This is a genomic window from Hydrocarboniphaga daqingensis (assembly GCF_900129825.1).
GTDB classification, from domain to species: Bacteria; Pseudomonadota; Gammaproteobacteria; order Nevskiales; family Nevskiaceae; genus Hydrocarboniphaga; species Hydrocarboniphaga daqingensis.
This window is the reverse complement of record NZ_FQWZ01000001.1, coordinates 624,959-682,629: the sequence shown is the minus strand read 5'-3', so window position 1 is coordinate 682,629 and position 57,671 is coordinate 624,959. Positions and strand designations below refer to the sequence as shown.

The following is a 57,671-nucleotide window of genomic DNA, read 5'->3' as shown; positions in this document are numbered from 1 at the left end:
ACCGGTGGTCTCTGCGGGCTCTACCAGTCGCGTGTGACCTACATGGTCCTGCCGCGCTGAGACCGGGCTGCAGCAGTGGCCGGAGCCCGGCCAAAGGTCGGTTGCACTTGCGGGCTTTGAAGATCGTTTGAGCACGCTGCTACACCGTCAATCATTACAACGGATGACGACCTCGCCCCCGCACGAGTGGCCTGTGCGGGGGCACCTTTTGCCCAAAGCAGCCCCCGGCGCCTCAAGCCGCCATGCACGCGGTCGCAGGCTGATCCCTCGAGTCGGCGCGTGCGGGTCCGGCGCGCTTTGTTTGGCTGCGATTGCTCGGCGGTGCGCATCGGGCCCGATTCCTTTGGATTTCCTCAGTTCTCGGGCGTCGCGCGTCCCTAGCATTTCGGCGTGACGTGCCATGTCGGCGCGCGAAACTCGCCTCAGGAGCTGTGAATGAGCTTTCAACGCAAGCTGTGCACGACGTCGATGCTGATCGCCGCGTGGTACGCGGCACCGGCAGCCGCCGACCTTCAGATCCATAGCGCGAGCATTGTCTCGGGCACGCTGTTCATCGACGGCACGGAGTTCACGCCGCCGTCTTCGACGATCGAACCGCTGATCCAACTCAACGGCACGACGCTGTCGGTGCTGCAGGTCAGCGACGACAACCTGCAAGCGCGGGTTCCGTCGGGCTTTCAGCTGGCGCCGGGCGTGAGCTACCAGGTGTATGTCTCGTCGCTGGGTGATCCGGAGCGCTTCGGCTCGCTGACCACCGGCGAAGACCTGGCCAAGAACTCAGCCAGCCTTGCCTTGGTGGCACCGTCGGGCGCCACGGGCGCAACGGGCGCCACCGGTGCCACCGGCGCGGCCGGTGCACGCGGCGCCACGGGCGCTACCGGGGCCACCGGTGCTGCCGGCTTGAAGGGTGCAACCGGCGCGACCGGTGCCGCCGGCCTGCGTGGCGCGACCGGTGCGACCGGGGCCGCGGGTGCCCGAGGCGGCACGGGTGCGACCGGTGCGACGGGGGCAGCCGGCGCCAAGGGTGCGACCGGGGTCACTGGCGCGACCGGTGCGGCGGGCCTGATGGGCCCGACGGGTGTCACTGGAGGTCAGGGGCCCGCTGGTCCCGTCGGCCCCATCGGCATGCAGGGCGTCCAAGGCGCGCCCGGACTCCAAGGCCCTATCGGCCCGGTCGGGCCGATCGGTGCGACCGGCGCCACCGGTGCGGCAGGCCAGGGCGTGCCGACCGGCGGCACCGCCGGGCAGGTGCTGTCCAAGGTCGACGGTACCGACTACAACACGCAATGGACCACGCCGGCTTCTGGCGGCGGTGGTGGCGGCGGAACGGTCGTGTTGCGGGCCAACAAGCTGGGCGGTAGCGGCGAGTCCTGCCCGGTTGCGGTCAGCACCAATCCGGTCACCCTCAGCTTCAACAACGTACTGACCTCGCCTGGTAACGGCAGTGCTTGGAACGGCAGCAGCTTCACCGTGGGAGAGGGGCAGGACGGCTTGTACTGGGTGCAGGTGCGCGTTCACACGCCCGATGCATCGCCGGCGACCAACACGGTGGGCGTGCAGCTGACCCTTTCGATCAACGACACCCCGTACAGCCCGTACAGCGATCTCAATATCTACGGTCCGTATCCCGCACAGAACTCGAACACGATCCCGGGCACCAAGGGCAAGGGCGAAGTCATCGGCGTGGTGCCGCTGTCGGCCGGAGACCGCATCAAAACGTATTGCATCGGTGGCAACAGCAGCACGCCACCGCAGCCGCTTGCCGCCGATGGCGGCAGCAACATCACGATCGTCAAAATGAATTGAGCGGCTTTGCGGTGCGGCCGCCATGCACGCCGCTGCAGCGTGCCGGCCGCAGTGCAATTCCTCCGAACTTCCTCCTTTCTTCCAGTCTGAGCCTCCCTAGCATCCGGCAACGAATTAACGACGGTGATCGCACCGTCATTGCCACCACTAGGGGAGTTCCGGATGAGCTTTCAACGCAAGCTGTGCACGACGTCGATGCTGGTGGCCGCGTGGTACGCGGCACCAGCAGCAGCCGACCTTCAGATCCACAGCGCCAGCATCGTGTCGAACACGCTGTTCATCGATGGCACGGAATTCACGCCGCCGTCGTCGACGATCGAGCCGCTGATCCAGCTCAACGGCACGACGCTGTCGGTATTGCAGGTCAGCGACGACAACCTGCAGGCGCGGGTTCCGTCCGGGTTTCAGCTGGTCCCCGGCGTTAGCTACCAGCTGTACGTCTCGTCGCTGGGTGATCCGGAGCGCTTCGGTCCGCTGACCACCGGCGAAGACCTGTCTAAGAACTCCGCCAGCCTGGCACTGGTCGCATCAGCCGGCGCCACGGGTGCGACCGGTGCCACCGGCGCTACGGGTGCAGCGGGTGCGCGCGGCGCGACGGGCGCCACCGGTGCAGCGGGCTTGCGCGGTGCCACCGGTGCCACCGGCGCCACGGGTGCTGCTGGCTTGAAGGGCGCCACGGGTGTAACCGGTGCGCGGGGCGGCACTGGCGCGACCGGTGTGGCCGGCGCGACGGGCGCTAAGGGTGCCACGGGTGCAACCGGGCTTGCAGGCCCGACGGGTGCAACGGGTGCACAGGGCTTGAAGGGCGCCACCGGCGCCACCGGCTTGGTCGGCCCGATGGGTCCCACCGGCGCGCAGGGGCCGTCCGGCCCGCAGGGCGTCGCGGGCACGCCCGGCGAGACGGGCCCTCAGGGCGTCGCCGGTCCTGTTGGCCCTCAGGGTCTGCAGGGTCTTCAGGGCGTGGCCGGCCCTGCCGGTCCGCAGGGTTTGCAGGGTGTCGCCGGCGCGCCGGGCGCTCCGGGTCCGCAGGGTCCCCAGGGCCCCATCGGCCCGGCGGGTTTGAAGGGCGACCCGGGCGCTGCGGGTGCCACCGGTGCCACCGGCGCCGCAGGCCAGGGCGTGCCGGTCGGCGGAACGGCCGGGCAGGTGCTGACCAAAGTTGATGGCACCGACTACAACACGGCCTGGACGGCGCCGTCCGCTGCCAGTGTCGATTACGCCTATGGTTCGGCATTCGAGAACGGCGTCATCGCGGTGGTTCTCGGCGGATCGCGAATCCCGATGACGGGAAACACCAGCAGCACGTTCAGCGTCCGCGCGGGCGGCGGCGTCTTCGCGATCTTCGAAAACGGCACGTACCTGGTCCAGTACACGGTGGATCTGGCGTCCGCCATCAATGTCGGTATGGGCGTCTACCGTAACGCCTCCCAATTGCCGCTGTTGACGATCGAGCCCGTGTCGTCGCGATCGCAGTTCAACAAGTCCGCCATTCTGGAGTTGACCGCAGGTGACTCCATCGACCTCAGGGCCTACGGCCTGCTGGGCGCGATCACCGTGTCTGAAGGCACGATGACGATTCTGAGGCTCAAGTAACGGCACCATCCCAGGTGCTCGCTGGCGTGCCGCAGGGCGCGAGGCGATGACGAACATCACCGTCATTCCTTCGAACTTCCTCCGTTCTTTTGCAGAACGGATCGCGACACTAGCGCCGCCTTCAATCCGTCCCGGGTTGAGGGCGACCTTGGGGAACGTCACACGACGGTATCCGGCGACGCAGCACGGCATGGTCACCACCATCGCCTGTTGCGCGCCGCACCCGGTGGCCTTCCCTGCCGTGTCAGACCGCCGGCCGCGCCTTGATGGGGGCGCCCCGGCGGCACTGCGAACTGCCGAGACGATAAAAATGAAATCAGTGCAGCGCTCTGTGCGTTTACAGCAGGCCTTGGCCGGCCTGCTGCTGGGAGTCGGGGTCGTACCGGCCTCGCTGGCCAGCGATCTGGGAGGGCAGCGCAGCTTCCAATTCGCCGACCCGAACCAGCGGCTGGTGCAGCTCAACACCTTGGATTTGCGCGAACGCAAACGCGGCGGCGCGTTCCAGTTCAACACCACCAACAACATCGACCGGCAGATCAACTGCAACTTCACGGTCACGGCCACCGGCAATGCGGCGTCGCCGACGCATGCCGGTGCTGGCATCGCCCCGGTGGGCATGCAGGGCTCGGGCCTCAACGCCACCACCACCGGCAACCAGGCCCAGGCTGACAACAGCGCGTCCGGCGTCAACAGCAACGTCAGCGGCAGCATCACGCCGGACCGAGCCAATGCCAGCCCGGTCAGCGTCGGCGGTGACTTGAGCGTCGGTGCCACCGGGCGGGGCGGCTTTCCGACGCTGGCCGAGCTGGCCAATGCCAGCGCCTCGGTCGGCAACCCGATCCGCCTCGACGGCAACAGCCAGCTCAACAGCGGCTCGCATGCGGCCAACGGCACCAACGTCAATCAGGTCGGCCAGAGCAATACCGGCAGCACGCTGACCTCGGGCATCAACAACAGCCCAACGACCGTGTCGCTGGGCAACATCAGCGCCGACGGCGCGCAGATTCTGAACTCGGTCGACACCAGCCAGTCGATCAACGACACCCAGGTGGCGGCCAACGTCGACGGCTCCCGCGCCTGCGACTTCGTCGAGACCCAGCCGTGACGGCGCGTTGGCTGAGCATGGCCGGCGCCGCGTTGCTGAGCGCTTGCGCCGGCGCGGGTGGCGGTGGCGGCGTGCAACGCGCGCCGGACCAAGCCCCGCAGCTGGTCGGCCCCAGCGTCACCCGCAACACCACACCGCTGGAGCCGGCGTTCCAGTGCATGGGCACGGCGCTGCGCCAGCGGCTGCCGCAGAAGCCGCGCATCGGTGTGGGCCAAGTGCGCGACTACACCGGCAAGTTTTCGGAATTGGACGGCGGCTCGGCGATCACACAGGGCGGATCGCTGATGACGATCTCGGCGCTGGGCAAGCTGCGCGGCGCCGTACGCGTGTTCGAGCGCTTCGACACCTCGGTTGGTGAATGGGAACTGGGCCTGCTCGGCAAGCGCTATCTGGGCGACGAGCAGGTGCACGCGGTCGACAACAACGGCAACGTCCAGCAAGTGCCGTGGAAGCCGTACACCGGTGGCACGGTCGTCGAGACCGACTACTTCATCGTCGGCGGCATCACCGAGCTGAACTACACCGTCACCAGCGGCGGCGTGCGCGCCGAGATCAACCAGATCGGCCCGTCGGTCCGCAGCTTCGTCGCCAACGTGGCGGTCGATCTGCGGCTGATCGACACCAAGAGCCTGGAAGTGCTGGAAACGGTGTCGCTGCAAAAGCAGGTGATCGGCCGCGAGGTCAGCCTGTCGGTGTTCGAGTTCTTCAGCGACGTGCTGGTCAACATCGAAGTCGGCGGCAAGCATCTGGAGCCGCTGCAGCTGGCGGTGCGCACGACGCTGGAACAGGCGGTGCTCGAACTGCTGGGCCCGATGGCCGGCGTCGATCCGCTGAACTGCATCGAATACCGGCCGGAGCATCTGCGGCTGCCGCAAGGCGCGTCGCTGAAGCTCGATGCCACGGCGCCAGTGGCGGCGCCGGCTGCACCGGCAACGCCGGCCGCCAAGCCGACCGTGGCGCCGGTGCCACCGCCGGCGCCAGCCGCCAGCGCGACGTCACCGGCAGCGCCAGCCGTCGCGCCTGGCACTGCATCGCCGCTGCCGCTGGCCGCACCGCTGCTGCCGCAGACCGGCCGGCCCGACTTCGAACCCGGTGCCGGTCAACTCGGGCCGCGCGGTATCGGCCCTGACGCCTCGCGCCGGCCGCGCAGCGGTGGCAGCGCGCCATGACCCGTTGCCAACCCGAACCCCGCTGCGGCCCGCGCCGCCATCCCGCCGCGCCGTCCAAGCGCGGCGAAGGAGGCGCCGTGTGAACCCCACGCCGTGCCTGCTAGCTGAACCGAATCGCATCAACGAATCGCATCAACGAATTGAATCGCCGTTACGACCTGCTGACGTCAAAGGAACTGCCGAATGAACATGAATCTCCCGTTTGCCTTGTCCGCGCTGGGCTTGATCAGCCTCGCCATCCACCAGCCCGCCGCGGCCCAGCAGTCGGGGCCGGCGCTGGCGATTGAGCTGACCCAGGTCGGCGGCACCACGACGCCGCCCGACGGTGCTTTCACCTTCGATGGCTCGCCGGTGGCAACGGCTAACAAGCAAAACTTTCTGGTGCTTCCGAAGAGCTCCGGCGGCGCGCCGTACGTCGTACAGCTGACGCTGGATGTTCTCAACAAAAATGGCGACGTAATCGGCACCATCGTCAACCCGTTCTACAACACGCCTGACCCCACGAGCCCGAGCGAATACCAGATCGCGCTGACCGACAACATCAAGCAGATCATCGGCACCACGCCGTTCGGCGGCTTGGTCGTTCGCAGTGGGCCGACTGAGGCTGGCACGACGACCGGCGGCAACGCCGGGCGCACCAGCGCCACGGCCACCGAACTCAGCAACTCGCTGATCCTGACCAGCTTCGCCGACCCGAGCCAGATCGCGTCGCAAGTGCAGAGCGCGCAGGTCGGCGCGACGGTGCAGAACGCCGCTGACGCCTCGCTGGCGACCTCGGGCAACACGGTTTCGTCCGCTGCCACGGTGATCAGCCAGCTGGCATCGCAGACGATCGCCACCGGCGAAACCAGCTTGGCCGTGGCCGCACTGGCCACCACCACCGACCAGACCACCAGCACCGCGACGATCGAGCAGTCGGTCGCCGGCGTGCAGATCACCAACGACGGCGTGCTGTCCGGCGCCAGCAGCGTGACCGTCGACAGCAACATGCTGACGTCCACCGCGCGCGCCAACGACAGCACCAGCCGTCTGACCGCCAGCGGCGCCAACTCCGGCGCGGGCGGCAACGACGCGGCCGGCGCGGCGCAGAACAACACCTACCCGGCGCCGGGCGCGCTGACGATCCTCGGCGACCTGCAGGCCACCGGCGTGCAGACGCTGGACCAGCAGTCCAACGTCAGCGCCAGCATCACCTCCTCGACGCTCGGCCTGACCGACAACGCGGGCGCCGGCACCGTCGACACGATCGCGGGCGGCGTGTCCGTCAGCGGCAACCGCGCCACGGCGATGGCCGACGGCAACCGCCTGACGCTGGAACTGACCGACAGCCTCAGCGGCAGCGACGTCGACAGCACGGCCTACGGCCTGCAAACGGTCAACGACACCAGCATCAGCGCCTCGGCCAGCGCCACGGTCGGCGTCGATGCCACCACCATCACCAGCAGCGCGCTGGTGGTCGACGGCAACCGCACCCAGGCCGCCGCCACCGGCAACCGCGCCACCGCCAGCATCGCCGCGCGCCCGGACGGCGCTGCCGATAGCCTGGTCGCCGACGTCGAGCAGTTCGTCCGCGCCGACACCCAAGCGGTCAACATCGACGCCACCGCTTCCGACAACCGCATCGGCGTCAGCGGCGTCACCACCGCCACCAGCGTCAACAGCAACGTCGCCAGCAACATCCTGACGGCGATCGCCACCGGTAACGACCAGAGCACCACGGCCGATCTCGGCGCCGGCACGCAGGCCGGTGTTGCCAGCATCGGCGGCAACCAGACGCTGGGCGTGGTCACGGCCGACCTGACGCTGAGCGCGACGATCAGCAATTCGGTGATCGGCACGAGCGCGACCACCGACACGCTGTCGCAGACCACGGTGTCGGGCAACACGGCGATCGGCCAGGTCATCGGCAACAACGCGCAGCAGGACGTGGCGGCGCTCGCCGGAACGCGTGAAGCCAGCGCCAGCCTGACCCAGGACCAGCAGGCCTCCCGTTCCGCGACGCAGTTGCTGTCGCTGACCAGCGACGTCACCAGCCTGGGCATCGGCGCCAGCGCCACCACGCTCGCCGCGCCGCAGCTGACCGTGTCCGGCAACGCGGCCGCGAGCTTGGTCAGCGCCAACCTCAGCAGCCAGAGCCTGGGCGCGCTCAGCGGCAGCAGCAACGCCGGCGGCACGCTGGCCGTTACGGCAACGCAGGCCACCGACAGCATCAGCACCACCGCCAACGTCACTGACCTGCGCTTGGGCCTGATTGATGCCGGCACCACGATCACCGCCGACCCGGCGCGTGCCGCCGCCGAGATCACCGTGTCCGGCAACACCGTCGACGCGCAGACCGAGCTGAACCGCTCGGTGCAGACGCTCGACAGCGTCAGCGGCGACACCCAGGGCACGCTGCTGCTCAGCGCCAACCAGACCGCCAACACCGCCTCGGGCGGCGTGTCGGACGTGGTCGCCAACCTGACTCGTGCCGGCGTCGGTGTGTACGGCGCCACGCAGCCGATCGACATCGTCGACGGCCGCTTCAACCTGACGGTCAGCGACAACGCCCTCGGCACGCAGGCTCAGGCCAATCAGGCTCAGGCCCAGCTCGGCCCGGTCAGCGGTGTCGTCACGCTCGCCAACGCCACCGACCGCCTCGGCGTCAGCGTCACGCAGACCGCCGACAACGTCGCGACCCGCGCCCAGAACCTCGACACTGGCCTGGGTCTGGCGGAGTCCAACACCGCAGCGCCGCTGTTTGGCAGCACCACCGACAACGTCGCGGCCAGCGTCAACGGCAACACGCTGCAAGCGCTGTCGCGGCGCAACAACGCCGGCATCGTCGTCGATGAGGTGTCGGGCCAGGTGAACCAGGGCGATATCGGCAGCACGGTCAGCCAGACCGGCGGTGCCGGTGCCTCGCTGGCGCAGAACAGCGGTGTCTACGTCGGCGTCACCGCCGCCGCAGCGGCTGCAGACCTTGGTCTGGGCAATGCCCGCGCAAGCACCAGCCTGACGGTCACCGGCAACAGCGTGCGCGCGGATGCGGCCGACAATCTGTCGACCGTCGTCGGCAGCGGCGTCAACGGCACCGTGGGCGCCAGCGCGCGCGTCGGCGCCACGGTGGCTCAGTCCAGCGCGGGCGCGACGATCGACGCCACCAACACCATCGTCAACCTCGGCGCCAACCTGCTCAACAACGGCACCGTCGGTAACGGCACCGGCAGCACCAGCATCAGCGTCGCCGACAACAGCACGGTTGCCGTCGCGGCTGCCAACAACAGCACGGCCAGCCTCGGCGGCGTATCCGGCAGCATTGCGGCGGGCGGCACGGCCGGCATCGACACCACGCAGACGCTGGACAGCCTGGTGACGGCGACCAGCGCCATCGTCAACGCGGGCATCACCGACGCCAGCATCGGCAACGTGGCCGGTGCGGGCGCCACCAGCCTGAGTGTGTCGTCCAATGCGGTGACCACCGTTGCCAGCGGCAACGACAGCCGCGTCGTCGACCTCGGCGACTCCGCCGCCACCATCGACGGCACGCTCGGCGCCGCCACCACGCAGACGCTCAACAACAACGCCTCGCTGGCGGCCAGCAATGGCGGCCTGCGCATCGGCGCCGTCGGCGCCGGCGAAGTGGGGACCGAAGGTGTCGTGTCGCTGACGGTGGACAGCAACCAGTCTGTCACGCGCGCCACCGGCAACAACAGCGAAGTCACCGGATCGGTGTCGGGCACGTTGACCGGCCAGGTTGCGCTGAGCGCCACGCAGGTCATCAACGGCTCGACCGGTGGTATCGGCGCCGTGACCGGCACGACCGACAACACGATCGGCGTGCAGGCCGCAACGCTCGGTGCCAACACCAGCGCCAGCGTCGCCGATAACGTCGTCAGCTCGGCGGTCGCGGGCAACCGCGTGCTGAACAACCTCGACGGCGCCGCGTTTTCCAGCGCCACCGGCACGATCGCGTTGTCGGCAACGCAGACGCTGACCGGCAATGCGGGTGCAGCCGATGGCGATCTGTTCTCGGCGGTGACCAACACCACGGTCGGCGTCGTCGGCGGTGACGGCAGCGCGCTGCCGGCGTTGGCGGTCAGCGGCAACCGGCTGCAGGCCAGCACCGTGGGCAACGAGTCCAGCCGCGTGCTGAACAACCTGAGCGGCAGCTTCAACGCCGCCACCGCGTCCGTCACGGCCAACGACGTGCAGACCACCGACACCGCCGTATTGGTGGCGCGCGTGGCCGATAGCAGCATCGGCAGCAGCTTGTTCTCCGACGCCGCCATCCCGACCTCCGTGTCGGTCAATGGCAACGCCGTCGTGGCGCAGGCCATCGCCAACAGCAGCAACCAGCAGGTGCGCCTGAACGGCGTCAGCACCACCGGCGGCCAGCTGACCAGCCTCAACGCCGGCCAGAGCCTGCTGAATACCTCGGTGACGGCGTCGATCACGAGCGTGACGCTGGGCTTCAACACCGCGGGCCTGACCACGCCGGGCAGCTTCACCGGCGCCGCCGTCAGCAGTGGCAACAGCCTGAGCGCCAGCGCCATCGGCAACCAGAGCAGCCTGGTCCGCAGCGGCCGCTAAAGCAGCACGATGCAGCCGACCCCGCTCCCGTCATCCGGTACCGATGGCGCGGGCGGGGTTTTTTGAGGCAACCGGAATGCCGCATGACGGCCTGGAACGGCGTCAGCGGCCACAGCCACAGCAGCCGTACCGCGGCGACGGATGAAGCGTCGTCGCATCCAGCGAGCTGGCCGTTCGAGCGAACCAGCTGACAAGCGACGGCGCGCGCCCTCCGGTGCGGCTGTTGATCATCATCCCCAAGGCGTCCATCAGCGCTGGGGTTTTTCTCTCCGTCATCCGAAAGATGGCGGGGAGCTTTTTATTGGAGCCACGGTAATGACGCCTTCGCGATATCGGCAGATGGGTTGCGCCACGACGCTGGCAACGGCGCTGTGGGCGGCGCTGGCGCAGGCGACGGCGCCCGCGACGCCGCCATCAGCGTCGGCACCGCCGCCACGCGCCAAGCTGATGATCAACGTGCGCGCGCTGCCCGATCTAGACAGCCCGATCGTGGCCGTGCTCAACCCTGGCGATGCGGTGAGCGTGGGTGCGGAGCAGGGCGAGTTCGTGCGCCTGCGCACGGCGGCCGGCACCGAGGGTTATTTGAAGCACAAGTATTTGCAGGACTATCGGCCGGCTGCGCCCGCTGCTCCGCCGTCGCCACCGGCGACCCTGCCGGTGGAGGTGTATCGATCGCCGTATCCGGCCGAGCCGCTGGTGGGGCAGCCGCCGCGTGCACCGCGGTCGGGCGCCTCGCCACCGCCGACCACGTTGCTGACCACCGGCGTCAGCTCGGGCGTGCAGGTGACGGTGGGCGTGGGCTCGGTGATCAGCCGGCAAGGCCGCGAAGACCTGCGCCGTGATCTGGCGCGGGAAGGCTATGGCGGCGAGGTGGATCGGCTCGATCGCGCGGCACCGGGTGCGTTCCTTCGTGTCGGCTACGGCTTGAGTGCGCCGTGGCAGGCCGAAGTGGCGCTGATGTATCTGGACGATCTGGATGTTCACTTGCGTTCAGCGGCGCTGACGCCGACGACACTGGCGCAGTCCGTCGCAGACCATGCACCGGCAACCGGCTTCGGCATCGCGCCGACGCTGGCCTATCGCTGGACCACAGCGGACAGCGCGCTCGTGATGCGGGCTGGCGGGCTGTTCGCGCTGGGCAACGAAACCGACGTGCGCCTCAACGGCCGTCCGTTGGCGGTCGACTACGAAACCCATAGCTGGCTCGCCGGCCTGTCGTGGGAAACCCGCTGGAGCGCTGGCATCTGGGGCGGCCTGGACCTGCAGGTCATGGATCTGAACAGCACGACCGGATTGCTGAGCTTCACGCTGCGCTGGGGCGATTGAGCGGGGTGGTGCACGCTCGGCGACGACGGCTTGTAATGGCGCCGGCCACGCCGCCGGCGCGAGGTCAGTGCCCGTCGCCTTGATCGCCATCCGTTGCATGCCACGCAAGCCCCAATCCGGCAGCGCGGCGCAGTCGGTCCCCCAGCGCCACGCCGACGCCGGTGGCCGGTGGTGGCACGGCAACCACGACGCTCAGCTTCCGATGATCGGCCGTTCGCAGTTGTGCGTAGAGCTGACGCGCCTGGCCGAGGTCGGATTCGGGCAAGCGCAGCCACACGATCGTGTCCGGCAATCCGGGTGGCGCCTGGCTGGCCAGCAGGCCGACGGTTGCGCCTTGCGCCTGCCAATGCAGGGCCGCGTTCAACGCCGCATCCGCGCTGGCGAGCACGACGCGTGCGGCCGGCGCGTAGTGTGAGGCGTCGCTGCCCGGCGCTCGGGGCGCTGGCGTCGACGGTGATGAGGGCAGCGGTTCGCCCAGCGCCGTTGCAAGCTGTTCGGCCGTGATCGCGCCCGGCCGCAGCAGACGCAGCACGCCCTGCGAAAGGTCGACGATCGTCGATTCGATACCGACCGAGCAGGGTCCGCCGTCGAGCAGGCAATCGACCGCGTCCCCCAGTTCTTCACGCACATGGGCTGCGCAGGTCGGGCTGACGCGGCCATAGCGATTGGCCGATGGCGCGGCGATGCCATCACCGAATGTCTCAAGCAGCGCCTGCGCCACCGGATGTGCCGGTACGCGCAGCGCCACCGTGTCGAGCCCGCCGGTGACGGCGTCCGGCACCATCGGCCGGCGACGCAAAATCATCGTCAACGGCCCCGGCCAGAACGCTTCGGCCAGCGTCCACGCCACTGGAGGTACGTCGGCGGCCCAGTCGCTGATCTGCGCCGCCCTGGCAAGGTGGACGATCAGCGGATGGTCGGCGGGCCGCCCCTTGGCGGCAAAGATGCGTGCCACCGCTTGCGGATCGCGGGCGCGCGCGCCCAGCCCGTAGACCGTTTCGGTCGGGAAGGCGACCAGCCCGCCGGCCTGCAAGCAGCGCACCGCTTCCGCCAGTGCCTTGTCAGATGAATCGTGCGCCGACACGGCGCCTCCTTGCGATCAGTAAACCAGTGGTTTGATGGATGGCCGCCCGGGCGTGGAACGCGTCGCCACCCTGTTGACCGGCGACGACGCTCACGGGTTGCAGCACGGGCAATGTCCGGGGTCGGCCGTTGTCTGGCCAACGCGCTCATGAACCGCGTCATGTGCGCAGGTCGGGCAACGGTAGCGGTCGGCATAGGGTTGCGATGTGGGGGTGCCGCAGTCAGAACACGGCAGGCCCGCCAGCGACTCGACGCGTCCGAATCCCGGCAGCCCGCAAGCTGGGCAGGGCATGCACAGCCGTTGCAACAGATCATCTGCGGCCCGCGCGATCATCGCCCGACGCGTTGGATTGGCGTGGGCGCGGCCATCGGTTTCGATGAACACCTGCCCGGTGTCGGACATCGCGCTCAGCGCCTGGAACTGCGCGGCAAATGCGTCCCAGGCGAGGATGTCTTTTCGGATTCGTGGATCGTCCTGATGGCCGGCTCGCATCACGATGTACTGGTCCGGAAAGCCAACCTGCTGCGCAAACTCGCAGGCGCTGTCCCAGGACGACGTCAGACGATGTGCAAAGCAGGCTGGCCCCTGGGCACGGCCGATCACTTCAAGGCCGCGCTCGTCGTCGATCCACAGCAGATGCTCGACATTCCACGGCAGCATGCCGGAGATCGGATCAGGGCCGAAGGCGCCTTCGCTGGCCAGCCCCAGCCGCAGGCCGGACCGGTCCATGCCGATGCGCGCTTTGCGCCGTGCGGCCTCGATTTGGGTTCCGTGCCGCGGTATTTCGCGAGTGAAGGTTCCCAGCTGATCCGTATCGAAGCCGGTCACATGCTCAATGCGACATCCCAGGCCCGGCTCCAGCACCGGTGCCAAGACTTTTTCCTTGCCATGCTGGGTCAGCAGCGCGACTTTGCATGCTGCATACACGGTCGTGTCAGTCATCAGAGCGGCACTCGGACCGGTGGCGTCGACGACGTCAGGGAAAAGCCCATTGCGGGGGATGGGTCGAGAACAAGGCGGGCGAAGGATGCGAGGGCGCCCTTGTTCTGTAAATCACATTGAACAGAACGATATCCGTTGAATTAGCGAACGATCAGCGTCGATCCGACCCGCCGGGTGCCGCAGCTGCCCGCGGGTGGCGGCTAATCAGCAGCCGAGCGGCGTCGCCGCGGCTCCATCTCCGTATCCGGTCGTCCGCTGCCGATCGGCCTTAGCCTGCCAACAAGCGCTCGACCGCTTTCAGGCTGCCCTGCTCATTGGCGAGCTCTTTCACGGCGAAAGCCTCGATGGCCTTTTCATGCGCATAGACGTAGGAAAAGAATTCCAGGTCCGGCTTGTTGCTGTTGTTCTTCAATCGCAGGAATGTCTGCTGGAACGGCCGTGTCCCATCGCGGACCAGGCGCATCGCCAGCTCCCAGGGCATGAGTCCGAGCGCCAGGCCCTCGGCGTACCCCTTCAGTGCCCAGGCCCTCGGTTCCACCACCTGCTGACCGGACCGATTCATGTACGCCAGGTAGCGCGCCAGGGTCTCGTCCTCCAGCGCCTTGAGCATCCGCCATTTCGCTTTGCGCTCGGTGTTGCGGGTCAGTCGCGCGGCCGTGGCAAACACCGCCTGCCCGTAAACCTCGGACTCGTGAATGCGCTGCAGGTCTTGCTGGTATTTGGCGTAGTTCATTTCGACTTCCTAATCGGTGATTGGGGCACGGTGCTCGCGATGGCGGCGGGATATATCGGCCAGCGCAGCCTCCAGTGCCTGTGCGCAGGCGTCCGCGTTTTCAATGAACGGCATGTGCCCGACGTCATCAAAGACGACGAGCGTGGCCCCGGACACGGCGGTGGCAATGCGCTGCGACTGGCTTGCGGGCACCACCGGGTCGCAGCGGCCGGTAACGACATGGCAGGGGACGGCGATCCGGCCCAGTTCGCGCTCGATGTCGAGGCGCGAAATGCCGTTGAACAACTCGAACAATGCGGCGGAATCATGTCCGCGAGTGTTCGCTGCGATGTTGTCCAGCAGGCGATGGCTCAACGGATGGGCGCGATACGCTTTGCGGTCATGCGCCAGGAAACTCGCAAACTGGCGCTGCACGAACCGGCTGTGGCGAGCGAGCAGGATGTTGGCTGCGAACGGACCTTTGGCCCAACGGCCGAGCCCGGCCAGCGACAGCAGCAGGCCTTCGACGCCGCCCCAGGTCCCGGTGTGGAATCCGGCCACGCTGACAATGCCGATCACGTTCGGCGCGCGGTGGATGGCCAGATTCAGTGCGCAGAACCCGCCGGTGGAATGACCCACGACGATCGCTTTCCGGTCCGCGAGCAGGGCCTGCAACGCGCCGCTCATCACGCGGAAGAACCACGGTGCATCAACCTGCGCGGCGTTGAAAGTCGCCGGCACTGTGGATGGATGATGCGCGGGCAAACTCAGCGCATACCAGGCCCTGCTTTCCTTGAGGTTTGGAGGAACACCATCGCGCCAGAAGTTCACGGAGGCCAGCACCCCGTGAATGAACACCACGGCGGGCTCATCGGCACGGCACAGGTGTTCGTTCACCGCCAGATAGGCCAGACGATGGCCCTCCACCTCAACAAAGCCTTCTCTGATCTGCATCGGCTGCGGTCAGTCGATCGGATTCGCGGCTGCAGCGGGCAGGGGAGACGCTGACCGTTTACGGCGCATTGCAGCTTCCAGTGCTCAGCGTGATCACTGCCGCATCTCGGGTCCCGAGGCTGCCGGTGTCCACGGTCGCCGTCCGGCTGCTGCCATCGTAGGACCAGCCCGTCAGCGTTCTGCCATCGAGCTTCACTTCTCGCGGCTCGCTGATGCCAACAAAGCGCAGTTGCCAGCGGCGCGAGGCCAATGCGCCGGGGAAGTTGGGCCCCTGCGCAGCGTCGATCTTCAGCGTGTGACAAGCCCCGTTGGCCGTGCTGCTCGTGGATATCGGCGTCCAGCGATAGGCACCGTCCTTGTAGCCAAAGCCCCGCCCTTCGTCTTCGTAGAGGCGGAAGCTGCCATCCGCACCCGGCCACACATTGACGATGAGGGCGTCCTGAGGGCCGTAGGCGCTGGTGAGGCGATGCGGCTGCATCGGCAGAATCGCACCCTGGCGCATGAACACCGCGTAGCGCTCCAGCGGCACGCTGCGGGTGATTTCCATTGGCCCGCTGAAAACCTCACCGGTGAAGAAATCGACCCATTTTCCAGGCGGAATCCACAGATTGATGACGGCCGGGTCGCCCGGTGCTGCGACCGTCGCGACCAGCATGTCATTGCCCAGCGTGAAGTGGCTGCGATGGCGGTAAGCCTCCTCCCGATCCGGCCACTGAAGGTAGAGCGGGCGTGCCATTGGCAAGCCGGTGTCGTGCGCGACGCGGCTGAGCGTGTAGAGCGTCGGCACCAGCTGGCCGCGCAGCCGAAGGAACTCGGCCGCGACGGTCTCGGCCTTGCCGGAATACTCCCAGGGAAGGCGGTCGCCATGGTGCGAGTGCAGCCGCAGGATCGGCTGGAACGTTCCGAACTGGACCCAGCGCACATACATGTCATCCGGCAGATGCTGCCCGGTGTTGACCATGTTGTTGCATTCGGCCCCCGGCAGCGGTTTGCCCAAGAAGCTGCCGATGTCATGCGACACATACGGCAGGCCGATGTTGCCCTCGGCCGCCGTCATTTCGGCCTGGAACGCCATCAGCGGCCATGTCGAGCAGGTGTCACCGGTGAAATGGAGGCTGTATCGATGTTCCGCGAAAGCGCCGAGGCCGTTGTTGTCCCGGCCTGCCTTGCCATTCTGGAACGAGCTGCCGATACGCGAGAACGCCGGCCAGCGCGATCCCATCTTCTCGTGCTGCTTGGCGTAGGCGGCATTGATCCAGGTGTCGGCCGACAGCCCCGGTGCTTGGGCACGCGAGCCTTCGCAGCACCAGTCCAGCCACCAGAAATCGATGCCTGTGGCCTCGATCGGCTTGTGCAGGTCGAAATACCCTTCGAGCTGCTCGGCCTGGGTCCAGTCAAAGACGTAACACGGGGTGGACGGGTCGGCCTGCAACACCGTGCAGGGCAGCGGTGCGTCGTCGTTCATCAGGGGGCCGGTCTTGGCCACCGTCGCCGGGTACGCCGGGTCTGATCCGGCGATCGAGGGATGCACGTTCAGACCCACATCGATTCCCTGCTGATGAACCCAGCGGACGAAGTCATCCGGGTCGGGAAAGATGTCGCGGTTCCAGTCCCAGCCGTTCCACGAACAGGCGTCATCAATGGGCGCTCGGATGACGAGGTTCAGCACGGTACACCCGATCTGGTTGTGAACCCGTTTCCAATCGGTGTCGAGTGAAACGGTGTCGAGCGGAACGTCGTGGGTCTGGAACGCCTGGATCTGGGCACGCCATTCGGCATCGGTGTAGCTCCACCACCGGGAGAACCAGACACCAAAGGCCTTCTTGGGCAGCAGCGGGGCCGCGCCGGTGAGCCTGCGCAGATCGCTCAGGCCCTGCACGTAATCGAGCCCGTAACCGAACAGGTAGCCGTCCTGGTAGCGGCCGCCATGATCGGGGCGTGCTGCAAAACCCGGCGGCGTATTCGTCAGCAGGACCGTGTTGCTGTCATTGAGCAGGTACCAGCCGGCGCGGCTCAGCACGCCTTCATACAGCGGCTGCGGGTCTTTCTCGTTATCCAGGCCCCGGCGCCAGCCGCCGAGGTTGCCGGCTTGCGGCGCGAACGACCAATCGGGGCGCGCTTCAACCCGCGAGTTGCCGCTTCTTACATCGACCCAGAGGTTGTCGGGAGCAAAGGCACCGGATCCGATCCGATAGTGAAGCGTCAATGCGGCGGTCCTGACGACGCGCACGCCGTTTTCGACGCGGGTTTCATAGTTCGTATCGGGCTTGGGGCGCTCGGCGACGGTCTGTGTCGGACCGTCTTCGAACCTGGCGTCCGCCGCATATTCCATGCGGATGAGCGTCGGGCTGATCACCGTAAAGCGTGCATTGCCCTCGCGGATGCTGCGGTCAGCCGCCGTTTCGGCGGCCGGGTCCGAGTCGGAGCAGGCACTGATCAGGAGCAACGAGATCAACAGTGCGAATTTGAACGTCGGCTTCAACATGGGATGACTCGCTATAGGGCTCATGGCCTGCTGTCCGAGGCGCGGAACAGGTCCAGGTCGACGCACGCTGCCATCGCGGCATAGCCCGCAGGACTGGGATGGAGGTTGTCGCCGCTGTTGTACTCGGCGGCGAGATAACCGGGATCGTTGGGGTCTTCGAGACAGGCATCGAAATCCACGACGCCATCGCTGAGCGTTTGGCTGCGAATCCAGGCATTGACCGCGTCGCGTGACGTCCGCGCTGCCGGGGTGCCGTGCATGACATCAAGGTTGATCGGTAGATCGCCGATCAACGGCAGGCCGTCGGTCACCGCGCCTTCCGCTGGCGGAATCGTGCCCAGGATGACCTTCATGCCGGCGGCTCGGGCGCGATCGATCAGCTGGGTGTAGCCGGCGATCATGTCCGAGGTGCTCGGAGCCCGCGCTGCGGTCGAGTTGCCGAAGTCATTGGTCCCGATCATGACCAGCACGTAGCGGGCCGCCGCCACAGTCAATACATCGTGGTCGAATCGTTCCAGCAGGCTGGGACCGAACTGAGGCAGCACGCCGTCACCGAGCAGTTCATTGCCGCCGATGCCGGCATTGGCCACAGTCAGCGGCAGGCCGGCTTGATCGATGCGCCGCTGCAGGTGATTCGGGTAACGCTGGTCGGTCGACGTCATCGGAGAAGCCGACCGCTGCAGCAGCTGGGTCGTGGAGCCGGAACCATCGGTGATCGAGTCACCCACGGTCACCACGGTCGTCACGTCACGGGGCGCGGCCACCTCCAGCGCTTCGATCGCCAGGAAATTGCTGGCGTAGCCGTCGGGCACCGGCTGGAAGCGAGCGCCGCTGGGATCAGCGGCGTAATCCCCGGGCACGCTCAGGAACAGGATCTCGTTGGCATTCAGATGCCGTGTGATCTGCGGGGTCAGCTCGGGCGCAAAAAAGCTGATACCGATGCGTTCGAAAGCGCGAACCGGGTAGGCGATGCGGTCGCTGACGGCGGTTTCTCCGGGCGGAATCGTGATGCGCGAGCGGCCGGCAAAGGTCAGCAGGCACGCGCTATCCGGCACCAGGTTCGCATCGCCGGGTGTGAGCTCTCGTGCGATATGAACCTGATCCAGCGTGACCGGGAGGCTCGAGTAGCGATTCGACAAGCTCAGTCGCACCGTCTCGCCACTCCGGTGGGGTGCCAAAAACTGGCGCACCGTCAGTCGGGAGATCGGGTGGGTGATGAGCGCGTCGGTCGGCGCTGTTCTCCAGCTGGTCACCATGTGTTGGTCCGCCGGCAGCCGGTTCACCAACGAGCAGCGGGGCTGCGACGATGGTGCGCTGCCGGCTCCATCCGCGCCATCGCCCTCGGCACAGCCCGTCAGCGCAACGCTGGTGCACAAGACCCACAGCCAGCGGAGTCGTGCACGCGGTCGGCGTGCTGCAGCGTGCCGGCAATGGGCTGCCATGAAGATGACTCCTCCGTAATCGGGGTGAGGCGGCCTCAACAAGGGGTGTCGTCAGCGGCCCACCGCCGGCCGGTCTGCAACTGACACGGCACCGTTCCAGATCCTAAAAGTGATACTGTTCAGTGTCAAACATCGAAGGAATTGGCGGTCTCCGTGAAGTCTGCGCAATCAGCTGACGAGACAGCGCGGCCGCCGGGCGGCCGCTACGCCGGGAAAGCGGCCAGCACCCGGCAGGAGGAGCGCCGGAAAAAGCTGCTCGCCGCCGGCATCCGGCTGATGGGTCGACAGGGCTATGCCGCGACCAGTATCGATGCCGTGTGCAGCGAAGCCGGGCTGACCAAGCGCTATTTCTACGAGTCGTTCGCCAGCAGCGAGGCCTTGCTGGTGGAATCGTTTCGGGTCGTGACGCGCGAGTTCCTGACATCAATCATGCACGCCACGGCGCCTCATCTCGGCAACTCGCGCACCTTGGTTCGCGCGGGCCTAGAGCAGACCTTCGGCTACGTCCGACAGCATCCCGACGAGGCTCGCCTGATCATGATCGAGGCGACGTCGGTGCGCAGCCAACTCGGCACGTTGTACGGCAGCAGTTACGATGAATTCGTCAAGCTGCTCGTGGGATTCACCAAGCCTTTTTTGCCCGGCAAAGGCCCCGGCGATGCGATTCTCGCCGTCATGGCTCGCGGAGCGGTTGGCGCGTTGATCCATCTGTGCCAAGGATGGATTGCGACCGGATTCACCCAGCCGATCGACGAACTGGTAACCGGAACGGAACGCATCTTCGGTGGTATCGGACGCGAGCTTGGAATCACTGCGTGGGCAGAGTCGCCCGCTGGAGACCAAACGCGCTAGTACGAGCGGGGCGCGAGGGCGGCAGAAACGGAAGATTTTGCAGCGTCACCGAATGGTGGCCGAGGACGGAATCGAACCGCCGACACGGGGATTTTCAATCCCCTGCTCTACCAACTGAGCTACTCGGCCAACTGGGGTACTGGAGTGTCGCGAGGCTTTGGGGGCGCCGCGAGGTCGCGTATTAGAGCCGCGCGGCGGGGCTCCGTCAACCCTTTGTTGCAAGGGCTGGCGGGGGCGCTCAGGCCGGGGGTGGCACGTACGAGGTTTGAGCCAGTTCGCCGCCGCCGAAGAAGTACTTTTCCATCTCTTTGGCCAGAAAGCGGCGCGCTTCGGCGTCCGACAGAACGAGACGGTATTCGTTGATCAAGCGCGTCTGGTGTTGCAGCCACTCGGCCCAGGCGGCCTTGGATACGTTGTCGAACAGCCGTTGGCCGAGCGGGCCGGGGTAGGGCGCGCGGTCAAGGCCTTCGGCATCGGTGCCGAGCTTTACGCAGTGGACGGTTCTGGCCATAAGGTCTGCTGAGTCTCTTTCGGGGCGAAGTACGCCGCGTCGATGATCTTGCGCACCGGCGCCGGCAAGCCGGGCAGGGCGTTGGGGTCGTGCATTGTAGTCCACGCGGTCTCGGCTGCTGCCGCCACGCCTTGACACTCGACGCGGATGCGCAGCGGCTGCAGGCTCAGGTCGTAATGCGTAAAGCCGTGTTCAACCACCGGCAGCGCTTGCGGCTCGCCGACAACGTCGAGCGCGTAGCGAGCTTGCAGTGCGTCGCGCCAGTCCTGATCGGATGGAATCACCGGCGCGCACCACAGGCCGCCCCAAATGCCACTGGGCGGCCGCCGTTCGAGCAGCACGGCGCCGTCGGCGTTCTCGACCAGTAGCAGCCAGGCGCTGCGCTGCGGCCGCTCGCGGCGCGGCTTCGGCGACGGCAGCTCGGCGACGCGGTCCTGCAGCCGGGCGCTGCAGTCGGCAGCGACCGGGCATGCGGCGCACAGCGGCTTGCGCGCGGTGCAGATCTGGTTGCCCAGGTCCATGCAGGCTTGCGTGTAGTCGGCCAGCCGCGTGTCGGGCAGCCGCCGCTCGGCGTAGTTCCACAGCTTTTGCTGCACGGCCGGTAGGCCCGGCCAGCCGCTGACGGCCGCGTGGCGCGCCATGACGCGTTTGACGTTGCCATCGAGGATCGCGTGACGGTCGCCGAAGGCCTGCGCCAGGATCGCGGCGGCCGTGGACCGGCCGATGCCCGGTAGTGCGACGACCTGATCGATGTCGCGCGGCCACTGTCCTTGGTGACGCTCGACGATCGCTTGCGCGCAGTGATGCAGATTGCGCGCTCGCGCGTAATAGCCGAGTCCCGCCCATCGCTGCAGCACGTCGTCGATCGGCGCGGCGGCCAGTGTTTGAACGTCGGGAAAGCGCTGTAGAAACCGCTCGAAATACGGGATCACCGTCGTCACTTGCGTTTGCTGCAGCATCACCTCGGACAGCCAGACGCGGTAGGGCTCGCGCGGATGCTGCCAGGGCAGGTCGCGACGGCCGTGCAGGTCGAACCAGGCCAGCAGGCGTGCGGCAAAATCAGGCTCGGTCATTCGGCTGGCTTATGGCGTGACGGTCGCGGCGGTGCGCGGCAATTGAGCGAGGCGTTCAATGCCTTGCGAGGTTTGTATCGCTTCCTGGCGCAGCTTGCGTTCGATGACCCAGGGTCCGATCAAAGGCGGCACCCAGAATCGCGGTTCCAGCTCGGCGTCGAAACGCAGGCAGCTGTGGCGCTGCGGGTCGTCACCGCAGGCGTATAGCTGCCAGTCCGCGCGACCAAAACGCAGATCGCTGCGATCGGCCAGCACCTCGGCGCCGACGCGGCCGCCGGGCGGAAGTCCCTGATAGCGCATGTCCTGCACCTGGTTTAGCGTGCGGCAGAAGAACGAAACACACAGCCGCACTTGCGTCTGCACGCGCCTCACCTCGGGCAGCGTACTTTCTGGCAGCGCACGCGCCATCGTCACCGCCGGGTTGATCCGCGGCAGGTTGGCCAGGTCAGCAAACACCGCATAGGCCGCGTCGGCGTCCACGTCGAGCTGCACCTGCATCGTCACGCGGTAGCGTGCGCCCTGCTGCGACACCTGCAGGTCATCGACGATCACCGCGTGTGCCGGCGTGCCCGACAAGGCCAGCAGCCCCATCGCCAGCGCTGCTGCACCGCGACCCCGCTTCAGACTACGGCGTGGTGGGCGCACTCTCGTCCTTCGGCGTCTCGGCGGGCGCTGCGGGCGCTGCGGGCGCAGCCGGCGTCTCGGTGGCCGGCGCTGCGGGCGTCGGTGCCGGTTGCGGCTTCTTGCGAATACCGAACAGCGCGTCCAGGCCTGGCCCGAGGCGCTCGTTGATCCGCTCGCGGATTTCGTCGCGACGCAATTCCAGCTGCTCTTTGACTTGAGCCTTGGCACGCGCGCGCACTGCGTCGGCGATCTCGATCTTGTACTTGGGCGCGGCGAACGTACCGGTCAGATGCACCGGCACCGTGATGCCGCCCAAGTCTTCAAGGCCGCGCCCGCCTTGGCCCTTGCTGCTTTCGACGATCGTCGGCTTGGCGACGTAGTCGAAGGTTTCGTTGACCAAATCGATTTGCCCGGCGCCAGCGACGCGCAGCAGCGGGTTGCGCGCGTCAAGCGAATCCGATCGCAGCACACCGTTGACGATCTGGCCGGCAAAGTCGATCGAAGCGAAGTCGGTCTGCGCGGGTTCGCTGCTCGGCGTGTACGCGGTGCCGCGCAGCAGCGCTTGGCCGCGCCGCAGCATCTCGCCGAGGTTGAAGCCTTTGACGGCGCCGTTCTTGAAGTTCAGCGACACGCTGCCGTTGAGCGCGCGGCGCGCATCACCGACCGTCTTGCCGCTCGATGTCAGGTCCAGTGCGATCGTGCCGATGCCGTCGAGTTTCTGATGGTTGGCCAAGTCTTTCAGGAACGGCCCCAACGCCAAGTTCTGCAGCTCGGTCTTGAACGTGTAGCCGGGCCGTGCGCCGGGCGTGATCCGCGTGGTGCTGCTGAGCTGGCCGCCGTACAAGCGGCTGTTCAGTACCAGCGTTTTGGTCGCGCCTTTGGGGCCCGCCAGCGCGATGTGCACGTCACTCAGCTTCAGGTTTTTCAGCGTCAGCCGCGCCACGTCGAGTTTGCCGTCGACGTTTAGCGCCGTTAGCGCATCCACCGGAATCGGCGTTGCGTTGAGCGCGGCGCTGTCGCGGCTGCCCGGCTTGGCTTTCGGCTCGGTGACCGGCGGCGGCAGGTAGCGATCGGCGTCGAGGGTGTCGGCCTTCAGTGCAAAGCCCAGCGCCAACGTCGCGATGTCGCGCACGTCGATCGTGCCGGTCATCGTGGTCTGGTCGAGCTTGAGCAGCACCTCGTCGAGCTTGATGCGCTTGGCGCTGCCGTCGAGCTTCGTCTGCAGGCTGACAGCTGTCAGCGCCTTATCGTCTGCGGTTTGCAGCGGCGTCGATGAAAAGCGCGCGAGTAACTCGCGCGCGTTGAAGCTGGCGATGCTCAGTGGCCCGCTAAACGTCGGCGTGCCGCCGCTGGCCAAGCCGCGCAGCGCCAGCGTCGTCCGCGCTTCCAGGCCGCTGGCTTTGATCACCAGGTCACGCAATTCACCACTGCCGCTGGTTTGGTCGATGCTGACGTCGCCGCTCAACGACAAGCTCTGCTTGCCGCCCGGCAGCGATGAGCCGCTGGCACTGCCGTCGAGTGTCAGTCCGGCGATCTCGAAGCGCTTGGCTTTCAGGTCGGCCTTGAGCTTGCCGCCGACGTCGGCGTCGGCGCTCAGTTGCGCGTGCTTGCGCTGAAGCTTGATCGACAGATCGTCGCTGCCGAACTGCTGCGTGGCGACGTTGCCGGCCACCGCGCCAACCATCGTGATGCTGATCTGCTGCTGCGGGTCGCTGGCGTCGAGTTGCAGCTTCAGATCACTGAGCTTGATGTCTTGCGTGTCGAGATCGGGATCGACATGGGCGGACAGCTGCAGTTGCGTGTCGAGCTTTTGGGCGTCGAGCGTGGCCGCCACGGCTGCTTCGATATCGAACGGCTTGCCCGGCTTCAATGCCCCGGTCTTTAGATCGAAGTCGCGGATCTGGTAACGCTGTCCTGACACGGCATCGGCGTAGGTCACCGCCGCATCACGAATCTCAATGCCGCCGATGTCGATGTCATCGAGCTTGAAGTTGGATGGTGCGTCCGGCGTGTTCGGTTCGGCTGCAGGCTCGTCGTTGGCCAGCGCCGCCAGATCGTCCCAATTGGTCTTGCCGTCGGCGGCCTTGGCCAGGTTCAGCACCAAGCCGTCGAGTTGCAGGCCGTCGACGACCAGCTTGCGCTCGCGCAGCAACGGCAGCAGTTCCACCCCGACGCTGGCCTGCGCGATCTGGGCAAATGGCGCGTCGCCAAAGCCCGCCGCATTGCTGAGGCGTACCTGCTTCAGGTCGAGCTTCAACCAAGGAAACACACTCAGGCCGATGTCGCCGATGGCCAGGTCGCGACCGGTTTTCTGGTGAACACTGTCGGCGATCTGCGCGCGGTAGTCGTTCGGATCGAAGGTCATCACCGCAGCGGTGAGCGCGCCGACGACCAGCACGATCAACAGCGTGACGGCGATCAGGAAGTATTTCAGCGGACGTGCCATGAGAACGCAGGCCGGTGGTGCAGGGGAGGCCGGCAGTGTAACCAAGCCGCTGCGGCGCGGGCGCCGGGGTTCAGATGGGGTTCAGCCCGGCGGCCACAGTCGCGCCGCGCCGCGCACGCCGCTGGAATCGCCATGCTGGGCCGGTAGCAGCCGCGTGGTGACCTCGTCGCTGAAGATCGCGCGGCCCCACAGTGCCGGCACGCTGCGATACAGCCGGTCGAGCTTCGACAGGCCGCCGCCGAGCACGATGACGTCGGGGTCGACGATGTTGATGACGCCGGCCAGCGCTCGTGCCAGGCGGTCTTCGTAGCGCTGCAGCGTCGCCTCGGCTGCCGCATCGCCATGCGCGGCATCGTTGACGATCTGCTCCGGGCTGCGGCTCTGCCCGGTGACACGCCGATGGTCGGCCGCGAGTGCCGGCCCGGACAGCCAAGCTTCGATGCAGCCTTCGCGCCCGCACCAGCAGGCCGGGCCCGGTGATTCGTTCCAGTCCGCGCGCGGCCGCGGCAGGCCGTTGTGGCCCCATTCACCGCCGATGCCGTTGGCGCCGCCAAGCAGCTTGCCGTCGACGACCAGTCCGCCGCCGACCCCGGTGCCGAGAATCACGGCAAACACGGTGCCGGCTTGTGCGGCCGCGCCGTCGACGGACTCCGACAGCGCCAGGCAGTTGGCGTCGTTGGCCAGCCGCAGGGCGCGTTGCAGCGCGTGCTCGAGGTCGTGCTGCAACGGCCGGTCATTCAAGCAAACCGAATTCGAGTTCTTGAGCCGCCCGGTCGCCGGCGTCAGCGCGCCGGGATGTCCGATGCCGACCGGCAACGCTGCACGGCCGACATCGCGCTCCAGATCGGCGACTAGGCCTGCGATGCAGGCCAGCGTCGCGGCATAGTCGCCTTGCGGCGTGGCGATGCGCCGCCGCGCCAGCACCGCCGAATCGTCTGCCATGACGATGCCTTCGATCTTGGTACCGCCGAGGTCGATGCCGATTCTCATCGTGTCTATGGTGGAAGGAGAGGAGCGCGACCGGTAACGGCCTGCGCTTGGCTAGCGTCGCTTGAGCCGGTACCCAACGCCCGGCTCGGTCAGCAAGTAACGGGGTGATGCCGCGTCATCGCCAAGTTTCTGTCGAAGCTGGCCGATGTAGACGCGCAGATACTGGGTGTCGTCGTCATGACCGCGACCCCAGACGGCGCGCAGGATCTGGGGCTGCGTCAGCACTTGTCCGTTGTGGCGAGCCAGCAGCTCGAGGATCGCGTATTCCTTGCGCGACAGCTTGATCTCGGCATCGCCGACCCAGACTTGTCGCAAGTTCAGATCGATCCGAAGATCACCGACTTCGACCACCGGCCGGCTCCCTGCTGCGAGTATCCGGTGGCGCAGCGCAGCCCGGATTCTGGCCAGCAATTCACCCACGCCGAACGGCTTGCAAAGATAGTCGTTGGCGCCGGCGTCGAGCGCTGACACCTTCACTGCTTCGTCGTCGCGTACCGACAACACGATGATCGGCAGGTCGCTGCCGTCGCGCCGTACCTCGTTGATCAGCGTCAGACCATCGCCGTCGGGAAGGCCGAGATCGAGGATCAGCAGGTCTTGAGGTTGCCGATCCAGCACGAGGCGCGCTTGTGCAAGGCTGCCGGCTTCGCTCATCTGCATACCTTCGGCGCTGAGGCTGACGCGCAGGAAACGACGAATTTGGGGTTCGTCGTCAACGACCAGCACGCTGACCCCTTCAGTCACGCGGGTCACAGATCGTGGGTGCGGCGCGGTGAGCCTTGGGCAGCGACATCAGAAAGACGCTGCCGGATCCTTGCAACGGCGCCTGTGCTTCGATGTCGCCTCCGTGGGCGCGCAGGATGCCACGGCAGATCGCAAGGCCAAGCCCCGTACCGGGTGCTGCATGATCCTGTGAGCGTACCCGGAAAAACATATCGAAAATCCGTTCGCGGTCTGTGGCCGGTATGCCGGACCCGCGATCCCTGATCTGTAGTTGCAGTACATCGTCGTGTACTGCGAGCGCGATGTCGACCGCGGAGCCCGACGGCGAATACTTGCAGGCGTTGTCCAGCAAATTGACGAGCACCTGTTCGATCAGCATCGGGTCGACGAAGGCCATCGGCATGTCGGCCGAGACGTCGATGCTGACGGTTCGGCCTAGCAGTGATCGCTGCAGACGACGCTGCGCGCGCCCCAGCAGCTCGCGAAGGTCGCACCAATGGCGACGCAACTCGAGCCGACCGTGTCCAAGCCGGGTCATATCGAGCAGGTTCTGCACGAAGCGGTTCAAGCGCTCGGCTTCTTCGACAATCATGTCGACCAGTTCGGCCCGGCCATCGTCCGACAGGCGATCGTGCTGGGTCTGCAGACTGGTGGCGGCGCCCAGGATCGACGACAGCGGCGTGCGAAGGTCATGCGATACCGATGACAGCAGGGCCGAGCGCAGCGCATCGCTCTGGTGCTCGACGCGCTGATCTTCGATCCTGGCGCTGAGCACGACACGCTCGAGCGCAACCGCGGCTTGATCGGATACGGCGTCGAGCAATCGACGTTGCCCGGCCGACAGCGGGCGACCGCGCTCGCGCAGGTGCAGGCCGAGCAGGCCGACGACACGCTGCGTCGTGACCATCGGGACGAACAGCCATTCCGATGTCGGCAGTGTCTGCGTTGAGTAGCCGGCGGGCTGCCGGTGTTGCCAGCTCCAGGCCGCTGCAGCGCGATCGGATTCCCGAAACTGGTAGTCCGGTCCTATGGCACAACGGTGAACCGGCGAGAGTTGCTCATTTGGCTCGCTCAGCACCGCCACGCAGGGTGCTTCCAGCGTCACGCGCACATGCTGGACCGTTGCCGTCGCGACCTCGTCGCGTGACAACGCTCCGGCGACGCGACGCGCAAACTCATTGAGGTTGGCATTGCGTCGAGCGGTTTTGCGTAGCGCATTCATCTGGCTGCGCAGTTGGCCGCCCAGCCGCCCCATCACGATGGCGACGACCAGAAACACCAGCAAGGTGATCAAATCCTGGTGCCGGGTGACGCTCAGTGAGTAGCGGGGGTCGGTAAAGAAAAAGTTGAAGCAGCCGGCGGCGATGAAACTGGCAGCGATCGCTGGACGCGGTCCTGCCCGTACTGCGCAGATCAGCACCGCCAGCAGATACAGAACAGCGAAATGGTCGAGGCGGAGCAGCGCGTCAAACACGGCACCGATGGCCGTTGCCGCCAACGGCAAACCGATCGCCAGCGCGTAATCTCGCCTCGTTCCCATCGACCAGCCGGACCACGGTCGGACGGGCTGCGGGGCAGGCTCGCCGACCGCATCAGGAATCACCGTGACTTCGAACTGATGCGATTCTCGCAGCAGGCGGGTCAACAGCCGCGGTCGCCACGGGTAGCGCCTGGCACGCTGCTGACCCACGACGATCTGGGTGACGTTACGTGTGCGCGCATAAGCCAGCACCTCGCGCGCAATGTCCTGACCGGGGATCGTCACCGCGTCGCCGCCCAGCGACTCGGCCAAGCGCAGCGTGTCGGAGATGCGGTCCTTGTCGGTATCGGATAAGGCATGGGCTTGAGCATCGATGACGTGAACGGCGATCCATTCAACGCCGCGCGTATCGGCGAGCCTCGCCGTCGCCCGTATCAAGCTGCGTCCGTTACCCCGGCTGCCAACGCAGACCAACAGCCGGTCGCGGGTCGGCCAGGGGCCGGCAACGCGGTGACGACGCATGTGTTCCAGCATCTGCTGATCAACGCGGTCGGCCGCGGCGCGCATCGCCAACTCGCGCAGCGCCGTCAGATTGCCGGGCTGAAAGTAGCGCTCGCGAGCGCGGCGCGCCTGTTCGTCACGGTAGATCTTGCCTGCATCCAGGCGCTGTATCAGTTCGTCCGGCGGTAGGTCGATCAGTTCGATCTCGTCAGCACGCTCCAGCACGGTATCGGGTAGCGTTTCGCGAACCCGTACGCCGGTGATCCGCTCGATCACATCGTTGAGGCTTTCCAGGTGCTGTACGTTGAGGGTCGTCAGCACATCGATGCCGGCCGCCAGTACGTCCTCGACATCCTGCCAGCGCTTGATGTGGCGACTGCCGGGGACATTGGTGTGCGCCAGCTCGTCGATCAATGCCAGCGCGGGCCGCCGTGCGATCAGCGCGTCCAGATCGAGCTCTGCAAACGTCTGCCCGCGATACTTCATCTCGCGGCTGGGCAGCTTCTCCAGGCCTTCGAGCTGCGCTTCCGTCTCGGCACGGCCATGGGTCTCCACCCATGCCACCACGACGTCGACGCCGCGCATCTTCGCGGCCCGTGCCGCTCGCAGCATGTCGTAAGTCTTGCCAACACCGGGCGAGGCGCCGAGGAACACTTTGAGGCGGCCGCGCGCTGCGCGTTGCGCATCCTGCAGCAGCGCCTCCGGACTCGGGCGATCGTTGATGGCGTTCATCGAGTGTCGATCATACGCCGCGTCGCTCGCCGCTCTCAGTCTGCGGTTTGGGCATCGAGCGCCAGGTTGAGCCTCAGTACGTTGACTCGTGGCGCTCCTAGCAGGCCCGCGGTCGGGCCTTCGACGTGATCGCGAACGAGTTGCTCCACGCGTTCACGTCGAAGCTGCCGAGCCGCCGCGACCCGGCCCGCCTGGTACAAGGCCGCCTCAGGCGAAAGGTGAGGGTCCAGACCGCTGCCGGATGCCGTGACCAAGTCAATCGGCACCCGCGTGCTCGGTATACGGACCGCCTGCAGCCGGGTTGTGATCGTCTGATTCGCGCTCTGGCTCGTCACGCCCAAGTTAGAGCCGCCCGATGCCATCGCGTCGTAGCCGTCGGCTCCCGCAGCAGAGGGACGCGGATGAAAGTAGCCTGGGCCGGTGAACGATTGCCCGATCAGTTCGGAGCCGATGACCGCGCCATCAAGCACAACGGGACTTCCGTTGGCTTGGCGCGGGAATGCCGACTGTGCAACGGCGGTGACTGCGAGCGGATAGACCAGCCCAGTCAGCACCGTCATCAGTCCCAGGTAGCAAGTCGTCGATCGAATCAGGCCTGGCATCGTCATAAACAGCTCCTGTTGACCCGTTGTGGTCAGATCAAGCCGAGTGCGTTGATCGTCAGATCAATCAGCTTGATGCCGATGAATGGGGCGATGAGACCCCCGAGACCGTAGATCGAAAGATTGCGGGCGAGCAGCTGCGAAGCCCCGGCCGGCGTGTAGGCGACACCTCGCAGTGCCAGCGGAATCAAGGCCACGATGATCAATGCATTGAAGATCACCGCTGACAGGATCGCGCTGCCAGGCGATTCCAGCTGCATGATGTTCAATGCCTGCAGCGCCGGGTAGGTGCCGACGAACAGCGCCGGGACGATCGCGAAGTACTTGGCGACATCGTTGGCGATCGAGAACGTGGTCAGCGCACCCCGCGAGATCAGCATCTGCTTGCCGACCATCACGATGTCGATCAGTTTGGTTGGATCGCTATCCAGATCGACCAAGTTCGCTGCTTCTCGAGCGGCGGGCGTTCCCGAGTTCATCGCAACCCCGACATCGGCTTGCGCCAGAGCGGGTGCATCGTTACTGCCGTCGCCACACATCGCCACCAGATGACCTTCGGCTTGAGCCTTGCGGATCAGCTCCAGCTTGTTCTCCGGCGAAGCTTCGGCGAGATAGTCATCAACGCCGGCTTCTGCGGCGATGGCGGCGGCCGTCAGCGGGTTGTCGCCGGTGATCATCACGGTTCGGATGCCCATGCGCCGCAGCTCATCGAACCTCGCTTTGATGTTGGGCTTGACCACGTCGGTCAATGCGACGATGCCGAGTATCCGGTGGTTCAGCGCTACGGCCAGCGGTGTCCCGCCAGCACGAGAAACTTTTTCGGTGAGACGCGTCAGCTCTTCGGACGCGGTCTGGTCACAGTCGTGCAGCACCGCACTGACCGCTCCTTTGCGGATCCGGCGTCCGTCATGCAGATCGACTCCACTGATTCGAGTGGAGGCGGAAAAGTCGATGGACTGCGCTACCGGCTCGCGACCCTGTTCAAGGCTCGACGATGATGTTTTGCGCTGGGTGGTCAGTTCGACGATGGACTTGCCTTCGGGCGTCGGATCGGTCAACGACGCCAGCCGCGCTGCATCGGCAAGCTGTTGTTGCGAGACACCCGACAGAGGCAACAACTCGGTAGCGCGTCGGTTGCCGAAGGTGATCGTGCCGGTCTTGTCGATCAACAGCATGTCGACGTCGCCGGCGGCCTCGACCGCGCGACCGGATCGCGCGATGACGTTGTGCGCCACCAAACGGTCCATGCCGGCGATGCCGATGGCCGATAGCAGCCCGCCGATGGTGGTGGGAATCAAGGTCACCAGCAGCGCCGCCAGCAGCGGTACCGATAGCCGGATATCGGCATATGCCGCCCAGGCCGGCAGCGTGGCAACGACGAGCAGGAAGATCAGCGACAGGCCGATCAGCAGTACCGTCAGCGCGATCTCGTTGGGCGTCTTCTGACGCTGCGCGCCTTCGACCAATGCGATCATCCGGTCGACGAAGCTGTCGCCGGGGTCTGCAGTGATCCGTACGATGATCGAATCCGATACGACGCGTGTTCCGCCCGTCACCGCAGAACGATCCGATCCGCTCTCGCGGATCACCGGCGCCGATTCTCCGGTGATCGCGGATTCGTCGACCGATGCGATGCCCTGAACGACTTCGCCGTCGCCAGGGATCAGTTCGCCGCGGTCAACCCGCACCAGATCGCCGCACCTCAGGCCGCGGCTGGGGACGTCGTGGCTCGTCGGGTCGTCGAGCGATGCCAGGCGGTGTGCACGGGTTTCGCCTTGGACAGCCCTTAATGCGTCGGCCCTTGCTCTGCCGCGGCCTTCCGCAATCGCTTCGGCGAAGTTGGCAAACAGCACGGTGATCCACAGCCACAATGCGATCTGCAGATTCAGCCCGATGGCGCCGGCGTCGGTGGTCACGCCAGTGATGGTCGACACGGCCGCGATCACGGCGGTGGTGAACATGACCGGATTACGCGCCAGTTGGCGTGGGTCGAGTTTGACAAGGCTGTCGGCCAAGGCCGAGCGGACCATCGAGGCGGTCGATGATGGGGCGGATTCCTGCGGTCGGCTCATGATCAGGGCTCACTTGCTCGTTGTTGACTAGAACTGCCGGCCGGCCGTCGCGGATAGCTGCTCGGCGACCGGGCCGAGTGCCAGCACCGGGAAGTAGGTCAGCGCACCGACGATCAGAATCACGCCGATCAACAGCGCGACGAACAGACCTCGATCGGTCGGGAACGTACCCGCCGATACCGGCAGCCTCTTCTTGTTTGCCAAGCTGCCGGCAATCGCCAGCACGGCGGCGATCGGGAGGTAGCGTCCGATGGTGATGGCGATCGTCAGCAGCACGTTGTGGAACGGTGTGTTCGCGCTCAGGCCAGCGAACGCTGATCCGTTGTTGCCGGTCGCCGATGTATAGGCGTACAGCAGCTCCGACAAACCATGCGGGCCTGGATTGAGGATGCCGACCCGTCCTGCTTCAAAGGCGATGGCAGTGGCGCCGACGATCAGCGTTCCTAGCGGCATGGGTAGCAGCGCTGCGAACACGACCAGCTTGATCTCGCGAGCTTCGATCTTCTTCCCCAGGTATTCCGGCGTGCGGCCAACCATCAGACCGGCGATGAAAACGGTCAGCACGGCGAATATCAGCATGACGTACAAGCCTGACCCAACGCCGCCGAAGATCACTTCTCCCAACTGGATCATCACCATCGGCACCAAACCGCCCAATGCCGTGAAGCTGTCGTGCATCGCATTGACGGCGCCGCAACTGGCGGCCGTCGTGATGACCGCAAACAGTGACGACCCACTGATGCCGAAGCGGACTTCCTTTCCTTCCATGTTGCCGCCGGCGGGATCAGCGCCCGCGGCGATCAAGAACGGATTGCCTTGCTGTTCCGCCCATGTGCAGATCGCCACTCCCAGCAGCAGCGGAATCAACATGGCGACGAACAGCGCTCGTGCCTGTCGAGGCTGGTCGAGCATGCGGCCGAACATCATCACCAGCGCGCCGGGCAGCAGCAGGATCGACAACATCTCGATCATGTTGCTCAGTGGCGTCGGATTCTCGTACGGGTGCGCCGAGTTGGCATTGAAGTAGCCGCCGCCATTGGTGCCGATCATCTTGATCGCTTCTTGGGATGCGATGGCACCCAGCGGTATCGTCTGTTGCGATCCTTCCAGCGTGGTCGCCACGATCCGGGCATCGAAGGTCTGCGGCACGCCCTGCCACACCAGCAGCAGAGCGGTGAAGCAGCTGATCGGTAACAGCACCCAGATGACCGAGCGTGTCATATCGACCCAGTAGTTGCCGATCCGGTCGGTATTGACGCGAGTGAAACCGCGGATCATCGCGAGCAGTACGGCGATACCGGTGGCCGGCGACAGGAAGTTTTGCAGCGTCAGCCCCAGCATCTGGCACAGAGCGGATACCGAGCTCTCGCCGGCATAAGACTGCCAGTTGGTGTTGGTGACAAAGCTCACCGCGGTGTTCAAGGCGAGGTGCCAGGACATGCCCGGTGTGTTGGCCGGGTTCAGAGGCAGCCATCCCTGCAGCATCAGCATTGACATCAGCAACAGCACGCCACCGACGTTGAGTGTCAGCAGCGACTGCAGATATTCCGACCAATGCTGCTCCCGCTGCTCGTCGATGCCGCAGCAGCGGTAGAGCCATCGCTCGAGTCGGGGTGTGGGTCCGGCCTTCGGATCGAGAACTCGAGACAGATAAATGCCGAGCAGCGGACACAGCAGCATCAGTCCCGCTACGTAGACACACAGTTGCGTCAGATCGGGTCGCATGGCCTAGAAGCGCTCCGCTCGGACCAATGCGTAGAGCAGATACGCCATCAGCAGCAGCGCGATGAGGCTTCCCAGCAGGTAGTCGAGGCTCATGGGGCCTGTCCGTCATTGGCAGGCCGGTAGTATCAAGAGTCGCCGCGTAAAGGCTCTATTGCGACGGGAGCAGCGCCGCGTAAGGGATGCGTAAAGATCGACTGATCGATCAGCGTGTCGTCGTCGCTGCGGCTGCATCGATGATCGCCAAGCGTCGTTGCGACAGCTCCGATTTCAATGCTGCAGATCCCAGCGACCGGCTGAGGTCGAGTGTCTTTTGCGCTTGTTCGATCAACTGCAAGGCGACGGTATGCGCGCCGGCGACACTGGCGTGCTCGGCAAGATCGAGTTGCGCACGCGCCAGTACCGGCTTGGCCGCCTGTCGACTGGCGATGGCCACCACGTCGCGAAGATCATCAATCGCAGCTTGAGCATCGGCGCCGTGCCGCAATTGAAACTCGGCTCGCTGTACGCGCGCTTCCAGCGCCGATTCGGCCTCGGGATGGCCGAGCGCCGCGAATGCGGCCACGGCCTCGTCGTAGGCTTGTTCCGCAGCCTGTAAACGGCCGAGACGTTCGAGCGCCACGCCGTGGCTCAGTGCGAAGTCGCCATCGGTCAGCGGTAGCGGTGGCTGCCCCAGCACGTGCGTATTGCGCAGCGTGACCAGTATGGCTTCGGCACCCGCTGCATCGCCTTGCGCCAGCATCAGCCGCGCGCGGGTCAGGCGCAGCATTTCGGGGCGCGCGTCGGGTCGGCGCTGCTTGAGTACGCGCAGTCGCTGACTGGCCTGATCGATCAGTTGCAGCGCTGCGGCAATATCGCCGCGTGCGGCTCGGGTATTGGCACGGATCAGCACGGCGTCGATGTAGTAAGGCGATTCGCCGCCATCGATTGCGCGCAGCACGGCTTCGGCTTCGGTTGCGCTGGCCTCGGCAGCGTCGGCGTCGCCGCTTCGATATTCGACGACGGCACGTTGTTGCAGCGATACGCCGATCATTACGTCGTTGCGCATTTCGCCCGAGTCCCCGCCGAAGCTCTGGCCGGGTCGCTGGCGCTCTTGTGCGATGTTGTCGCTGTGACAGCGACGCGCTTCATCGAGCTGGTCCGTAGTCGCCAGTGCAACGCACAGGTTGAAGCGATTCCAGCGCGCGATCACGGTGGGTGTTTCGATCTTGCGATCCAGTTCGGTGGCCCGGGTGAAGGCATCCAAGCTGCGGTCGGCGCGGCCGATCGGTGGCAGTGCGTCGCGCCCCGATACACGCAGCCACTGCGATTCCAGAGCGCTGCCGCGAGCGCCCATCTGGTCGATCAGCTCGGCGGCACGTTTCAACGGTGTCGCCGTGTCGTAACTGCCGCCGTGTTCGAATTCGCGGTAGACCAGCCGCATTCTGGCCAGGTCGATCAGTGCGCGGACGTGTTCGGCGCTGGTCGCGCCGTAGATTTGTTCGTTGAGCCGTACCATCCGTTCGAGCAAGGCCATCGCTTTAGCGTATTCGGCCCAGCTGTAGTGCAGCAGGTAGCCGCGGTCGACGATGTCGAGCAGCACTTTGGGCTGGTCGGCGAACTCCGCGTCGGCGCGGGTCAACATCAGCTCGGCGATTTCTCTCGCGGTCAGCGAGCCGGGCGCGCGGTCGCCCAGCGTGGCGACGTTATTCGAGTCCAGGATATCCGTCAGGAACTTGCTGGTCGCCGCCGCTTGGCGCGCCTGCTCGTCGGCGCGTTTCGCGGCGTATCGCGCTTGCGTGGCAAACCACAGGCTCGCACCCAAGCCCAAGGTCAGGACGATGGTCAGCGCGGTCAGCCATTTGCGGCGTAGCTGCCAGCGCCGCTCGGCTTCGCGACGCTGCTGTTCCCGCTGGGTCTGCTGCTGTTGTTCGGCACGCTGGCGGCGCCGGGCGTCCAGCGTCCGCAGTCGCCGCGCCAGGTCGGCGGCACTGCTCAGCCGGTTTTCGGTGCGCAGCGCCGCACTGGCGGCGATATCGTCGGCCAGCACCGGGTCGGTGATCTCCAGTTCCCAGCCGGGCGCCAGCGGGCGCTGAAAATCACTAACCTGCAACTGGTAGATGATCACGCCAAGTGCGTAGATGTCCGACTGGACGGTCGGCTGCTGCCCCGCGAGCAATTCAGGCGCCAGATAAAGTGGCGTGCCGCTGTTGCTGTTATCGGCCACGGTCTGGGTAAATCCGAGCCGCGTGATATTCAGCTGGCGGGCAGCATCGGCTTCGATAATCCGGCCGCTGCCGAAATCGCCCAATTTGATTTGCAGCCGTGCCGGGTCCCGATTATCGACCAGGATATTCGCCGGCTTCAGATCTTTATGTAATACGCCGGCCAAGTGCGCGGCGGCCAGCGTATCGGCGATCTGGATCGCCAGATCGATTTTGATCGCTGGGTCGATCAATTCAAGGCCGCCCATGGAGCGTGACCAGTCCAGCAGCGACCCGCCGGCGACGTGATCGGCTTCGATGAAGAATGGCAGCTGTTCCAGGTTCCAATCGAGAATCTGGATCAGGCCGGGGTGGTCGCCGTGAACATGGGTCATGACGCGATACAGCGTGATCTCGCGCTTGAGCCCGCCCAGGCCATCGGCATCGACGGCGAACTTGAACACACGCTCGTCGCCGGTCTTTTGATGCCGTGCGAGCCAGGCTTCGCCGAAGCCGCCATGCCCCAGTGGACGGACCAGCTGCCAATGCGGACGCAGCGGCGGTGAGTAACCGGGCGCCAGCGTCGGAGTTGCCGGCGCCTCGTCGATCAGTGTCTCGACGGTGACCGCCGCGTCGAGCCGGTAGCCAAGCCCGTGGACCGTTTTGATCATGCCGGGCCCCTGGGTGCCGAGCGCTTGGCGCAACACGGCCATCGTCTTGGTCAGCACCGAGTCGCTGAGCACACGGCCCGGCCAGACCTCGGCCTGCAGTTCGTCCTTGGTCAGTACCTCGGCGGGATGACGCAGCAAGAACAGCAGCAAGCTCAGGGGCTTGGGTTCAATCTCGACCGGCGTGCCGTCAACGGTCAAGGTCAGGCTCAGCGCATCGAGGACGCAGTTGCCGAAGCGCCAGCGAGCGATGCGTGCGGGGTCGGGCGGGGCGGCGGTTGCCATGGAATGCATCGGTGACGCCGGAGGTCCGTTCCTGCGCGTCTCCTCGAGGTATCGATGCCGTGCCGTTCCTACGCAGGCCACTCGTTGCGCCGTAGGAAAAAGGTAGTGATTCGGTAAAGACCCCGCGGCGCACGTGATCTTAGTCTGCGTGCATGACAGCGACAACGGACCCCAACGTGGTCAGCAGCAAGCGACAGCGGCCGCCGCGCCTGCCATGGACGTCGGTCCGACGGCACCAGCAAGACGCCGCCGGCGACGGCGCCCTGGCTGAGATCCGGTATCTGGCACGGATTCGCGACTCTGGCCGATATCGCGGGCCGATGCCCGACCCGCTGGAGGCGGCCTATCAGCGCGAACAGGCGCGGCTGTACCGGCGCCCCCGCATCCTGCTGTTTTCGCTGCTGGCACTGTTTTTTGGTGGCGCTCCGTATTACGGACACTCGATATTTTTTGACGCCACCCACGATGTCACGGCATTTGAATGGCCGCTGGTGATATCGGGATTAATGTTGGCGGCGGTCGCGATGATGATTTACGTCAACCCTGATTGCCGGTTGTCACGCTGGTTGCAAACGACGGCGTCCGTGGCCCTTTGCATCGGCATCGAAGTGTTGGTTTATCTTGGCGACCGCGGTGCGATCCTGTATTCGCCCGGCGTGGCATCGACGATATTCGGGTCGATCATTATCTTCACCGGCTTTTTCAACCGATGGATTATGGTCAGTTGCTTGATCTGGTTCGGCACGTGTGCCGCCATCACGCTGACCTTGGACTCGAGCCCGTTGATCGGTTTGCGGCTGTTCGGCGTCGGCTTGTCGGCCACGACTTATTTGCTGGCCGCGTTCATGGTGGACCGCAACGCACGCGTCGCCTGGGTCAACCGACGACATGCGCAGCTGACCTCGACGGTCGACCCGCTGACCGGGCTGGGGACGCGCGCCGAGTTCAACCAGCGCTACCAAAAGCAGTTCCAGCAGGCATTGCGTGACGACAAGCCGGTCGGCGTCATGTTGCTGGACCTGGACTTCTTCAAGCGGATCAACGACCGCTATGGTCATCTGGCCGGCGACCGCGTACTGGAGGCAGTGGGTCGGCTGATCGTCGACCGCTTCGCGCGGCGGCCGGGCGATCTGCGGATCCGCTACGGCGGCGAGGAGATACTGCTGCTGTGGTACGACGCCAGCGCTGATGCGGTCAACGAAGAAGCGCTGCGCTTGCTCGATGAAATCCGGCAACTGCGCGTGCTGCTGGAGATCAATAGCGAACCTCTGCAAGTGACCGCGAGTGCAGGGCTGATTTGCGGCAAAGCCGGTGCGATGGCCGACTCGACCGCTGTACTGCATCGTGCCGACGAGTTGTTGTACGAAGCCAAGCGGCGAGGCCGCGATCAGCTGGTCGCCGAGCATCGCGCCTGAAGTCGGTTTTGGATTTCAGCTGTTGGTGATCTCGGTTTGGCGCTCGCTCAGATAGCCGTACTTTTTCAGCAGCGTGCGCAGTACGTTGCGCGAAATACCGAGGACGGCGGCAGCGCGCACCTGGTTGTAGCCGCTGTATCGAAACGCCTCGTCGACGATCTGATGTTCGAGCGTGTTGTACAGATCGGGTGTGTTCAACGACAGCAGCTCCTGAACCGCACTGCTGATCCGCTCACGCGGAGGTGCCGCCGTCGCCGTGGCGCTGCCGTTGGATGGGTGACTGATGCTGTTGAGCTTCAGATGCTCGGGACGTACTTCGAGATCGCTGCAGACCAGCAATGCGAAGTGGATGACGTTTTCGAGCTCTCGTATGTTGCCAGGCCAAGCGTAGGCTTCGAGCGCCGTGATTGCCGCTGCACTGAAGCTGGGTCGAGTTGTATTGAGCTTCTGTGCATAGACGCCCAGAAAGTGTTGCGCTAGCGGCATGATGTCGCTGATCCGCTCACGCAGCGGTGGCACGCGTAACTGCGCGATGTTCAATCGATAGAACAGATCGAGCCGGAAGCGTTGCGCCGCGACGGCATCGTTGAGGTCGACATTGGTGGCAGCCACCAGCCGTATATCGATCGGTATCGCGCGACGCGAGCCGAGTCGGGTCACTTCGCATTCCTGCAACACTCGCAGCAGCTTGACCTGCAGCGACAGCGGCAGATCGCCGATCTCATCCAGAAACAAGGTGCCGCCGTTGGCTGCTTCGAACCAGCCTTCGCGACGCGTATTCGCGCCGGTGTATGCGCCCTGTTCGTGGCCAAACAATTCACTGTCGGCGAGTTGCTCGCTGATTGCACCGCAGTTGACGGCGACAAATGGGCCGCGGCGCCGGCTGAGGTGGTGAATGTGACGAGCGATCAGCTCTTTCCCGGTTCCGGTTTCGCCAATGATCAGCACGGGTGCTTCGCTTGGCGAGACTTGTTCCAGATAATGCAGCAGTTGCTGAGACAAAGGGTCGGCAAACACCAGCGCCTTGGCTCGTATCGTCGTCGGCTCCGCGCTGGCGCCACGCAACTCGAGTATCCGACTATCGGCGGCGCCCAAGTGTTGTCCTGCTCGGTCCATCAGTCCCATCCTTCATCCCCAGTCGAGCGCGTGCGTCCCGCCTTTGCGCCGCGCCACTGTAGTGGCCGGTAATGAGGGCGACCAATAGCTATCGCTACTATGTTTATTAGGGCGATCTGGCAGTCGCCGTGGTGCGGTCCTTGCAGTCGACTCGGATTCGTCCGACACGATCCCAACGCAATGCCGATAGTCGAACTGCTGGAGCGAGTAGCGCGGGATGCAGCATCAGGTCGTCGTATCGTGCGCGTGGCCGCGTTGGTGGTGAGTCTGTTGCCGATCAATACCGCTCGCGCCGATGCCGCAACGCTGGAGCCGATGCTGGAGGCGGCTGGCTGCATCGGCTGCCATCGGATCGAATCACGCTTGGTTGGCCCTGCGATGCAGGACGTCGCCGCGCGGTATCGCAACGAGGTGCAAGCCGATATCGCCGCTGCACTATTTGAAAAGATCCGCAACGGCGGCGAAGGCAACTGGGGCGACATGCCGATGCCGGCGAAGTCGGATGACAACTTACCGGACGACGAACTTCGCGCCTTGATCGCCGAGATTCTGCGCTTGCGCTGAATCACCGGCCTGTGGTGTAGCCAACACGCCGGGCCCATCACTGTTGCGAAGGCAGCAGTGCAGGCTGCCTTCGCAACGACGATGCTGCTACGCGAACACGTCCTTGACGATCTCGCCGTAGACCACGGTGGGCCGCTCCGAACGTCCGTTGTACAGATACGTGGTCTTCAAGTGGTTCAAGCCCATCGCATGCAGCACCGTTGCCTGGAAGTCGTAGGTGCTAACCGCCTTGCCGACGGTCTTCAGGCCGATGGCATCGGTCTGGCCCATCGAGAAGCCGCCTTTGACGCCGGCACCGGCGAGCCACTGCGTATAGCCCCAGGGATTGTGGTCGCGGCCGGTGCCCGATTGGCCGTAGGACGTGCGGCCGAACTCCGAGGCCCACACCAGCAGCGTCGAGTCGAGCAGGCCGCGTTGCTTCAAGTCCTTTAGCAAGGCGGCGACTGGCTTATCGACCATCTTGGCTTGCGCCGCGTGATTGCCTTCGAGGTCGGAATGCGCGTCCCAGTCGTTGTACTTGCCGGCCTTGCCGGAGACGACCTGCACGAAACGTACACCGTTCTCTACCAAGCGCCGCGCCCGCAGCAGGTTAGTGCCGTAGTCGTTGGTTTCCTCCGTGCCGATGCCGTAGGCGTTACGGGTGGCTTCGGACTCCTTGCTGACATCGACGACGTCGGGAACCGTGGTTTGCATGCGGTATGCAAGCTCGTAGGCTTCCAGCCGCGCCTTGAGTTCCGAGTCGTTCTGATAGCGATTGGCATGGCGCTGATTCACCTGCCGCAGAAAGTCTAGGGAATCGCGCTGCTGGCTCGATGACAAAAGATCCGGCCGATCGAGATACAGGATCGGCGTATCGCCGAGCTGGATCGGAACGCCCTGGTAGACCGCTGGCAGGAAGCCGGCCGAATAGTTGACCGAGCCGCCCGCCAGGCCGCGACCGCCGTTGGACAGCACGATGTAAGGCGGCAGGTTCGGATTGGCCGAGCCGAGCGCATAGGTGATCCACGCACCCAGCGTCGGACGTCCCGGAACCGCGCCGCTGGAGTTCAGCAGCATCGTTGAGATGTCGTGCGTGGCGCCGATGGTTTCCATGTTGTGGATGAACGCCAGCTCGTCGACTTGCTGGGCAAGGTTGGGCAGTAGGTCGGATAGGTACTTGCCGCTCTGGCCGTACTGTTTCCAGGTGCGGTTGGACGCCATCAGCTTGCCTGCGCCGCCCTGGGTATTGACCTGCACGCCCTCCAAAAACGACGGCGGCACGTCCTGATTGTTGAGCTTGATCAGGTCCGGCTTGTAGTCGAAAAGATCCTGGGCTGCCGGCGCACCGTTCATATGCAGCCAGATCACCGATTTGGCTTTGCCCGGGTAGTGCGTCGGCTTGGGATCAAGAAAGCCGCCGCCGACCGCTTCGCCGGCCTGCGCAAGCATCGGGGCAAACACGCCGCCGACGCCGAGCATGCCGCCGACGGTGTAGGCCGCGCCCTTGCCGGCAGCGGTGATGAAGTCACGACGCGATATCTTGTGGTGAGTCATGTTTGAGTCCTGGGTACGAACGACGTCGTCTTAGAAGCGGTAGATGAATTCATTGCTGTTGGCCAGCGCATGCGCCAAATCGACGAACGCTGCCAGGCGTGTCGGGCTGACCTGCGGTGCTTCCTTCAAGCCCACCGGGATGGCGACCGCGAACTTGCCGCCTTCGTTGGTGATCTGCTGGGCAATGATCTGCTCGTGGTGCGAGAGGAACTGCTTGGCCAGCGCGCGTTCTTGCGCATCCGGCGCTCGCGAATACAGCACGCGGTACAGACGCGTCAGCGCTGCGTCCTCATTCGATGCACTGTCGCGATAGACGCGACCGGCCAGCGTCTTGGACCATTCGAACACTTCTTCGTTGTTGAACAGCGTCAGTGACTGCTGCGGCGTGGTGGTGACTTCGCGACGGCTATGCGCGGCTTGCGGCGAGGCGCCGTTGAAGGTTTCCATCATCGGGTAGGGCAGGCTGCGCCGCACGTACATGTAGATGCTGCGCGAATAGCGGTCTTCGGCCTTGTCGGTCTGCGGCCAGAAGTCCGGCACGTTGCGCGCCGACGCCTCATAGATCACTTTCGGCAAGCGCGGAAACGCGCCCGGACCGCCGTCCTTCGGCGTCAGCAAGCCAGCTGCCGCCAGCAGCGAGTCGCGAACCTGCTCGGCATCGAGCCGCTTGCGCGGGAACTGCGCGAGCAGCTTGTTGTACGGGTCGGCTGCGGCCACGTCCTGACGCTCGGCCGATGACTGGCGATATACGCTCGACAGCAGAATCTCGCGCGTGATCGCCTTGGTGCTCCAGCCGCTGTCGACGAAGCGCTTGGCCAGATAGTCGAGCAGTTCGGGATGCGTCGGCTTTTGTCCGGCGCGACCGAAGTCGCTGACCGTCGACACGATGCCGTTCTCAAAGTAATGCGCCCACAGCCGGTTGACGAACACGCGCGGCACGACGGCGTTGTCGGCCGACGCCAGCCAGTTGGCCAGCGCACTACGACGGCCCGACGAATGATCTGTCGGCGTGATCGCGGGCTGCGTCTTACCCGGCGTGAATAGTGCCGGGAACGCAGGCTGCACTTCGTCGACGGGGCGGTGATGGTCGCCGCCGGCATAGATGAACTGCGACGCGGCGTCGGTGCCGTTTTCAAACACGGCGCTGACGATGGTGGCGCCCTGCGGCGGCAGCTTGTCGCGCTGCTTGCGGAACTCCGCGTATAGCTTGCCGAAGGCTTCCTTGCGTGCCTTGATATCGGCCAGCTTGGCCTTGTCGAAGTTGGGCTCGGCGGCCGCCACTTCCAGACGGTTGTTGAAATACCCGTTGGCCGCGGCAAAGAAGCTGACGTCGAAACCGTAGTTCGGGTTGTTGCGGGTTACGTACTGGTCGAAGCGATAGTTCAACCAGCGGTCCAGCGATTTCCACTCGCTGCGCGGCTTCTTCAGCGACACGCGGCCGTCTTCGTAGAAGCGCTCATGCCCGTAGTTGACGATCTCATCGCGATAAGGCTCGACGAATGCGCTCAGGCGGCTGCGGATGTCGACAGTGGCAGCTTCCCAAGCGGCGTAGTCGGCTTCGAACTTGCGCTCGCGTTCGCCCTTGTCGATCACCGGCAGGTTGTCGCTTGGCAGCGTGTTGGCGAAGAATGCCTGCAGCTGGAAGTATTCCTTCTGCGACACCTTGTCGAACTTGTGATCGTGGCAGCGCGCGCACTCGATCGGATGGCCGAGGATTGCCGTCCCGACGGTGTCGGTCATGTCGGTGATCGCGTTGTAGCGCTTTTCGAGCAGGTCGCGGTGGTCCGGTGCATCGGGATAGCCACGCAGGAAGCCGGTGGCAATCAGGGCCTCCTGCTTGCCCGGCCACAGTTCGTCGCCGGCGATCTGCTCGCGGATGAACTGATCGTAGGGCTTGTCGTCATTGAACGACTTGATCACGTAGTCGCGGTAACGCCACATGCCGGGGCGCGACTCGTCGTCCTGAAAGCCCTGTGTATCGGCATAGCGAGCCAGATCGAGCCAGCGGCGTCCGATACGTTCGCCGTACTGCGGTGATGCCAGCAACTTGTCGACGACTTTTTCATAGGCTTGCGGCGAGGTGTCGTTGACGAAGGCGGCCACATCCTCGGGCGTCGGAATCACGCCGGTCACGTCCAGGTAGACACGGCGGATCAGCGTGGCGCGGTCGGCATCGGCCGACGGCTTCAAGCCCTTTTTGTCGAGCTTGGCCAGCACCAGCTTGTCGACCGGCGTCCGCGCCCACTTGGCCTGCTTGAGTGTGGCCGGCAACGCGGGTGCTTCGAGCGGACGGTAGGCCCAGTTCGACGGCAGCTTGGCGGTCGGCTTGTCATCGGCGGGCTTTTGAAACACGCCATGCGGGATCGGTGTCGTCGGCTTGGCTGCGACGGCGGCGCCGGCCGCCGCTTTCATGTCGTCGGCGGCGGCAACGGCCGTTGCCAGACCAAGACTGCTTGCAAGGCCTAGGGCCGTGACGAAGCGGGTGCGGCGGGTCATCGAATCTCTCCTGAAACCGTCATGTCGGGTGCGAGCCCACACCGTGCGCGAGCAAGCGGCGTACCACGGGGCGGTGCTCGGATGAAGGGTGTAAGTAGCTGTTAAGGCGAATAAAAATGCCGCCAGTTACAGCGCGAGTGAGCCGCACTGCTGGCAGGCCAGCAGTGCGGTGGTGGAATCGGCACAGGCGTGTTGCTTCCACCACAGCGCTGCTGGCGGCTGTGCTTACAAGCGGCTGGAGAAGGTCAGGCCGAACTGGCGCGGGAAGCCGGGGGCGAAAGCGTTCCAAGTCCGGTTGCGCACGGTGTCGTCGTCAAACACGTTCTTGACGAAGAACGACACTTCGGCGCGCCCCGCCGAGTCGCCGAAGGTCAGCGACGCATCGGTCAGCGTCTGTGCCGGGATCACGCCGAACGATGACAGCGCGTTGTCCGAGTTGAACTTGGTCGAGTAGCTGGTCGTCACGGAACTGCGCAGCTGCTTTTCGTTGGCCAGCGGCAGTGTGTGGGTCAGGCCGATATTGCCGCTCCACTTTGAGACGCCGGGCAGCGTGTCGCCCGATGCATCGCGGAACGGCCCTTCGTTGGCTCGCTCGACCGGGTTGGCAATCGTCGGGAAGCTCTTGTAGTAAGCGTCGTTGTACGCCGCCGCATAGCGGATCTCCAGATTGCGAAAGCCGGTGTAGACGCCGTCGATCTCGACACCCTGTGCACGCACCTTGGGTACGTTGCCGGCTGCCGACACATAGGTGAGCTGGCCGTTGGCTTCGGTGGCCAGCTCGTCGACGAGCAACACGTTCTGCTGATAGTCCTTGATATCGTTCAAGTACACCGCGACGTTGAACAGCAAGTCACCGCCGAGCAGCGTCGATTTGCTGCCGATTTCGTATGCGCGGTTCTTCTCTGGACGAATCTCGTAGGACGTCGGAACGCCGGTGGTCGACAGCACGCCGGGCAGACCGGACTTCTCGCCGTACGACAACGACAGATAAGCGTTGACGTTCTCGGTGATCTGGTAACGCGGAACGACGTTATAGGTGTAGATGTCGCCTTTGTACGCGTCTGCAGTGAATGGCCCGAAGTTGGCGCCGATACGACCGTTGCGGATCGTCTTGGCATCGGCCACTTGGCGCTTCTGTGCGGCGCTGAGCTCGGCATAGCTATTCAGGCCGAAGTAGCGCTGCGCAACTTGATTGGCGATCGCCAGTTGGGCCTCGCTGTTGGTCACCGCCAGTTCGCCTTGAGCGTTGTTACCAAAGCCGCCGAGGCTGACCGGGTTGAGCAACGTACCGAAGCCCTGCTCCTTGATAAAGGCGCTGGCCGTCAATTCACGCTTCTCCTGTCCGGCGCGAATGCCGGTGTTGATCGTCAGCGGCTCGGTGATGTGCCAGTCCGCGTTGGCGTAGAGCGCCGTCGAGGTGTTGTCGGAGCGTGTCGGCGCTTTACGCCACAAGTCGGCCAGCGAATCGTTCAGCAGCGCGCGTCCGGACACTCCGTTGGGGCCGGTGGTATCGAGCCGACCGTACTGTGCGTTGGTGGCAAACCAGGCGCCGCCATCGGTGCCGAAGATCGAATTGCCGGCTGAATCGCTGATGGCCTCCTGGAAGAACAGGCCGGTCTGGTAGTCGACTACGCCGTCGATCTGCGACACCAGCCGCAGTTCCTGACCGTATTGCTTGTAGTACTTGTTCTGCCCAGCAGCGGTCTGCACGTCGAATACCGTGCCTTCGTCGTCGCGGAACGCGTTGAAGTAGTAGTCGCGCGCATGGCTGATCGCGCTGACCTGGTAGCGATCGGCCAGCAGCCAGTTGAACTCAAGGTTGGCACCGTTGCTGCCGGTCACCACGCCCTGCTGCGTATCGCTGGCAATGAATTCCTGGCTGAAGTAGTCGCCGACGACCGTATAGTCGGTGTTGCGCGTGAACCAAGGCCGCGACAGGCGCTGCTCGGTGGTTAGATTGGTATTGGGGCTACCGTCGGCGAACGTGGCTGGCGTCTGCGAGAAGAAGAAATTGGTCGAACCGATGTTGACGTTCTCGCTGTTGCGAGGATTGATGTCGAGGCTGAGCCTTGAGTTGAACGTCGAACTGGGCTGTAGCAGCAACTGGATTCGGCCCGAAACGCGGTCCGAGCTGATGTAGCGGTTGTCCGGGTTGTAGCTGTTCAGAATCCAGCCGCCGCCCTTGTCGACGTTCAGCGTCGTCCGGTACGCCAACAGCTGGTCCACCAAGGCGCCGGTGCTGATGCCGGTGGCTTTGATGCTGCCGTTGCCGCGCGCCCAGTCCTGGCCTTCGTACTTGCTGATGCCGACGATCACCTCGTTGCCCGGCGTGAACGAAGGACGCTTGTAGTTGACGCGGATCGCGCCGATCGACGAATTGCGCCCGAAGCTGGTGCCTTGCGGGCCGCGCGCTACTTCGACCGTGTCGACGTCGACGAAGTTGAAGTACGCCATCTGGTTGAACGCGTAGGCGATGCCGTCTACGTACAAGCCGACGCTGGGATCGCCGTTGTCGACGTTGGCGATCTTGCCTAGGCCACGGATCGAATAGTTGCTGGTCGAGCTGTTGCCGTAGTTCCACTTGACGTTGCCCAAGCGACGCGTGATCGCTTCCAGCGTGACGGCGTCTTCGCGGCGCAGGTCGTCGCCGGTCACCAGCGAAATCGACTGCGGCACATCGATCACCTTCTGCAGCGACTTCTTGGCGGTGACGATCACGTTTTCGATGTCGCCCGGCTTGGCGGGCGGCTCGTCGCGTTCCGGCTCGACTGACGCCGTGCTCTGGATCGATTCAGTAGCAGCAGTGTCAGCAGTCGCGTCGGTCGTCGACGGCGCATCGCTCGTGCTGCTGCCGGCGGCTTGGCGCAACTGCTCGATCTGCTGACGCAGGCGTTCGTTTTCGCGCTGCAGGGTCTCGATGCTGACCTCATCAGCGGACCATGCCGTTGCGCTGCTGCCGACTGCGAGCCCGCCGAGCATCGCAACGATGCCGGACTGAATCAGCTTTTTGTTGATGTGCAGCGGCAGTCGGTCGCTGTCGATGCCGGCGTGCTTGCCCGGCTTGTTGCTGGAACGCTGAACCACGGTTGAACCCCCCCCCACGTATGGCTTGGACGGCCGTGGAGGCAACCGGCATGCCACGAGCGGCGCTTTCGCTGTGCGTAATGGCCTGCGCCAACAGCGTGGAAAACATCATGTAAACATGGGGTTGCAGATGTGACAAACGCTTAGAAGTCGATCGCTGCAGCTTATGCCGTTCACTGCGGTGAATGGCTGCTGGCAATGCAGCAGTCGACATCTCCGCGATGCCCCGAACGCAGCATAAAAAATTAAAGCGCCAAGGCTGTTGGTGGTCGTCGATGCCAAAAAAATAGGCCCCGTAGAACGGGGCCCGTCACACTCAGTGATGTACCGCTGTCGCGCCGTGTCGACGCTGCGTTACGGCGCTGATCGCAACAGTGCCTCAACGATCTGCAAAGCCCGACTCACGTGTTCGGCAGGTGAAACACCGCTGATTGTCTCGATGATTCGTCCATCTCGTCCGACGACGAACGTCGTACGTTCGACGCGCGCGTGATCGATACGCTGGCCTCGCGTGTCGGTTTTGCCCGGCGGGTTGTCGCTGACCTGCAAGCCGAAGCGGCGCGCGATCGTGCCGTCGAGGTCGGAGGCGACGCGGACTTTGCCGGCGCAGTACTGCGGATCAGCCGAAAACGCGTTGAGTCGATCGATGCTGTCAAGCGAAACGCCAACCACGCTGGCACCGGCGGCAGCGAAGCGCTCGCTGTTCTCTGAGAAAAGATGCGCTTGCAGATTGCAGCCGCCAGTGAACGCCGATGGATAGAAGTAGACGACGACCGGGCCTGTGGACAGCGCTTGCGTCAGTGAATAGTCGGCGGCAATGCCATTGAGCGAGGCGGGTGCCGAGAATGCGGGTGCGCTCTTGCCGGCCGACAGCGGCGCTGCAGTTGCGGTAAAGCTGCCGGCAGCCAGCATCATTGTCGCCAGCCCGTACTTGATTATCGACATTACGCTTCAGCTCTTTTTGTACAGCTTGTGGCAGGCCTTGCAGTTGCGCGAAAACTCCGACTGCTTGAGGTTGGCGGTTTCAAAATCGCCGGCGCCGATGTGCTCGTGGATCTGCACCAGTAGTGCGCGCGCATCCTGCGTGATCTTCACTGCGTCGTCGGCTCCGCCTTTGGCGCTGTAGTGCGTCTCAACTTGTGCCAGCAGCGCGTCGAGATCCGCCAGGTTGCCGTCGGCCGATGCCGCATCTTCCAGCGACAGGTTCGACACCAGTTCCTTGGACGTATCGTCGACGGTCTGCATTAGATCCATGTCGAACTCGCTTTCGGCCCATGACGCGGTAGCAAAGGCGAGCAGCGCCGCGAACGACCACGGCGCGTATCGCCGAGTGCGACGTCGAATTGCGTTGTTAGACATTGTTGTCAGCATGCATCTGCGAGGGTCGGGATTCAGTCTTTGGCCTTGTATTCGTCGTGGCAGGCTTTGCAGGTTTGGTTGAGCTTGCCGAACTGCGCCTTGACGCTGGCCTGATCGCCGCTTGCGGCAATGCGCGCCAACTCCGTGGCCTCCTGGCTGAAGTTGGCGGCCAGCGTGCCAACTTTGCTGTCGGCGGCGAACAGTTCGGCCTTGGCCGCAGTGTCGTGCCAGCCCTTGCCGGTTTCGGTGCCGGGCGCGAACAGCGCACCGATGCCGCTGTTGGCGATCGCGGCCGTGCTGTTGGCGGCCTTGACCACGTCTTCGCGGTTGAAGGTCGTGCCTTCGACGTTGGCCTTGATTCGCTGGCCGTTCCACGCCAGCACTTGGAATACCGACTGGCGCCACTTGATCAACTGTTCCGGCTTGGGTCCGGACTGTGCCAACGCGGCGGTCGATGCGGTTAGTACGACAAGGCTGGCGATGGCGAGAGTGCGTTTCATGGGTGTCCTGCTGAAGTTGAACAACGAGGGGTTGGTGAACAGTGTCGGCCGCCGTGATCGTGTCGCGCGGTCATCACCACGCCGGTTTTGGTGTGGTGGATTCGATCATCGGTGCGCTCGCCGGCGCTGGGTTGAGCAGTCCGCCGCTGGCAATCCAGGTGATGACAACGGCAGCAAGCAGCGACAGCAGCAGCGCGGCGACGTAGCGAGGTGTCGTCAGCGGTTGGGGCAGCGCTGCGCTGCGCTCGGGGTCGAGCCGCTTGCGTCCGGTCAGCATCGGTGTGATCAGATCGTCGCGCTTGACTCGCAGGTAATAGACGATGGCCACGACATGTAGCGCCGTCAGTACGGCGAGCAGGTAGAACAGCCGGCCGTGCCAGAGGCGCAGCGCGTCGGACGTGTTCTTGTCGACCAGCACCGACAGCGGTGCGTCGAAGCTGATGTCGTCGTTGGTGTACAAGCCGGTCAGCAACTGCGCAATCACGGCCAGCATCAGGACGACGACTGCGATGCCGCCAATCGGCGAATGACCGACGCCGCGCCACTGGCCCCGCCAGTGCGCTCGGATCGCTGCTGGGCCTCGCAGGAACTGCGCAAAGCGCGCCGTTGCGCTCCCGACGATGCCCCAGGCGAGGCGAAAGCCGATCAGCGCGACGACCAGTAAGCCGCTGCGCAAATGCCAGTCGATCCAGGCGCCGCCGACTTCGCCGCTGACGAACGAGGCCAGCAGCGCAACGACCAGCAGCCAGTGGAACAGCCGGGTGGGCAGATCCCAGATGCGCTGGGAAGCAGGCGTCGCGGACATCGGGCTGCTTACTTGGCGCGACCGCGATAGCCGCTGGTCAGTGTCGCGATGCGGTAAACCGCGCCGCGACCGACGACGTACAACGTCTTTTTGTCGTTGCCGGCAAACGCGAGGTTCTGCGGCTTCTTCGGCAAGCGGATGACGCCCAGTGCCTGCGCTTGCGCGCTGAACACTTCGACGCCAGCGTTGGTGGCGACGTAGATGCGGCCATCGGCGTCCACGGCCAGGCCGTCGGCACCGCTGCTCCACGTGCCCTTTTCATCCTGGCTCCAGCCTTCCAGGCGCACGAAGTTGCGCCGACGACTCACGCTGCCGTCGGCGGCCACGTCGAATGCGATCAGGCTGTCGCCGAGCGTGTTGGCCACGTACAACGTCTTTTCGTCGGGACTCAGCTGCACGCCATTGGGCCGCTCGATGTCGTCGGCAAGCCGCTGCAGGCGGCCGTCGGACGTCACGTAATAGACCGCCGGCTTGGCCGGCTTGAGCGTCGACACCGGTGGCGGCGAGTTGGCGTTGGCGCCGGAGTCGGTGAAGTACACGCCGCCGCGTTGGTCGAGCACCAGATCGTTCGGTCGTCCGAACAGCGCGCCTTGAAAGTCGGCGGCCAGCGTCCGCGCCCTGCTTGCGGGCTCGATGATGCCGACGCGCGGATTGGCGGTCTGCACGGCGAACAGATCACCGTTGGCTGCCAGTGCCAGCGCGTTGGCGCCGTTGGTTTGTTCGGAATGGACGGTGACCGTGCCTGCGGCGTCAATTTTGATGATGCGTCCCGCTTGGTTCTCGGTGAATAGCAAGGCGCCGTCGCCGAACGCCAGCGGCCCTTCGGTGCCCTTGAAGCCGTCCTTGATCAAATCGATCGGCGTACCGGCCGCGACGACGCCGGCGATCGCGGTCGGCTGGCGCAACTCGTCCGCCTGGGCGTAGGGCAGACCGGCAGCGGCCAGCAGCAACAGCAAAGACGCCCGGCCGGCGTAGCGGGGCAGGGCAGGGACAGCAGACGACCGCATGCGAAAATCTCCGGATCAGACAGCAGTCCTTTGCCCCGGAGCAGCGTTTGTGCCAGTACGGCGGAATGCGAGTAAAGTACTGAGTTAAAGAAGAAAATCACTCTGGATATAGCACTTTCGGCAGGGGTGGCTGCTGAATTGCTGTTGGCTGGCCAGCAGCGCGCAGGCCCGTATGTTGGTGACCCAGCAGCGGCTCGCTACAGCTCGGTCCGCAGATCCCACAGTTCGGGGAACAGCACGGTGTCGACGGCGCGTTTCAGATAGCCGACGCCGGCGGTGCCGCCGGTGCCGCGTTTGAAACCGATGATCCGCTTGACGGTGGTCATGTGCCGGAAGCGCCATTGCTGGAAGCCGTCGTCAACGTCGACCAGCTTTTCGGCCAGCGCGTACAGATCCCAGTAGGCATCGGGGTCACGATAGACGCGCAGCCAGGCGGCGCGAACCGAATCGTTGCTGGCGTGTGCCTGGCAGAAGTCTCTTTGCAGCAGCGCGGCGTCGATCGCCAAGCCGCGACGCGCCAGCAAGGCAATCGCCTCGTCGTACAGGCTTGGTGTCCGCAACGCGGCGTCCAACAGCGCGCTGATCGCCGCGTCGTGGCGATGTGGTTCGATCATCGCCGCTTGCTTGTTGCCGAGCAGGAACTCGATCCGCCGGTTTTGCCAGGACTGGAAACCTGATGACTGCCCGAGCGCGCCGCGAAATGCGTTGTACTCGGCCGGCGTCATCGTCGACAGCACGTCCCAGCTCTGGATCATCTGCGCCTGGATACGGCCCACGCGCGCCAGGTTCTTCAGTGCCTGCGGCAGCCGATCGTCGCGCAGGGCCGCGATCGCCAGGTCCAGCTCGTGCAAGGCCAGCTTCATCCACAGCTCGGTGGACTGGTGGATGACGATGAACAGCAACTCGTCGTCGGTATCGCTGAGCGGCCGCTGCGCCGACAGCAACGTCGGCAGCTGCAGGTAGTCGCCGTAGCTCATCCGCGCCGCGAAGTCGGTATGGGCGCCCTCGTCAGGCTCCCCGGATTCGATTCGATTCATCGTGGCACCTCGTGCATCGGCCGGCGGGCCTACAGTGTGCCGCACGGCGGGCTCGCGATCCGGCGCCGTGCCCAGCAAAAAGCCCCTGGCTGCGACTGGCAGGCGGAACGCCGTGCCGGTCGCAGCCAGGGGCCTCGAGCGTATTGCCGCTGCCGCTTAGTAGTTGAACTGCAGCTGCACGCGCAGCAGGTTGCCGCTCTGGTTGCGGTACGGCGCACTGCCGACGTTGGTGCGGTCCATGTACGAGTAGGCCGTCGTGACTTCGATCTCGGGAACGATCTGCCATTCAAGACCCGCTTCGACTTCGTCGACCTGCAGGCGCGGAGCGTTGGTGTCGAACTTGGACCCGCCGTCGAACGTCTGGTACTTCACAAACGGAACGAAGTCGCCGTGGCTGCTCTGGATGCGATACATCGCCTGCAGATAGCCGCCCTTCAGCGACTGGGACGTGACGGTCTGCAGGGCGGTGTCGAGCTGCGGGCCACTGCCGACGGTCCACTCGCCCTGCAGGCCGAACGGCTGCGGGTAGTAGATGAAGTGTGCCGAAACGCGCTGGTCCAGCGGCCCGCGCTGGCGACCGGCCAGCGTCGGCGTGAACGTGTTGCCGTTGATCGTCGCCGAGCCCGTGGCCGAGCGGAAAAAGCCGGTATAGGCGTCGACGCCGACTTCGAAGTACTGGCCCGACTCGAACTTGAACGGGTAACTCACGTGGGCGACGGTGTGCAGGCTGTCGTTGGCTTCGAGCCGGTTGGCGCCCTGGCCGTTGTAGGCACCAAAGCCGATCACGCCGTAGTCGCCGGAGCCCTTCAGGCCGCTACGCACCAGATCACGGAAGCGGCCGGCGATTTCCTTGGGTTCCCAATAGAAGATCACCGCCAGGTCGCGTTCGTCACGGACAGCCGAGTTCAGTGCATCGGCGCGATCCAGCGTCAAACGGTTTTGGCTCGACTGCAGGTTTTCCCAGCCGTACGGAATCTTCGACTGACCGGCGCGGATGCGGTACTCGTGGTCCTTGTCGAAAAACAGGTCGGCGTAGACGTCGCGCAGCTGCGCGAAGTTACCGGTGCTGGAGCCCGCCGGCGTGCTGGCGAAGTCGGGCTGGATATAGATCGACAAATGCTCGCTGACATCGCCGCTGAGGATCACGCGCGCCCGGCGGATGCCCAAGCTCTGGTTTTCGCCGATGAAGCGGTCACCGGGGGAGCGCAATTCCTGCGCGTCGCCGCCGAGTTCCTGATTGAACCGGATCTGGGTGTAGCCGCGCAGCGCCAGCTTGTCGAACCACTTTTTTTCAGCCGGGGTCGCCGGCTTGGCGGCGACCGGCACCGATGCCGCCGCGGGCGCGCTCGGCGCGGCGCTGGTTGCGGCTTTGTCGTCCTGCGGAACGAAGGTCCCGAGCTTCACACGGCCAGGGCCGGGCTGCGAGTACAACTGCTGGGTCTGGCTGTCGACATACAGATCGATCGACGCGGCGCTGGCGGTAGCCGACGCCAGCAGGGCAAATGCCGCGGCGGCAAAAGGGGTCTTGGTCATGAGGACACGGGCGGGATCGCGAGGGAGCCGCACGGTAACGCTGTCATGTGACAGCAAAATGACAATCAGATTTAAGCTAGATGACAAAAACCGCGTTTTGTCATCCCTCTGTCACTGAAGTGACTTGTGACAGGCTGCAATTGGCGCCTTGCGCAGGACCCGAGGCCCGCCCGGATAATGTGGTCCCATTGCCGATGCCTGAACCGATGACCTCGCCTGCCCCGATCGTGACCGCTGTGGCGGCTTTGCCCGATGGCGCGCTTTCGGCGCTGTTGGCGCCTCATGGCCTGGAGTTGCGCTACGTTCCGGACGGTCAGCCGATCCCCGGCAGCTACTGGGGCGAGTCCGAGGCGGGCTTGATCGGCAACGTCCTCTTCGTTCGATCCGATACGCCCGTCCACTCCGCGCTGCACGAGGCCTGCCACTGGCTGTGCATGGACGCCGACCGACGTGCCGTGCTCCATACCGATGCCGGCGGGGACGATACGGAAGAGGCAGCGGCCTGCTATTTGCAAGTGATACTGACGTCACACTTGGCTGGCTACGATCGATCCCGATTGTTCGCCGATATGGATGCCTGGGGCTATCACTTCAGGCTCGGCAGCACACGGGCTTGGTTCGAAGGCGACAGCGACGATGCCCATGACTGGCTTCAACGGCATCGTGCTCACTTATTGCCGCAGCAAAGTTCATAAACAGGCGATAGCATGCACGCCCTTTGAACGGCAGCCCGTAGCGCGTGTGACGCTTCCCGACGGCTGACGCGGAGTAATTCTTTTGGTTTCGATGGCTCGTTGGCCGCTGCGGCGGCTTTCTGTGGTGCTTCTTTTGTTGTCGTCCAGCTTGATGTTGAGCGCATGCGGGGGGGCCACCGACGGCTCGTCGGCGGCGGGTGGCGGGGCGCCAGTCACCGATTCGCCAGACCCGGCGACACCGCCTCAACCAGCCCCCGAGCCCGAACCCGAACCACAGCCCGAGCCCGAGCCACAGCCTGAAGCCGAGCCACCGGCTGAAGCCGAGCCGGACGCAGACGAGTCAGGCACGGCAGGGTCGGGCAAGTCGGCCATGCCACCGGCGCAGCCGCGATCCGGCCCTGGCGGTCGCGACTATCTGTACAGCACCGTCACGGTTCAGAGCTTTGGTACCGGACCCACCGCGTACACGCTGGTGATGCCGGTCGGTGCCGCACAGCGGCGCCTGCCAGTGGTGTACTTCCTGCACGGCTACGGCACGCTGGAGGCCACACCTTATATTTCGTGGCTGGAGCACTTGGCCCGAAAGGGCACGATCGTGATCTACCCGGCGTATCAGGTGCTGGCCACCACGCGGGTGCGCGAGTACACCCCCAATGCCGTCCAGGCGATCCGGGACGCATTGGTGCAGCTGGAGTCGGGTGGCGGCGCTCGCCCGGATGTCCGTCGCGTCGCCGCCATCGGGCATTCGCTCGGCGGCGCCGTCGCGGCCAACCTTGCGGCCATTGCCGGCTCCAGTGGCATCCCGGTGCCCAAGGCGCTGATGACGATCAACCCGAGCAACCAGTCGTCCAACGGCCTGGTCGTGATGCCGATGGAAGATCTGTCGCAGGTGCCGGCCGGCACGCTGCAGCAGTCGCTCTACAGTGACGCCGACTCGCGCGTCAGCAATGCGTTGGCACGCCGCATTTTCGTCGAGACGACCAGCATCCCGCTGGCCGACAAGGACTACATCATCATCAACAGCGATCGCCACGGCAGCACTGCTCTGAACGCGGATCACTTCGCGGCACTGGCCGGTCGCGCCAGTCGATGGTCGCTGTTTGAGCCCGATGCGCTGGATTTCTACGGCTACTGGCGATTGGCCGACGCTCTTTTGGCATCGGCATTCACCAACACGATGCGCGATATCGCCCTAGGCGGCGGCTCGCTGGCGCAGCGCGATATGGGCATCTGGAGCGACGGCACTCCGGTCCGACGGCTGACGGTGACCGATTTGCCGTACTGATCAGGGGATCGAAGGAGCGTGTGGGGGCTCGTTGCGGCATCACGAAAAAGGGCGCCCGATCAGGGCGCCCTTTTGTTTGTCCGAGCCTTACTTCTGCTTGGCCTGGTTGGCAACGGCTTCGGCAGCGCGCTTGGCGGCTTCCGGATCGCCGAGGTAGCGGTGGCTGACGGCCTTGAGCTGGTCGTCGAGTTCGAACATCAACGGGATCGCGGTCGGGATGTTGATCTCGAGGATTTCCTTTTCGCCGACGCCGGTCAGGTACTTGTACAACGCGCGCAGCGAGTTGCCGTGCGCCGTGACCAGTACCGTCTTGCCGGCCTTCAGATCCGGAGCGATCGCGTCGTGCCAGAACGGCAGCACGCGGTCCAGCGTCGTCGCCAGCGATTCGGTCGCCGGCAGCGCGTTGACGTCATACGCGGCGTAGCGCGGGTCATGCTTCGGGTGCCCCGGATCGGCGGCATCCATCGGCGGAGGCGGCACGTCGTAGCTGCGGCGCCAGATCTTGACCTGCTCTTCGCCGTGCTTGGCCGTGGTTTCGGCCTTGTCCAGGCCTTGCAAGGCGCCGTAGTGGCGCTCGTTCAGGCGCCAGCTCTTGATCACCGGAATCCACAGCTGGTCGAGGGCTTCGAGCACCACGTTCTGCGTGCGGATCGCCCGCTTCAGCACCGAGGTGTAGGCCACGTCGAACGCCAGGCCTTCGGTCTTCAACAGCTGGCCGGCGGCCACGGCTTCGAGGCGACCGGCTTCGGTGATGTCGACATCGACCCAGCCGGTAAAGCGGTTTTCAAGGTTCCACTGGCTTTGGCCGTGGCGCAGCAGCACGAGTTTGCGGGTGCTCATCTAGGTGATTTCCTTTCGGTCCTTTTGGTCTTGCAGATGCCGGTTCTTCAGCCGCACGTAGTGCGCGGTCGAGTAGGTGAAGTTGGCGCGTTCGTCGTCGGTCAACTCGCGGATCGCCACAGCGGGCGAGCCGCGGTACAGCCAGCCGCTGCGCAGGTGCTTGCCCGGCGATACCAGGCTGCCGGCCGCGACGATCACGTCGTCGTCGATCCGGGCTTTGTCCAGCACGATCGCGCCCATGCCGATCAGCACGCGGTCGCCGATCGTGCAGGCATGCAGGATCGCGCCGTGGCCGATCGTCACGTCGGCGCCGACCGTCAGTGCCACGCCGCCCGGCGTGTACGGACCATCGTGCGTCACATGCAGCACCGCGTTGTCCTGCACGTTGCTGCGAGCGCCGATGGCGATCGCGTTGACGTCGCCGCGCAGCGCGGCAAACGGCCAGATCGACACGTCATCGGCAAGCGTCACCGCACCGGCGACCAGCGCCAGCTCGTCAACGAAGACGTCGCGGCCCAGGGTCGGCGCCGTGCCTTGAAAGCGGCGGATCATCAGGGCGGTAGCGGCGTGGTCGTGATGCCGGGCTGGTTCAGCCGGTTCACGTAGTTGACCTCGGACCACTTGCCGAGAAAGTCGCTGATATGGCTCAGCACGTCGGTCTGGTTGCGGCGCACCGGTCCGATCGAGGCGATCAGCCGCGCATGCGGCATTTTCGGATAGATGATGGTTTCGACCGGGCCACCGGCGCGGCCGACGCTCGCGGCGAGGCTGCGCGTGTTGCGTACTTCGACGATCTCGTCGTCCTCGCCGTGCATCAGCAGCAGCGGTGGATTGCGGCCGTCGGTAAAGACGATCGGCTGCGACTGCTCGTACTGGTCGGCTGGCCCGAACATGTCGCGCAGCGATGGGTCCAGCAGCGGCAGGAAGTCGTAGGGCCCGGCCAGTCCGATCATGCCGCGCAGCCAGGTGCGCGAGCCGCCGACCGCCTGCAGGTACTTTTCGTTCAGCGCCAGCATGGCCGCGATATGCGCGCCGGACGAATGGCCCATCACGAAAATCTTCTTCGGGTCACAGCCGTAGTCGTCGATGTGCTCGCGCGTCCATTTGATTAGGCGCGCGCCATCCTCGACGAAGGCCGGGAAGCGCACCATCGGGTACTTGCGCACGTCGGCAATTACGCTGCAATAGCCGATGCTGGCCAGTGCGCCACCGACGAACGTGTACTCGTCCTTGCTGCCGGTGGTCCAGCGACCGCCGTAGAAGAACACGACCACCGGGCGCTTGGCCGCGCTCTCGGTCGGCGTGTAGACATCCAGCTTCAGGTTGTTGCGGCCGTCATACGGCAGGTTCTGGGTGCGCTGAAAGTCCCGGTCGGACGTCAGGCTGTTCATCATTTGCTGACTTGAGCAGGCGCTGAGCGCGCCGGCGACGGCAAGGCAGGCCAGCAGCGGCCAGCGGAGTAGGGCGTAGGCTCGTGTCATCGGCTTTGGGTATCGCGGGCTTGGGCGCGGGGGCGCGCTCCGTCGGTCGCAATGTTAATGCATGCGCTGCCGTCAACGCCGAGAACCGGACTTGTCTCGTGGCGGCGTCGCCCCCATGACCTCTCCGGACGCGGCGCGATGCCGGGCTGCTAGTCTGTCAGCGGGCTCGTCCCGTCCCGTCTTTGTCTGCTCTGCCGGAAAATCCAACGCATATGACCGCCGATGCTGCCGTTGCCAACCCGCTGCTGAATTCCCGCCCGCTGAACC

The 57,671-nt window shown here is 65.1% G+C and carries 44 protein-coding genes, 1 tRNA gene and 1 pseudogene (2 of these 46 running past the window's edge); 13 read left to right on the top strand and 33 right to left on the bottom strand.

All coding sequences use genetic code 11. The features are described from left to right. The 7 genes and pseudogenes from BUB09_RS17560 to BUB09_RS03010 all read left to right on the top strand — a co-directional run. A pseudogene (locus BUB09_RS17560) lies at positions 1 to 60 on the top strand (hypothetical protein) (its annotated part extends 1,399 nt beyond the left edge of the window); the annotation flags it as partial. 375 nt (positions 61 to 435) lie between these two features. Beyond that, on the top strand, positions 436 to 1,806 hold the full coding sequence (locus tag BUB09_RS17555) for a collagen-like protein (protein WP_072893891.1): 1,371 nt from the start codon (positions 436 to 438) through the stop codon (positions 1,804 to 1,806). Between the two features lie 162 nt (positions 1,807 to 1,968). Next, positions 1,969 to 3,399, top strand: a complete 1,431-nt coding sequence (locus BUB09_RS17550; protein WP_072893888.1) for a BclA C-terminal domain-containing protein — start codon at positions 1,969 to 1,971, stop codon at positions 3,397 to 3,399. Positions 3,400 to 3,709: 310 nt separating this feature from the next. After that, the gene (locus BUB09_RS03025; RefSeq protein WP_072893885.1) at positions 3,710 to 4,504 is read left to right on the top strand and encodes a hypothetical protein; all 795 of its coding nucleotides are present in this window, start codon (positions 3,710 to 3,712) and stop codon (positions 4,502 to 4,504) included. Further along, entirely contained in the window at positions 4,501 to 5,673 is a 1,173-nt protein-coding gene (locus BUB09_RS03020) for a CsgG/HfaB family protein (protein WP_072893882.1), read from the top strand. The genes BUB09_RS03025 and BUB09_RS03020 overlap by 4 nt, the downstream gene beginning before the upstream one ends. Positions 5,674 to 5,856: 183 nt before the next feature. After that, complete coding sequence (locus BUB09_RS03015; protein ID WP_072893880.1) at positions 5,857 to 10,245, top strand: beta strand repeat-containing protein; 4,389 nt, start codon at positions 5,857 to 5,859, stop codon at positions 10,243 to 10,245. Between the two features lie 315 nt (positions 10,246 to 10,560). Further along, positions 10,561 to 11,571, top strand: a complete 1,011-nt coding sequence (locus tag BUB09_RS03010; protein WP_139250079.1) for an SH3 domain-containing protein — start codon at positions 10,561 to 10,563, stop codon at positions 11,569 to 11,571. Positions 11,572 to 11,635: 64 nt separating this feature from the next. On the opposite strand, the gene BUB09_RS03005 is transcribed toward BUB09_RS03010, so the two are convergent. The 6 genes from BUB09_RS03005 to BUB09_RS02980 form a co-directional block, all read right to left on the bottom strand. Beyond that, the gene (locus BUB09_RS03005; RefSeq protein WP_072893874.1) at positions 11,636 to 12,655 is read right to left on the bottom strand and encodes an L-threonylcarbamoyladenylate synthase; all 1,020 of its coding nucleotides are present in this window, start codon (positions 12,653 to 12,655) and stop codon (positions 11,636 to 11,638) included. Between the two features lie 90 nt (positions 12,656 to 12,745). Next, a complete protein-coding gene (locus tag BUB09_RS03000) occupies positions 12,746 to 13,597 on the bottom strand; it encodes a DUF6671 family protein (RefSeq protein ID WP_072893871.1) in 852 nt (283 codons plus the stop codon). A 268-nt stretch (positions 13,598 to 13,865) separates the two neighbouring features. Then, complete coding sequence (locus BUB09_RS02995; protein ID WP_072893851.1) at positions 13,866 to 14,330, bottom strand: hypothetical protein; 465 nt, start codon at positions 14,328 to 14,330, stop codon at positions 13,866 to 13,868. A 9-nt stretch (positions 14,331 to 14,339) separates the two neighbouring features. Then, positions 14,340 to 15,263 carry an alpha/beta fold hydrolase gene (locus BUB09_RS02990; RefSeq protein WP_072893848.1) on the bottom strand — a complete coding sequence of 308 codons (924 nt, stop codon included), beginning with the start codon at positions 15,261 to 15,263 and terminating at the stop codon, positions 14,340 to 14,342. Positions 15,264 to 15,321: 58 nt separating this feature from the next. Beyond that, positions 15,322 to 17,748, bottom strand: coding sequence for a glycoside hydrolase family 31 protein (locus BUB09_RS02985; protein ID WP_072893846.1), 2,427 nt, complete (start codon positions 17,746 to 17,748; stop codon positions 15,322 to 15,324). A 20-nt stretch (positions 17,749 to 17,768) separates the two neighbouring features. Then, on the bottom strand, positions 17,769 to 18,899 hold the full coding sequence (locus tag BUB09_RS02980) for a GDSL-type esterase/lipase family protein (protein WP_217650212.1): 1,131 nt from the start codon (positions 18,897 to 18,899) through the stop codon (positions 17,769 to 17,771). A 444-nt stretch (positions 18,900 to 19,343) separates the two neighbouring features. On the opposite strand from BUB09_RS02980, the gene BUB09_RS02975 reads away from it, so the two are divergent. Beyond that, on the top strand, positions 19,344 to 20,042 hold the full coding sequence (locus BUB09_RS02975) for a TetR/AcrR family transcriptional regulator (protein WP_072893843.1): 699 nt from the start codon (positions 19,344 to 19,346) through the stop codon (positions 20,040 to 20,042). 53 nt (positions 20,043 to 20,095) lie between these two features. Here the strand turns inward: BUB09_RS02975 and BUB09_RS02970 are convergent. From BUB09_RS02970 to BUB09_RS02910, 13 genes are all read right to left on the bottom strand, one after another. Next, positions 20,096 to 20,171 (bottom strand) — tRNA-Phe (locus BUB09_RS02970). 109 nt (positions 20,172 to 20,280) lie between these two features. Further along, positions 20,281 to 20,553: an oxidative damage protection protein gene (locus BUB09_RS02965; protein ID WP_072893841.1), complete on the bottom strand. Its 273-nt coding sequence runs from the start codon at positions 20,551 to 20,553 to the stop codon at positions 20,281 to 20,283. Beyond that, positions 20,529 to 21,626, bottom strand: coding sequence for an A/G-specific adenine glycosylase (gene mutY / locus BUB09_RS02960; RefSeq protein ID WP_072893838.1), 1,098 nt, complete (start codon positions 21,624 to 21,626; stop codon positions 20,529 to 20,531). The genes BUB09_RS02965 and mutY overlap by 25 nt, the downstream gene beginning before the upstream one ends. A 9-nt stretch (positions 21,627 to 21,635) precedes the next feature. Beyond that, the gene (locus BUB09_RS02955; RefSeq protein ID WP_139250077.1) at positions 21,636 to 22,271 is read right to left on the bottom strand and encodes an SRPBCC family protein; all 636 of its coding nucleotides are present in this window, start codon (positions 22,269 to 22,271) and stop codon (positions 21,636 to 21,638) included. Then, the gene (locus BUB09_RS02950) at positions 22,252 to 24,696 is read right to left on the bottom strand and encodes an AsmA family protein (RefSeq protein ID WP_072893832.1); all 2,445 of its coding nucleotides are present in this window, start codon (positions 24,694 to 24,696) and stop codon (positions 22,252 to 22,254) included. The genes BUB09_RS02955 and BUB09_RS02950 overlap by 20 nt, the downstream gene beginning before the upstream one ends. Before the next feature lie 81 nt (positions 24,697 to 24,777). Continuing rightward, on the bottom strand, positions 24,778 to 25,686 hold the full coding sequence (locus BUB09_RS02945) for an ROK family protein (protein ID WP_072893830.1): 909 nt from the start codon (positions 25,684 to 25,686) through the stop codon (positions 24,778 to 24,780). A gap of 51 nt (positions 25,687 to 25,737) precedes the next feature. Beyond that, positions 25,738 to 26,430 carry a response regulator gene (locus BUB09_RS02940; RefSeq protein WP_072894089.1) on the bottom strand — a complete coding sequence of 231 codons (693 nt, stop codon included), beginning with the start codon at positions 26,428 to 26,430 and terminating at the stop codon, positions 25,738 to 25,740. Then, entirely contained in the window at positions 26,423 to 29,122 is a 2,700-nt protein-coding gene (locus BUB09_RS02935; protein WP_072893827.1) for a DUF4118 domain-containing protein, read from the bottom strand. The genes BUB09_RS02940 and BUB09_RS02935 overlap by 8 nt, the downstream gene beginning before the upstream one ends. Before the next feature lie 35 nt (positions 29,123 to 29,157). After that, the gene (gene kdpC / locus BUB09_RS02930) at positions 29,158 to 29,724 is read right to left on the bottom strand and encodes a potassium-transporting ATPase subunit KdpC (RefSeq protein ID WP_072894088.1); all 567 of its coding nucleotides are present in this window, start codon (positions 29,722 to 29,724) and stop codon (positions 29,158 to 29,160) included. A 32-nt stretch (positions 29,725 to 29,756) separates the two neighbouring features. Continuing rightward, a complete protein-coding gene (kdpB, locus tag BUB09_RS02925) occupies positions 29,757 to 31,796 on the bottom strand; it encodes a potassium-transporting ATPase subunit KdpB (protein ID WP_072893824.1) in 2,040 nt (679 codons plus the stop codon). A 27-nt stretch (positions 31,797 to 31,823) separates the two neighbouring features. Continuing rightward, positions 31,824 to 33,521 carry a potassium-transporting ATPase subunit KdpA gene (gene kdpA / locus BUB09_RS02920; RefSeq protein WP_072893821.1) on the bottom strand — a complete coding sequence of 566 codons (1,698 nt, stop codon included), beginning with the start codon at positions 33,519 to 33,521 and terminating at the stop codon, positions 31,824 to 31,826. Positions 33,522 to 33,524: 3 nt separating this feature from the next. After that, positions 33,525 to 33,614, bottom strand: coding sequence for a K(+)-transporting ATPase subunit F (gene kdpF / locus BUB09_RS02915; protein WP_072893817.1), 90 nt, complete (start codon positions 33,612 to 33,614; stop codon positions 33,525 to 33,527). Between the two features lie 109 nt (positions 33,615 to 33,723). After that, positions 33,724 to 36,654 (bottom strand): protein kinase domain-containing protein, encoded by a 2,931-nt coding sequence (locus BUB09_RS02910; RefSeq protein WP_072893813.1) that lies wholly within the window; start codon positions 36,652 to 36,654, stop codon positions 33,724 to 33,726. Positions 36,655 to 36,974: 320 nt separating this feature from the next. Here BUB09_RS02910 and BUB09_RS02905 point away from each other — a divergent pair, with 320 nt between their 5' ends. Then, complete coding sequence (locus BUB09_RS02905; RefSeq protein WP_175550089.1) at positions 36,975 to 38,069, top strand: GGDEF domain-containing protein; 1,095 nt, start codon at positions 36,975 to 36,977, stop codon at positions 38,067 to 38,069. A 15-nt stretch (positions 38,070 to 38,084) separates the two neighbouring features. On the opposite strand, the gene BUB09_RS02900 is transcribed toward BUB09_RS02905, so the two are convergent. Next, a complete protein-coding gene (locus tag BUB09_RS02900) occupies positions 38,085 to 39,185 on the bottom strand; it encodes a sigma-54 interaction domain-containing protein (RefSeq protein ID WP_072894086.1) in 1,101 nt (366 codons plus the stop codon). Positions 39,186 to 39,365: 180 nt separating this feature from the next. On the opposite strand from BUB09_RS02900, the gene BUB09_RS02895 reads away from it, so the two are divergent. Further along, positions 39,366 to 39,749, top strand: coding sequence for a c-type cytochrome (locus BUB09_RS02895; RefSeq protein ID WP_139250076.1), 384 nt, complete (start codon positions 39,366 to 39,368; stop codon positions 39,747 to 39,749). A gap of 87 nt (positions 39,750 to 39,836) precedes the next feature. On the opposite strand, the gene BUB09_RS02890 is transcribed toward BUB09_RS02895, so the two are convergent. The 10 genes from BUB09_RS02890 to BUB09_RS02845 all read right to left on the bottom strand — a co-directional run bounded on the left by BUB09_RS02890 (position 39,837) and on the right by BUB09_RS02845 (position 53,103). Then, positions 39,837 to 41,282, bottom strand: a complete 1,446-nt coding sequence (locus BUB09_RS02890) for a DUF1501 domain-containing protein (protein WP_084083109.1) — start codon at positions 41,280 to 41,282, stop codon at positions 39,837 to 39,839. Between the two features lie 30 nt (positions 41,283 to 41,312). After that, on the bottom strand, positions 41,313 to 43,778 hold the full coding sequence (locus BUB09_RS02885) for a DUF1549 and DUF1553 domain-containing protein (RefSeq protein WP_072893807.1): 2,466 nt from the start codon (positions 43,776 to 43,778) through the stop codon (positions 41,313 to 41,315). Positions 43,779 to 44,003: 225 nt separating this feature from the next. After that, on the bottom strand, positions 44,004 to 46,862 hold the full coding sequence (locus tag BUB09_RS02880) for a TonB-dependent receptor (RefSeq protein WP_072893804.1): 2,859 nt from the start codon (positions 46,860 to 46,862) through the stop codon (positions 44,004 to 44,006). 354 nt (positions 46,863 to 47,216) lie between these two features. Then, a complete protein-coding gene (locus BUB09_RS02875; RefSeq protein WP_175550088.1) occupies positions 47,217 to 47,807 on the bottom strand; it encodes a peroxiredoxin in 591 nt (196 codons plus the stop codon). Positions 47,808 to 47,813: 6 nt separating this feature from the next. Beyond that, a complete protein-coding gene (locus BUB09_RS02870; protein ID WP_139250075.1) occupies positions 47,814 to 48,116 on the bottom strand; it encodes a hypothetical protein in 303 nt (100 codons plus the stop codon). Positions 48,117 to 48,253: 137 nt separating this feature from the next. Continuing rightward, positions 48,254 to 48,721 carry a c-type cytochrome gene (locus BUB09_RS02865; protein WP_072893800.1) on the bottom strand — a complete coding sequence of 156 codons (468 nt, stop codon included), beginning with the start codon at positions 48,719 to 48,721 and terminating at the stop codon, positions 48,254 to 48,256. A gap of 73 nt (positions 48,722 to 48,794) precedes the next feature. Further along, entirely contained in the window at positions 48,795 to 49,526 is a 732-nt protein-coding gene (locus BUB09_RS02860; protein WP_072893798.1) for a cytochrome b/b6 domain-containing protein, read from the bottom strand. A gap of 8 nt (positions 49,527 to 49,534) precedes the next feature. After that, on the bottom strand, positions 49,535 to 50,533 hold the full coding sequence (locus BUB09_RS02855) for an SMP-30/gluconolactonase/LRE family protein (protein ID WP_072893778.1): 999 nt from the start codon (positions 50,531 to 50,533) through the stop codon (positions 49,535 to 49,537). A 197-nt stretch (positions 50,534 to 50,730) separates the two neighbouring features. Beyond that, positions 50,731 to 51,570, bottom strand: a complete 840-nt coding sequence (gene kynA / locus BUB09_RS02850) for a tryptophan 2,3-dioxygenase (RefSeq protein WP_072893775.1) — start codon at positions 51,568 to 51,570, stop codon at positions 50,731 to 50,733. 156 nt (positions 51,571 to 51,726) lie between these two features. Continuing rightward, positions 51,727 to 53,103: a porin gene (locus tag BUB09_RS02845; RefSeq protein ID WP_072893772.1), complete on the bottom strand. Its 1,377-nt coding sequence runs from the start codon at positions 53,101 to 53,103 to the stop codon at positions 51,727 to 51,729. A gap of 194 nt (positions 53,104 to 53,297) precedes the next feature. Between BUB09_RS02845 and BUB09_RS02840 the strand changes: the two genes are divergently transcribed. Together BUB09_RS02840 and BUB09_RS02835 are read left to right on the top strand one after the other, a co-directional pair. Beyond that, positions 53,298 to 53,798: a hypothetical protein gene (locus tag BUB09_RS02840; protein WP_245793074.1), complete on the top strand. Its 501-nt coding sequence runs from the start codon at positions 53,298 to 53,300 to the stop codon at positions 53,796 to 53,798. Positions 53,799 to 54,168: 370 nt separating this feature from the next. Beyond that, positions 54,169 to 55,083 (top strand): alpha/beta hydrolase-fold protein, encoded by a 915-nt coding sequence (locus BUB09_RS02835; RefSeq protein WP_072893769.1) that lies wholly within the window; start codon positions 54,169 to 54,171, stop codon positions 55,081 to 55,083. Positions 55,084 to 55,170: 87 nt separating this feature from the next. Here BUB09_RS02835 and gpmA read toward each other — a convergent pair whose 3' ends face one another. From gpmA to BUB09_RS02820, 3 genes are read right to left on the bottom strand one after another with little or no spacing between them, the layout of a single operon-like run. Next, positions 55,171 to 55,923, bottom strand: a complete 753-nt coding sequence (gpmA, locus tag BUB09_RS02830) for a 2,3-diphosphoglycerate-dependent phosphoglycerate mutase (protein ID WP_072893766.1) — start codon at positions 55,921 to 55,923, stop codon at positions 55,171 to 55,173. Further along, entirely contained in the window at positions 55,924 to 56,475 is a 552-nt protein-coding gene (locus BUB09_RS02825; protein ID WP_072893763.1) for a gamma carbonic anhydrase family protein, read from the bottom strand. It lies immediately after the preceding gene. Further along, positions 56,475 to 57,314: an alpha/beta hydrolase gene (locus BUB09_RS02820; protein WP_245793073.1), complete on the bottom strand. Its 840-nt coding sequence runs from the start codon at positions 57,312 to 57,314 to the stop codon at positions 56,475 to 56,477. Before BUB09_RS02820 ends, BUB09_RS02825 begins: the two co-directional genes overlap by 1 nt. 302 nt (positions 57,315 to 57,616) lie before the next feature. Between BUB09_RS02820 and BUB09_RS02815 the strand changes: the two genes are divergently transcribed. Then, a protein-coding gene (locus BUB09_RS02815; protein ID WP_072893758.1) for a M3 family metallopeptidase crosses the window boundary here: on the top strand, positions 57,617 to 57,671 show its beginning. It continues 2,018 nt past the right edge of the window; 55 of the gene's 2,073 nt are visible here — the first part of the coding sequence; the start codon lies at positions 57,617 to 57,619; its stop codon lies beyond the right edge, outside the window.

Coding starts and splice junctions, on each gene's coding strand:
- mutY (WP_072893838.1), bottom strand. CDS start 21,626: ATGACCGAGCCTGATTTTGCCGCACGCCTGCTGGCCTGGTTCGACCTG.
- BUB09_RS03025 (WP_072893885.1), top strand. CDS start 3,710: ATGAAATCAGTGCAGCGCTCTGTGCGTTTACAGCAGGCCTTGGCCGGC.
- BUB09_RS02855 (WP_072893778.1), bottom strand. CDS start 50,533: ATGCGGTCGTCTGCTGTCCCTGCCCTGCCCCGCTACGCCGGCCGGGCG.
- BUB09_RS02860 (WP_072893798.1), bottom strand. CDS start 49,526: ATGTCCGCGACGCCTGCTTCCCAGCGCATCTGGGATCTGCCCACCCGG.
- BUB09_RS02910 (WP_072893813.1), bottom strand. CDS start 36,654: ATGGCAACCGCCGCCCCGCCCGACCCCGCACGCATCGCTCGCTGGCGC.
- BUB09_RS02840 (WP_245793074.1), top strand. CDS start 53,298: ATGCCTGAACCGATGACCTCGCCTGCCCCGATCGTGACCGCTGTGGCG.
- kynA (WP_072893775.1), bottom strand. CDS start 51,570: ATGAATCGAATCGAATCCGGGGAGCCTGACGAGGGCGCCCATACCGAC.
- BUB09_RS02900 (WP_072894086.1), bottom strand. CDS start 39,185: ATGGACCGAGCAGGACAACACTTGGGCGCCGCCGATAGTCGGATACTC.
- BUB09_RS02950 (WP_072893832.1), bottom strand. CDS start 24,696: ATGGCACGTCCGCTGAAATACTTCCTGATCGCCGTCACGCTGTTGATC.
- BUB09_RS17555 (WP_072893891.1), top strand. CDS start 436: ATGAGCTTTCAACGCAAGCTGTGCACGACGTCGATGCTGATCGCCGCG.
- BUB09_RS02865 (WP_072893800.1), bottom strand. CDS start 48,721: ATGAAACGCACTCTCGCCATCGCCAGCCTTGTCGTACTAACCGCATCG.
- BUB09_RS02995 (WP_072893851.1), bottom strand. CDS start 14,330: ATGAACTACGCCAAATACCAGCAAGACCTGCAGCGCATTCACGAGTCC.
- BUB09_RS02875 (WP_175550088.1), bottom strand. CDS start 47,807: ATGTCGATAATCAAGTACGGGCTGGCGACAATGATGCTGGCTGCCGGC.
- BUB09_RS17550 (WP_072893888.1), top strand. CDS start 1,969: ATGAGCTTTCAACGCAAGCTGTGCACGACGTCGATGCTGGTGGCCGCG.
- BUB09_RS03015 (WP_072893880.1), top strand. CDS start 5,857: ATGAACATGAATCTCCCGTTTGCCTTGTCCGCGCTGGGCTTGATCAGC.
- BUB09_RS03010 (WP_139250079.1), top strand. CDS start 10,561: ATGACGCCTTCGCGATATCGGCAGATGGGTTGCGCCACGACGCTGGCA.
- BUB09_RS02825 (WP_072893763.1), bottom strand. CDS start 56,475: ATGATCCGCCGCTTTCAAGGCACGGCGCCGACCCTGGGCCGCGACGTC.
- gpmA (WP_072893766.1), bottom strand. CDS start 55,923: ATGAGCACCCGCAAACTCGTGCTGCTGCGCCACGGCCAAAGCCAGTGG.
- BUB09_RS02885 (WP_072893807.1), bottom strand. CDS start 43,778: ATGACCCGCCGCACCCGCTTCGTCACGGCCCTAGGCCTTGCAAGCAGT.
- BUB09_RS02845 (WP_072893772.1), bottom strand. CDS start 53,103: ATGACCAAGACCCCTTTTGCCGCCGCGGCATTTGCCCTGCTGGCGTCG.
- BUB09_RS02890 (WP_084083109.1), bottom strand. CDS start 41,282: ATGACTCACCACAAGATATCGCGTCGTGACTTCATCACCGCTGCCGGC.
- BUB09_RS02905 (WP_175550089.1), top strand. CDS start 36,975: ATGCCCGACCCGCTGGAGGCGGCCTATCAGCGCGAACAGGCGCGGCTG.
- BUB09_RS02945 (WP_072893830.1), bottom strand. CDS start 25,686: ATGAGAATCGGCATCGACCTCGGCGGTACCAAGATCGAAGGCATCGTC.
- kdpB (WP_072893824.1), bottom strand. CDS start 31,796: ATGAGCCGACCGCAGGAATCCGCCCCATCATCGACCGCCTCGATGGTC.
- kdpF (WP_072893817.1), bottom strand. CDS start 33,614: ATGAGCCTCGACTACCTGCTGGGAAGCCTCATCGCGCTGCTGCTGATG.
- BUB09_RS02895 (WP_139250076.1), top strand. CDS start 39,366: ATGCCGATAGTCGAACTGCTGGAGCGAGTAGCGCGGGATGCAGCATCA.
- BUB09_RS02835 (WP_072893769.1), top strand. CDS start 54,169: ATGCCACCGGCGCAGCCGCGATCCGGCCCTGGCGGTCGCGACTATCTG.
- BUB09_RS03000 (WP_072893871.1), bottom strand. CDS start 13,597: ATGACTGACACGACCGTGTATGCAGCATGCAAAGTCGCGCTGCTGACC.
- BUB09_RS02820 (WP_245793073.1), bottom strand. CDS start 57,314: ATGAACAGCCTGACGTCCGACCGGGACTTTCAGCGCACCCAGAACCTG.
- BUB09_RS02935 (WP_072893827.1), bottom strand. CDS start 29,122: ATGAACGCCATCAACGATCGCCCGAGTCCGGAGGCGCTGCTGCAGGAT.
- BUB09_RS02990 (WP_072893848.1), bottom strand. CDS start 15,263: ATGCAGATCAGAGAAGGCTTTGTTGAGGTGGAGGGCCATCGTCTGGCC.
- BUB09_RS02965 (WP_072893841.1), bottom strand. CDS start 20,553: ATGGCCAGAACCGTCCACTGCGTAAAGCTCGGCACCGATGCCGAAGGC.
- kdpA (WP_072893821.1), bottom strand. CDS start 33,521: ATGCGACCCGATCTGACGCAACTGTGTGTCTACGTAGCGGGACTGATG.
- BUB09_RS02985 (WP_072893846.1), bottom strand. CDS start 17,748: ATGTTGAAGCCGACGTTCAAATTCGCACTGTTGATCTCGTTGCTCCTG.
- kdpC (WP_072894088.1), bottom strand. CDS start 29,724: ATGCCAGGCCTGATTCGATCGACGACTTGCTACCTGGGACTGATGACG.
- BUB09_RS02870 (WP_139250075.1), bottom strand. CDS start 48,116: ATGGATCTAATGCAGACCGTCGACGATACGTCCAAGGAACTGGTGTCG.